Source organism: Zarconia sp. (genome assembly GCF_057467645.1).
Window position 1 is genome coordinate 1 of record NZ_JBRJXU010000011.1, and the last position, 43,386, is coordinate 43,386.

Consider the following 43,386-nt stretch of genomic DNA (forward strand, 5'->3'; position numbering starts at 1 on the left):
GGGGTCGAAGCAATATTTACGGGCATGAGGTGGAAATCTCTGGAAAATGTCGGGTGGTGTATCGTCCCGACAAGCCGAATCAGGGGGGTGCGAGGGTTTGGATTGAAACCCACTCCGAGGTTCGGGTCTTCGATTTGGGCAACATGACTCATGTGTCGTCACCGCCATCTTCAGGAACTCGTGGTTGATGGCTGATGGCTGAAAGCTAAGTGCTTCGTGCGATATAGCTAACCGCTATGTGTTTAGCTATATAACGTCAGTTCGGGATAAGACAGTTTCCGGTGAAGGTGGGGTGTGGGGTGTCGGGCATTGGTGAAAGGTTAAGCAATTTTGCCAGATGTCAAGTTGATGGTATCGAACCGTTCAACCCCTTCTAAACTAACGTCAGTTTTGCTGAAGCGACCTCGCCGAGATGCCGACTCTGGGTGGGGTTCGGGCGGTGGGCAAGCCTCTTAACGAGCGAAGCGACAACACTGGCGACATGGGGTGGCTCGGGAGCAAAGTACTCCATCCCCATTCCCCATTCCCCATTCCCCGCCCTCACCTGAAACAGTCTTATCCAAAACTGACGTTAATTACTCAGAAGCCAAGATGCGGTTTAAAATCACCCGATCGCCGTAACGCAACAGGGTGGATAGGGTTTCGAGGCGGTGTTCCCAGGTTTGCACTCGGTAGGAATGTTCTGAGGCTTCCAAGCGCATCCAATCGGGAAATTGAGCTTGATATTCAACCAAAACATCGCTGGCAGCTGCCAAATTCTCGGCATTGGGTTCGGCTGCCAGTCGATCGAGAACTTCGGCTAACTCGACCGATTTTGTCTGCCACTGGCTCAATTCCGGTTCCCGAATCCAGAGTCGATCGTCGGCGAACAACACGTCCCATTCCTGCTGGAGAGCGGCAAACCGGCTGGCGGCGGCTTCAAAGGGCTGGCGGAAGGGAATCGGACCGGTGGTGGTGGGGGCTTGGGTGCGGGTGAAAATCTCGTAGAGGGGATCGGTGAGGACGGTGGCGGCAAAGAGGGCGTAACCTCCCACGGGCAAGTCTCGCAGGGCTTGAATTTGGTCGATGGCAACGACTGCGAGCAAATCGTGCAACTTCACTGAGGGAATCACCAACGCCGAACCCCCGCGTTCGAGTAACGGTTCGGTAATACTTTCGAGGCGGTTGGTATCGAGGGCGTAGGTCATCGGCACCACCAAATCTACCGTACCCGCTTCGACCCAGTTTTCCCAATGCTGCTGAATTTTGTGGATGCGATCGTGGGTGGATTGGTAGAAGACGGCGACGGAGAGAATCAGATTCGGATCGCGATCGCGCAGCCATTGAGAGACTTCGGCGACAAAGGAATCCACTTGCCCCGTGCGAAACTCCGTCCACTGTTCCCACAATTCGCGCTCGTCGGTGGAAATGGTACTCGGATCGACCCCGGCGAGTTCTTCAAAGGCTTCGAGCGCGGCAATGCCGTAGCCGTAAGTGCGCTTGGCACTGGGGTCTTGAAAGGGATAGCGGATGTAGTCGAGTTGCAAGCCATCCACGTCGTAATTGGTGATAATTTCGTCGATGACGCGCAGCAAATACCACCTCGCTTCTGGGTTTGCCGGATCGAGGAAGGTTTTGCCCGAACCCAAATGCCGCACCCGTCCGGCATTGTCGTAGTTCGCCCAATCGGGATTTTCGGCGAGAATGGGGCCGGGATAATCGTCTTTTTCGCCGACAATTTGATTGTGGCGTTGATTCCCTACGGCAAACGTCCACATCCAGGCATGGATTTCCATATCTCGCTCGCGGGCCAACTCCACCGCACTTTTCAGGGGGTCCCAGTAGCGGATGAGGGGATTTTGCTCGGGCATCACCTGACTGGGATAGATGGGGTATCCCGCATTGATGGTTTCAAAAAAAACGGTGTTGATGCCCGCACTTTTGAGGCGATCGAATACCCGCGCCAGTCCTTCCGAGGAACCCGCATCGACGATGGTACCGCGATCGAGCCAAATTGCTCGCACTTCCGTCTGGGCGCGGGGGCGATCGTTGGGGTAGCTTTCCCAGAGGCGAGAGCGGGCATTCAACCAACTCGATCGTGCCTCGCCGTATCGACCCTCGCCCACTAAATCGTTAAATTCGTGCAACACTTCACGGGCCTCGGCGATCGCCCGATCGGTTTGAACCATCGATGCATCGGCAGCGAGCGCATTTCCATCCTCGGCTTTCCCTTGGCTGCCAATGGTATGACCGTTGGCGTTGGCGGCGAGCAGAGCACTCTGCACTCGTCCCAAGAGCGATCGCAACTCCCGATGCATTTTCAGTTGCTCGAAGGGGGGAATCGGTGCGTCTCCCGGTTCCACTTGCAAACCCGGTGGAGCAACTTGAGAGGCGGGGTCGCTCACATCGTCTTCCGTGGGGACGACTTGGACGATCGGTTCTCGATCGATTGGCGGTCTGGGAACTGGACGAGCAGCCGCCCAACTCGGTTCTATCTCGGAAACGGAACCGCCAGCGACAAGGCTAGCAACAGCCAATACAAATTTGACTGGGACAGTTTTCAAGGACCAGTTTGTCATTCTTTGATTTGTGAATCGATCGATATAGTGTCAGGGAATTCGGGTGTTTCACCTCAAGGTGCGTGCGATGGCTCAAATTTGCAGAATCTCTTAAGCTCACTTTACCGAAAAATGCCGCGCCGATCTCGTCTGGGGATCGCGCAGCGTCGGACTGAGCCGATCGCACATCTACTTTTTACAATCGATCGAACCCCCAATCCGGGATGGGTTTGGGGGCGGGGGAGACAAGGGAGACAAGGGAGATGGGGGAGAGAATTAAAAATTAAACATGGGTTTGTTGTAGGGGCACAAGCATTTGGGCGATAAATTCCGCAACAAACGCGCACCTGACAGATCTAAATGCTTTGCCCTCCAGAGGGACATAGCGTCGTTACTGACCCATTGTCAATTGTCCACTATCGCTGTATTTCTGTGAGGTTAGGACAGCCCGAATTTACAAAGCACATCTTTCTCCCCCAGCTTCCACCGCGATTGCCAGCTCGCTAACACCGAGCTCTAAAAAACCTACACCCCATCCTCTTCTCGCCAAATCAAATCCCGCCGTTCTCGGACAATGGAACCTTCAGCTTCAAGCTGTTTGAGGATGCGGGTAACGGTAACGCGGGAGGTTCCGAGGACTTCGGCAATACACTGATGGGAGAGGCGAATGGCAATCAATTTTCCACGATCGACTCGCTGTCCGAATTTATTGGCCAACCACTCGAGAAAATACCGCACCCGCTCGCGAACGGGTTCGCAGCGAAGAATGGTGGTGAAAACGCCAGCTTGACGAGCGTGTTCGAGGAGAGCATCGACAAGTAAATACCACCGCTCGCACGGAATTAACGTGGCTGCCACCGAACTCAAGCATTCGACTTCGTAGGGAGCAATTTCCGAGAGGGGTTGACCCACCAGATTTCCTTCGCCCCAAATTCCCAGGGTAATAATTCTCCCTCCTTCGCTCCAAGTTAAGGTTCTGACCGCACCTCGCTCGATTTGCCAAATGCCTTGGCTTGTCAGAGGAATTGTGTCTCGACGTTTGAAATATTGCAAGGAGGGTTTGTAAAAGTTTGATGGGGGGGTTAGGAGTTGCATTGTGATTCGATGAAACGATAAGGTTTTTTGCTTGCTGGTGACCTTGCAATCGAAGATCCGCAAGACTCGATCGAGATTTGATGTGCAAATACCATCTCACCACTGTTGTTTAACCGATAACGCTCGAAAACTGCGTCCATCGAGAGCGTTACTGCTTCAAAGGTTAAATATTCGCTCAACCGAATACCGAATCTCGATCGAGTGCAATTATCGATCGTTCAATTTAACGAGAGTTTAAGTTCGATCGGTTCGTTTTAAGTTTCACCGTCAGAACTATTTTTTTGGCAGTATTCGCGCCATCGTCGGCGGGGTGAGTTCTGGATCGATTTCGTCAAAAATCGGGATTGTCGGTCGCTCGCTCGTTCGAGAACGAAAAATTTTGAGGTTAGAACTGAGTCGATCCATGAGTTTGAGCGTTAGATTTTCGTCGCCTTCAAGGTAAAGTTTATAATCACCGCGTTCGATCGATTATCCAATTTTCGATAGATTTCTAGACCAATATTTTTAAAGTGGCGCGTTCGGGGAGGGATTTCCAAAAATTCCAGATTTGGGCTTCTACTTTTTCGGGAGCGAAGTAGTGAAAGAAATGATAACCATCATCGCTCAGCCACAGACGATCGCCATCTTTCAAATATTTCTGCCAGCCGTCAAGTTGGTTGCGGTCGATAACGATATCGTTTTTCGCGCCGCACACGAGCAGCGGAACCGGCACAATTTGTGGTGGCAGCGAGAGTCTTTGATATAAAGAATGAGGAGAGGGGGAAAACTCTAAATCTTCTTCGAGCATTTGCACGTATTCGTGCAGCCGACGACCGACTTTATCCCCAAATAAATTATACACCATTTGATTTAAGACAATTCGGCGGTTGCAGGATAATAATTGCCGCTGAACGTAGTAATGCGCTTGCCAATCTACTGCTGGATGAACGCCGACGGATAAGAGGGTTAAAGAGCGAACGTATTGAGGATATCTTTGAGCGTATAATAAGCCCACCAAACCCGCAGTACTGTGACCGATTAAATGAATCGGACGCGGAGAAGACCGTAAATAGTGATGTAATAATCTAACGGCTATATCGAGGGAACAGCCTTCATCTTGGTTTTGTCGATACTGCCAAACGCCTAAGGAATTTCTGGAAGATAATCGATCGACAAGCGGTCGATCGAATTCGGCAAAACTAAAGTTTGTATCGAGCCAAAGAATATTCGGATAGCAACTCATATTTTGATTGGAACTCATTGAGAGATCGTGGATAAAATGTGAAGATTGAGGGGATTAATTTTATTATAACGATATTCTATATAAAATTTTAAATTCTCATTACTAAAACTCAAAAAATAGTTTTTTAGAGATGAGGTTTAAAGGATGAATAAGATAAAAAAAATAATAAATAGTCAGAGGACAGAATACTTTTATTTTGATCGTAGGAGTCAACCCGTGTTGACCCCTACTCGAATCTATGCGCTCGCAGTTCAATTAAACGGTATGTCGAGTGCGACGGATTTACACGCCAAACTCAGATTTGATTTGAGCAACCCACTTGCTGACGCGCTCTTCTGTGAGTTCCGATTGATTGTCTTCATCGATCGCCAAACCGATAAACTTACCATTTTTCAAGGCTTTAGACTCCTCAAAATCGTAGCCATCTGCCGACCACTGACCGATGGTTTTTCCACCGTTTCCGGAAATCTTTTCTTCCAAAATTCCGGCAGCATCCATGAAGTTTTCCGAATAGCCAATTTGGTCGCCCGTTCCGAAATAGGCAACGGTTTTACCACTGAAATCGAGATTATCTAACTCTTCGTAGAGGGCTTCCCAATCATCTTGCAGGTCGCCAATATTCCAGGTGGGAGAGGCAATAATTAGCTTGTCGTAAGCATCGAGTTCGCTGACATCTTCAACATCGGCCATATTGTGCAGCGTCACCACATCTTCACCGAGCAGTTCCTGAATCATTTCGGCAACGGATTCGGTTTTGCCAGTGGTGCTTCCAAAAAAGAGGCCAATTTGTGACACGGTTATTTCTCCAAAGTTAAGGTCAAATTCAAGTTGCAAGATTCACGATCGACTTGAATGCATTGTTTCGAGAGTGTTTTCGATCGGGGCAAACGGGTCGATCGCGCATGTTGGGTTTTGGGAGTGGTTTTGAGGGTGGTTTTGAAAGTCCAGATTCACCAGTGAATTTTCCGACGAACACACGCTCGATTTGCACTTCGAGCAACCCCCGCAAGCCTTCTGGGGAACTGGCACGGGAATCGGTTTGGAAATTGGCTCGAAATCTCGACATCCCAGCGCTTCTTCCGTCATCGCTTCGATCGGGCGCACGGTGCATTTGAGCCGGAAATCGCCCGTAAAATAAACGCAGCGATCGCATGGAATTGCATGCAGTCGTTTGAGATGAACCGTTCCTTCTCGCAGGGCTTGCCAAGCACTCCAAACAAAAAAGCTCAACAAACCCCAAATTGCTGCAAAGCAGATAACCGGAGGTAGCCAGATTAAAACGATATCGAAAGACATAATCTATCGCGTTGGGGTAAAGGAGACTAGACAAAAACTTGCCAAAGTAAATCCCATTTAAGTTGGGAGTTATCCTCACGCTCCAGTCAAGATCCGGTGCGCGAAAACCATGACTCGAAGGCAAAACGAACATCAAGAGGAAAACCAGACACCGGAAGTTTTTCACCGGTCGAAAAACCCATGAAAGCTCAGGATGAAAAACTCAAAGGCTCGATCGAAACTATTTGTTCGAAACCATTTGTTAAGAACCCAAGGTGTCCGGTTGGAAAACTGAAGGCAATCTTGCCACAATCCCTTCTGTATTAAGCAATCGGCGATCGCCTATGCTAAAAATTGAAAGCTTTGACGCAGTGCGTCTAAATTATCCAAAATCAGATAGGCAAAAATCGTGCCGCCAATGCCGCCCACGCAGAAACTGCCGCTAAACAGACTCCAAGCTTCTGCGGTTTGCAGATTAGTTGGTAATTCACCCACCGGCTTTCGAGTACCACTAAAAGCTGCTGTTCCGTAGCCCGACAGACACAACGAGGCAATCAGCACTAATATCGCTGCCGCCAGACATCCCACCAAATTCGCAGTATCCCCATCCCGCATCGGACCGAGAACCACAAACGGTCCAACCAAGAAGTAACCGTGGGCCATACCAATCTCCAAACCTCGGGAGAAGGGAGACAGACCCTGACGGTAAATGGGCAGATTGCTCACGAAGGTGAGGGTGAAATCGGAAGCACTTACGGGCGTGGAAAGGTTGCCGAATTGCGCGTCTCCCAACCACGGACGGACGAACTGACCTTTACCCAGGTCGAATCCCGCCCCAGCCGCGCGGACTCGCAGGGCGTGCCACAGGTGACCGAACAGCAGCAGGGTTGCAAAGGCGATATGGAACGCGGCCAACCAAGTGCGAACGCTGATGAATTCCGCCTGGGCTCCAGACCAACCCACGGGACCGTAAAACACCTCGGGATAGACGGTATCGTTAACGGTGACGAAGTACGCCGCCAAAAATCCCATGTAAGACAGCGCGCCCAAACTATAGGATAGATAAGCTTCTCCCGACCAATACAGTACTCGCTGCGCCCAGAGGAAAGGCTTGGTTGCGGTATGCCACAGACCGCCGAGAACGCATAGCAGGCCGACCCAAACGTGACCGCCCACCACATCTTCGAGGTTATCGACGGCGGCCATTCCTTCACCCCCTTGCAAGCCAAAGAGGTAGCCGAAGATATGACCCGGACTCAACGCAGGGTTGGTAATCACTCGTACCGACTCCGTTGCCGGATCGTACAAACCGCCCCAAAACATTGCTTTTGCCACTAGCAACCACGCGCCGAATCCGAGAAGCAGCAGGTGAATGCCAACAATGGTGGTCATCTTGTCCTGGTCTTCCCAGTCGTAGCCGAAGAAGCCGAAGAAGGAACGTTCTTGGGGTAAAACTTCCGGACCGAGTAAGGTGTGGTAGAGTCCCCCCGCCCCGAGAACGGCGGAACTCACCAGGTGCAGGGCGCCGATAACTAAGTAAGGTGAGGTATCGACAATCGCCCCGCCATCCCCGACGCCCAAACCCAGGGTTGCCAGATGGGGGATTAAAATTAACCCTTGCTGCCCCATGGGGATGTCGGGGTTGTAGCGGGAAATCTCAAACAGAGTCATTGCCCCCGCCCAGAGAACGATGAGTCCTCCGTGGGCGACGTGTGCCCCCAGCAGCTTCCCAGACTGGTCTACAAAGCGACCGTTCCCGCGCCACCAGGGGAGTTGGGATGGGGAAGGTGTCGTCGGGGCGGACATAGCCGTTGCAGTCATCAGAGGATACCTCCGCGATTGTTTTGCACGAGTTTGCCTTGGTTAAAGTCGAAACCTGCCGCTTTCAGGGCGTGGAAGAGGTGACCTTGGAGGAAGAAGAAACCCAGCCAGAAGTGGGCGTTGGCCAGCCAATTGCGGGCGGTGAGTTCACCAATAAAGTAAGGAAAGCGATCGAATCCCACCGTCAGCGTCGGTCCGTAGAAGACTTCTGGATAGACTAGAGAGTTGGTGGAAACGAACAGCGTCGCCACGAAAGCCATTAACGCTAAAGCCCCCAAACTATAGGAAAGGTAAGCTTCGCCCGACCAGACAAAAATGCGTTTGGCCCAGTTGAAGGGTTCGGATTTGATATGCCACAATCCCCCGCCGATACACAGCAGTCCGATCCAAATATGACCGCCGATAATGTCTTCGAGGTTATCCACACTCGCCAGCCAGTACTTGCCTCCAGCCCCGAAGAGGTAGCCGAAGATAACCGCTGGGTTCAGGGTGGGACTTGGCACCGCGCGAACGGTTCCGGCAACGGGATCGTAGATTCCGCCGAAGAACATCGCTTTTGCCACCAGCAAGAATGCTCCCAATCCCAGCAATACCAGATGGATGCCGAGGATGGTGGTCATTTTATTGGCATCGCCCCAGTCGTAGCCGAAAAAGGAGGAGAGTTGCTCTAATTTTTCCGGCCCTTTGAAGGTATGAAAGATGCCGCCAAAGCCAATAAAGGCCGAACTAATGACGTGCAGCGCCCCGATAACAAAGTAGGGGTAGGTATCGACCACTTCACCGCCAGCCCCGACACCCCAACCGAGGGTTGCCAGGTGGGGTAGCAGGATGAGTCCCTGTTCGTACATGGGTTGGGCTGCATTAATGCGAGAAACTTCAAATAAAGTCATCGCTCCCGCCCAGAACACGATGAGCCCCCCGTGGGCGACGTGCGCGCCGAGCAATCGCCCGGAAAGCTCTGTGAGCCGGTAATTTCCCGCCCACCACGGCGCTTCTTGGGGCGGTCCTGTCGTCACGATCGTCATCGCATACCTCCTGAAACAGTTTTCAAAGTTAAAAGTTCTATAGCCGTAGCCACTTTCATTAGGACGTTGCATGCTGGAGGAAAATTTTCAAACAAGAGAAATACTGCTCTCTGATGTCCTAACCAGGCTGGCTACAGCTATATAAGGTCTGCTGTGAAGTTTGCCGTTCGCAAAGAAAGCGAACTCGCCAGAGAACAGAGAGAGAGGAGTACTGGCGAGACTTATTGCTATCAAAACTCAACAACTGGTTGCCCATCGTAGTGGGTTTTGAAATTTATTGCAATAGATTCTCATTTATTTGCGGTAAAGAAATATGAAGTGAAGCGCAATGAAGACTGCATGGGATGTGACGAGCTTTTAATGATTGCTTCGACCCCCAGCCATCTCCCTTTACTCGCATGAAATCTATAATCCCTGCGATGGCAGTTTTACAAACAGCGAAGTTTGATGATAGCGATTATCAATAAATAATTCGAGGTTTCGATCGGGTTTGTATTGGATTTTCTTATGAAAAGCCTTCTAGACTTGGTATGGCAAGCGATCGAGAAATTGTGTCATCAATTTATTAAAAACTATTACTAATAAGCTGCTAAAGTGGGGTTCATATCCGAGAATGTTTGGATATCGGCGATCGCTCCCGATTGGCGGAACTCACCTTGGGTTTGTAGGAGCTTCTCTCGACTGCATCCCGAGATTGATGGAAGGACCGTTTGGCAATACTCGCGATCTACTTCCACCGATGATGTGCCTAAACCGTACGAACGACAATCGAGGTCGCGATCGCCTTTTTTTGAGAAGCTTTACTAACAAATAGGAGGCTAATGCAGAATGCAAAGCTATGGTAATCCCGGCGTCAAGTACGACTGGTGGGCTGGGAATGCCCGTTTCGCCAACCTATCGGGCAAATTTATTGCCGCTCACGCCGCCCAAGCTGCACTCATTGTTTTCTGGGCGGGGGCATTTACCCTCTTCGAGCTGTCCCAGTACGATACGTCCCTTCCCATGGGCGAACAGGGTCTGATCTTGCTACCCCACCTGGCTACCCTCGGATTGGGTGTCGGCGCTGGAGGTGAAGTGGTTGACACCTATCCCTACTTCGTCGTCGGGGCCGTTCACCTGATTTCCTCCGCCGTTCTCGGGGCTGGGGCGCTGTACCACTCCTTTAAAATCACGGGAGATTTGAGCGAAGCCTCGGGTAATGCCCGCAAGTTCCACTTCGATTGGGACGATCCCAAACAGTTGGGTCTGATTCTCGGACACCACTTGCTGTTCCTGGGATTGGGAGCGCTGTTGCTGGTGGGCAAAGCCATGTTCTGGGGCGGATTGTACGACTCTGCCATCGCCGACGTGCGCTTGGTAACCGAACCCACCCTCGACCCCTTCGTTATCTACGGCTACCAAACTCACTTTGCGTCAGTGGATAACCTCGAAGATTTAGTCGGCGGTCACATCTTCGTCGGTCTGTTACTCGTCGGTGGCGGGATTTGGCACATTGTCAAAGAACCCTTCGACTGGGCGAAAAAACTGCTGATTTTCTCCGGTGAGGCAATTTTATCCTACTCTCTAGCCGGCATTTCTCTGGCTGGATTCACGGCGGCCTACTTCTGTGCCGTCAATACCCTCGCCTATCCGGTGGAATTCTACGGTCCGGTTCTCGAAGTCAAACTGGGAGTTTCGCCCTATTTTGCCGATACCGTAGACTTGCCGATGGGGGCACACACCGCCCGCGCATGGTTGGCGAACGCTCACTTCTTCCTGGCCTTCTTCTTCCTGCAAGGTCATCTGTGGCACGCTTTGCGCGCCATGGGCTTTGACTTCCGCAAGATCGAAAAAGCCCTAGAAAATGCTGGAATGGCCCAAGCCGCACCGATGGCTTCCACAAAAAAACCCGCACCCGCTAAAGCTTCAGCAGAATAAGCAGTAGCCGGTGCGACCGAATGAGAATTGCGATCGTCCTTACTTTGAGCCAGAGACATTACAAAACGCTGCCACGTTAAAGAGTTTCTCTGATTGAAGCGCGGCGATCGCACCAATGGATTTATTACCAATGTGCTTCATGCAGGCTACCACCTGTGTGGAGCTTCTTTCAAGGGTTGTCAGCTGTCAGCTTGGGGTTCAAACCCAGTCTTTAGGGCTGGTGGTTTTTCAACCTGTTTAAGTGCTTTGTCAAGTTTGAATTAACGGGTAACGCCCGAGTGCACGTATTTTGCTCGCGTTGCGTTTGAGTTTCATCGATAGTTTTTACCCGCAATATTGTTACCCGCAAACCCATCCTTGACAGATGGCGAAACCTGTAGAACAAAGAAAGAGGTATTTTAAGTATGACGATTGCAAGCGATCGAACTGCGATCGAACCAGATTTAACTTGGCTGTCCGGAAACGCCCGCCTCATCAACCTTTCCGGGCAACTCTTAGGGGCGCACATCGCCCACGCCGGACTGATGATGTTTTGGGCGGGGGCGATTACTCTCTCGGAAGTCTCTCGCCTCGACACTACCCTTCCCCTAGGCGAGCAAAGTCTCACCGTACTCCCGAACCTCGCGGGTTTGGGTTGGGGCGTGGGGCCCGGGGGAACCATTGTCGATTCCTACCCCTATTTCGTCGTCGGAATGCTGCACCTCGCCGCATCGGCTGCACTTGGGGCGGGAGGATTGTTCCACGTGTTCCGAGGTCCGGCAAACTTAAAAGACGGCGAAGGCTGGGCAACAAAATTCCACTACGAATGGAGTGATGGCAAGCAACTGGGCTTAATTTTAGGTCATCACCTGCTATTTCTTGGGGCGGCCGCCCTGCTATTTGTCGGCAAAGCCACCACTTGGGGCGGTCTCTACGACGGGGCGATTCACGATGTCCGCCTCATCACCGAACCCACCACCAACCCGGTGACGATTTTCGGCTATATCTTCGGTTTGAACCACGGCGTTTGGAATCCCCTGGGAATGGCTAGCGTCGATAATTTAGAAGATGTCGTCGGCGGTCATTTGTGGATTGGCATTATTTGTATCGCTGGTGGCATTTGGCATATCGTTAAAGCCCCCTTTGGTTTGGGAACTCAATTACCCTATAACGGTCACGCCATCCTCTCCTACTCCCTGGCTGGATTGGGGTGGATGGGTCTGCTGTCGGGCTATTTCGTCGCCTACAACACCACGGTCTTTCCTGCGGATTTATACGGATTCGATCGGGGGATTATCGCCGGAATTCAGTTCGGGCTGGGCTTTACGTTCCTTGCCGGACACATTTGGCATGCCCTGAAAGGACGCATGGAAGCTAATAATCTCAGCGAGGATGATGCCTATCGCACAACCCTCATCGGTTTTGGGTTCTTAGCATTGCTGGTGTTAGTGCTGGTTGCGAGTTAGGCGATCGTATTTTTTACTCAACGTTTTCCCGGCTTTGGATAAGAGTCGGGATTTTTTTAGGGCGATCGAGATTTTTGGGAATCTCCAAATGCTAGAACTCCACCACACTGGTATGAATGGGTATAGACTCTTCATTTTTTTGACCCCGATCTCCTTCGGAATTCAAATCTACCGGAATTTCTATCACTTTAAATTTGACTAATCCGTAAGGGATGCGCGGGAAAATAACGTACCCAGGTAGGGGTCAAGGGCCCTTGACCCCTACCGTATATCTGGAACGAGCGGGTACCTTATTTCTTTGCAAGTCCCTAATTTCATGGACAAACATCATCAAAGCTGACGAATGTTCCGCACCACAAAATTGTGACCTTCGCAACCTTCGTTGTTTGGGCGATCGCACCTTGGTTCGAGAAGTACGTCCGGTGAGGTTTGCAGACTTTCTCATCTCAAAGAGTCAGGGGGGCAGCATTTCCAATGGAAAAACGGTTGACCCGACAACTTCTGTAGGGGTCAACAGCCGTTGACCCTTACTCCCATGGGCGATCGCACTTTGGTTTTACAGTGACCGCAAATCGTATTTTGGACGTGAAGGATGTAGAAAAACCTGAAAAGACTTATTTTGGGTGCGTGTTTGCCGCGTACGCCGAACTCACCCCAATCGTGCCAGTAAATGCTCTCCCACCCGCAGGGCATTGGCAATAATTGTCAACGCCGGACTCACCCCAGAACAAGACGGGAAGAAACTGCTATCAACGACGTACAAATTATCCACTTCGTGAGTGCAACAGTTGAGATCGAGGACGGAAGTGCCCGGATCTGACCCAAACCGGCAGGTTCCCGACTGATAGCCCACCACTTGTACCGGGGCTTGTCCGCGTGGGTGAATATTGCCCTGTTGAAACCCCTTCACCGTTTTTTCCACCGCTTTGAGAACGTCGATCCAGCGATAGACGAGGCGATCGTGGGCTTCAGTATTATTAGGGGTAAATTCGACATACAGCTTCTGGTTCTCCCAGCGCACCCGATTGTTGGTATCCGGCAGCACTTCCGTTTGTACCCACCAACCAATCGATCGCATTGCCAGTTGTTTGAGACCGAATTGGGGTAGTAACTTCGCCGCTACTGACAGCAGGGGGGGAGACTCGGCAAAAATCACATCCTGCAACAATCCCCCGGCATTCTCGATATGCCCCATGGGGTAAGCATAGTTTTCGTCTCCCCAATAGAAATCGTTGACGCTGACACTGCGGCGAAACGTCCCGGAATTGGCTTTGGAAGCCAACTGCACCACAGCCGTCATTTGATGTTGCATCAGGTTGCGCCCCACCAAACCCGAACCGTTGGCCAACCCGTTGGGATGTTTTTCATTTGCCGATTTGAGCAGCAGGGCCGCCGAATTAATCGCCCCGCAAGCCACCACCACGATTTCCCCGGTAAACAGAAACGACTGAGTGCCGATTTTCGCTTCCACCGCTTTCACCGTTTGTCCCGAGAGGTTGGTGTGGAGGGCAACCACCTCCGCTGAGGTTTTCAAGGTGACGTTCTCGTATTGAACGGCGGGATCGATGCCAAATACTTGCGAATCCCCCGTGGGATCGTCATCGCGCAGGGTGAGGGTTAGGGGTAGAGAGGTTGGGTGGAGTCCTTGTTCGGAAAGGGCTTCAACAATCGGCTGAATTTGCGGTTCGTGGGGTTCTGGCTTGTAGGAATAGTCGCCGCTGCGATCGGGTTCTGTGGGATCGCCTCCCGACTCACCGTGAACCATGTAGAGTTGTTCGGCTTCGGTATAGTAGGGTTCAAAGTCGGCGTATTTCAGTTCCCAGGCCGGAGACACCCCCTCGGGATAGGCAATTTCGTCAAAATCTCGCTCCCGCATCCGCATCAGAGACGCGCCGTAGATTTTTGTATTTCCCCCCACGGCATAATTCGTCTGCGGCCAGAACACCTCCCCCTCGCTATCGTACCAAGGACTCGGAGCGTGGTAGCGTTCCCGCTTGAAAACATCGACGCTGGTGCGATTTTGCTCTTCTAGGGGCATAAAATCCCCCCGTTCGAGAATTAAAATCTGCTTGCCCGTGGGGGCTAACTTACCGGCGAGAGTTCCACCCCCCGCGCCGGTGCCGATGATGATGATATCGTAGTGTCGATCGTCGATAATCATAAGTTTAATGGGAATGGGGAACGGGGAATGGGAATAGGGAACGGGGAATAGGGAATGGGGAATGGGGAACGGGGAATGGGGAATGGGGAATGGGGAATGGGGAATGGGGAATGGGGAATGGGGAATGGGGAATGGAAAAAACCTATTTCTTCGATTCGTGTAAATAAACCAGTGCGAAGCGCTATACTATTTTCTATTTTGAAATTCCCTCTTTTTCAGTCAAGATCTAATGATTAACGATTTTAAAGATTTAAGAATTTGGCAGACTGGGATGGAGATTGCTGAAAAGTGCTATTTTCTCACGAAAGTTTTTCCAAAAGAAGAGTTGTATGGAATCGTGCAACAAATTAGACGGAGTGCTGTATCGATTCCTGCCAATATAGCTGAAGGTTACGGACGAAGATACACGGGAGAATATGTAAGATTTTTAAATATCGCCAAAGGTTCGCTTAATGAATTAGAAACTCATCTCATTTTGTCTCAACGAGTCGGGTTATGCGAGCGAAAGGACATAGAAACTATTATTTCTCTAATTCAATCGGAAAGCAAAATGATTACTAGCCTCATCCAAAAACTCGAGAACCGATAACATAAGCATTCAGCCATCAGCTATCAGCCATCAGTTTTAGCTAGGAATAGGTTAAAGTCATCAGCTCGATTCCAGTTTGAAGGTGATGATTGACGGCACAATACCTGAATGCTTACCCGATAACTATTCCCCCTTCCCCATTCCCCATTCCCTACTCCCATACATAAATCAAAAGAAACAAAATAATCCAAATCACATCAACGAAGTGCCAAAACAGGGAAGTCGAAGCCACGCCGAACTCGCCGCCATCGTAGTTCCCCGGAATAAACGATCGCCCCAGCATAATTCCCTGCAACAGGACTCCCGTCAGTACGTGCAGTCCGTGGAACCCAGTCAGCAAATAGAACGTACCGCCAAATACCCCTGACTGGAAACCAAAGGCAAGACCGTTCCATTCCACCGCCTGCCCGTAGAGGAAGTAGCTTCCCATTGCCATGGTCAGCAGCCAGAACGCTCGAAATCCCCAGAGATTTTCCCGATGCAAGCATCGTTCGGCAAAGTAAATGACAAAACTGCTCGAAACGAGAACGATCGTGTTGATGAAGGGTTCTCGCACCTCTAAACCTTCTACCCCGGCTGGCAACCAGTCAGTGGTATTAGTTTTGTAGACGATGTACCCCGCAAAGAAACTGAGGAAAATGACGCTTTCTGAAAGCAGAAAGACGATGAAGCCAAACATGCGATGGTCTTCTTCGTGTTCCCCAGCGTGGGTATCGTGGGTATTCAGTGTCGGATCTAGCTCGGTTACGCTCATTTTTTAACAAGTAATAATTTAGAAGTAATAAGTAATAAGTTTTGCTTGCATTTTTTTTAGGAAAAAATTTTTTTTATTCCATTTTATGCAGACTGAATATCAACCACTTATTACTTGTGACTTAAGCCTTTTCTGCTTTGTTTAATTAAGTTTGAGGTAGAAGCACAATGGGTTAATTTGAGATATTTCATCTCATCTTGTGCTTCTAACTTCCCGTTCTTTGAGTCTTTGTGGTTCCTGTCAATTGGTATTCTTGAGGTAGCCAGAGAGTCAGTCGATCTCCGAAACTTACTCCGAAGAAAGAGGAGAACTCGACTTCTGATTCGGATCGTTGGCCACCAACGGTTTGTCGAGGCCGTAACCGTAGGGTTCAGACACCACTACCGGCAGTTGCTCGAAGTTTTCGTGGGGGGGTGGAGAGGGCACCAACCATTCCAAACCAATGGCGCGCCAAGGATTATCGGGGGCTTTCGGACCCTGTACCCAGGAAGCGACCATATTGAGGATGAAGGGCATCGTCGAAACCCCCAGCAAGAAGCCGCCAAGACTGGCGAGTACGTTCCAGAAGGCGAATTCGGGATCGTAGGAGGCAACCCGTCGAGGCATCCCCATCAAACCCAGCGGGTGCATCGGGAAAAAGTTGAGGTTTGCGCCGATGAAGGTGAGGATGAAGTGAAGTTTGCCCAAACCTTCGTAGTACATCCGTCCGGTCATTTTCGGGAACCAGTGGTAGAGGGCCGCGTAGACTCCCATCACCGCCGCCCCGTAGATGACGTAGTGGAAGTGCCCGACAACGAAGTAGGTATTGTTGACGTGGATGTCGAAGGGGGCGGAGGCGAGCATGATGCCGGTAATTCCAGCAAACAGGAACGTCAGCAATCCTCCGAGGGCAAACAGCATTGGCGTATCCAGCCGCAGCTTTCCTCCCCAGACGGTTCCCACCCAGGCAAAGACTTTCACCCCCGTGGGAACGGCAATCAGCATGGTGGTAAACATGAATACCATCCGCATCCAGTCGGGAGTGCCGCTGGCGAACATGTGGTGAACCCAAACGACGCCGCTGAGTCCGGTGATAATCGTCGAGGAAATAGCGACAAAGTGGTAGCCGAAGAGGGGTTTGCGGGCGTAGACGGGGAAGAGTTCGGAAAAAATGCCGAAAATTGGCAGGATGATGACGTAAACGGCAGGGTGGGAGTAGAACCAGAAGAAGTGCTGGTAGAGAATCGGATCGCCCCCTTGGGCCGGATCGAAGAAGCTGGTTCCGGTGGTGATATCGAACAGCAGCATCACGGCCCCGGCAGTGAGGGCGGGCAGTCCGAAGAGTTGAATCATCTGAGCGCTCATGGTGGCCCAGACGAAGACGGGCATCCGGAACCAGCCCATTCCCGGCGCGCGCATCCGAAATACCGTGGTGACGATATTCACCGCCCCCATAATCGAGGAAACCCCAGATAGGGCGACGGCGAGCAACCACATGGTTTGACCGTTGATGAGGTTCCCCGTGGGATTTTGCAAGCTGACGGGGGGATACGCCCACCACCCGGATTGGGAGGGACCGCCGGGGATGAAGAAGCTCAGCATAAAGATGACGCCGAATACCGGCACCAGCCAGAAGGCGGCGGCGTTGAGGCGGGGGAAGGCCATATCCCGCGCCCCGATCATCAACGGCACCAGGTAATTGGCCAAACCGTTGAGAACCGGAAACGTCCACATGAACAACATCAGAGTGCCGTGCATGGTGAACAGGGCGTTGTAGACGGTGCGATCGACTAAATCCGCTTCCGGGGTAATCAGTTCCCCCCGCATAATCATCGCCAGCAACCCGCCAATCAGGAAAAAGATAAAGGCGGTGACAATGTATTGAATGCCGATAACTTTGTGGTCGGTGCTGAAGCTGAAAAATCGCTTCCAGTTATCGGGGGCACCGGGGAAGGGTTGGTTGCTTTGGGCGGCGATCGCTTCTGGAGTGCGATCGACAGATAGATTACTCATAGCTATCGTTGGCGGAACTGGTGTAGTTCACGATGGGGGGTGGGGCGGGTTCGACGGATTTCCAACCCAAATCGATGGGTTTGGTGTTGGCTTGATTAAATTCTTCAAAGGCTGGGTTTTCGGCAATTTTTGGCGTTTGTCCGGCCGCTTGTGTCAGCCACGCTTCGTATTCGTCGGCGGATTCGACGACGACGTTGGTTTGGTTTGCCCCGAAGTACGTACCGCTATATTGAGAGTCTCGGATGCGGTAGCGTCCTTCGCGAATGGGGGTGAACTCGAAGCCGATGGTTTCTCCGGGTACGACATCTTGCTTCACTCGAAAGGCGGGAATGAAGAAGCCGTGGATGACGTCTTCGGAGATGAGTTGGAATTTCGCCCGTTGGTTCACCGGTAGGTGGAGTTCGGTACTGCTGACGTGGCGATCGGGGTAGCGAAATTCCCACACCCACTGGCGGGCGTACACTTGAATGGGGGTTTCGCCTGGGGCGACCTCGGTCACAGAACCCGCCGACTGACGATCGATATCCCCGAGAATGGCCATGCGATCGTAGATGTTGTAGCTGTAAATGGCGATCCACATCGCCAGGGCGAAGGGAATCGCCGTCCAAACCACCTCGAGTTTGATATTGCCTTCGATGGGGGGACCGTCGCCCACTTCGTATTTCCCGGCCTGCTGAAAGGCGATCGAATACGCCAGAGTTCCCGTCACCCCCAGGAAAATAAAGGTTCCCAGGGTGACTAAAAAACTGAAGAGGTTATCGATGAGGATCGATTCTGCTGAAGCCTGAGGGGGCATCCAGCCATAAGCTTGTTGCCCCATCCACAGGCTAATGAGGGCAGCGACGAGGGCGAGGGCGATGAGGGTGAAAATCGTGCGTCGTGGCATGGCGATTGTTGTCCCAAGTTATTGTCCCAGTTGGTTGATGATGGCGTTGGCATCTTCACCGGCGCGCAACAGACGATCGGCACTGATGTGAACTCCGAAGTCAGCCGCCAGATGCGCCCCCAGGGTTCCGTGGAGGAACATCAGGGCAAAAATCCCCAGTCCGGCGAGGATGTAACTCCACTGCACCTGTCGCGGTTTGTCCTGCCGCCACACGTAGCGCTGGAAGCCCCGCCACACCGTCATCGCGACGATGAGTGCCAGCAGCACCACGCCGCCGACGCCGTGCCACAACATGGTACTGGTGGCCCCCAATCCCCAAGGACTGGTGACATCTTGGGGCGGGTCTGCTAGCAAGATTTCGTAGAACCCAGCGCCCACGGTAAAGAAGGTGACGATCGCGGCACTCACCATGTTGTACCAGCCGACATCAAACAGGTTCGTCCGGGTTGCCGGAATCGCCAGAAACTTAAACACCGGCTTTTCGAGAGGGAACAGCACCCCGACGATATCGAAGCTAATGGCAACGATAAACAATCCCAGGGTGAGGTGAACCAGATTGGGATGAATGGGGATCGTGTAGGGGAGACCGTTGGCGCCGATTTCGGCGAGGGGAAAGAGCGACATCATTACAGAATTCCCTCCCGTACTGCTTCCACCACCGGTCCCGTATGCAAACCGTAGATCCAAACCAGCTTGTCGCCGAGGTAGATCTGGAAGCACACCAATGCAAACAGCACCACCCCCATCCCCAGAAAGGGCAGGGGTAACTTTTGGGGCGTTCGCAAGCGGATGATATAGCGCCAACTGGTAATCGCTGCCAGGACTCCCGACAGCGACCAGCCAATCAGGGTGTGTAAGTTCAAATCGGCGACGGCTTGGCCGTAGGGACTGGCAAGTCCCGCTTCCACTTGACCGAAAATAATGGCAATGAAAATGGAAACCGTGGCAAAGACCAGATTCCACCAACTCACCTCGTACAGGCGGCTATTACGGGTGAAATAGCCGATCGCATCGCACAGGATGGCAAATAACACCATGGCAATGACAAAATGCACCACGATCGGATGGATGGTATCGGGGTAGGGCAAATTGTGGTCGTTGAGTGGAGGAAGGTACTCCAACATGGCAATCCTCACAGCGTCGTTCGATCTATACGGTATCAAATTTCTCGGCAGTCGGGAAAACTCTTCCTAAAATGAGAAGAAAGATGAGAAATTCCACTTGGAAACTAAAGCTACAAATAGCAAGATATTGAGAGAAAAAAGTCCTAGAATGACAAAAAATTGCTTGGGTTTGATATTCGCGACGTTCATGATTTTTGGCGTGTAGTTTACATCAAAGAACAACTCCCTCGATCGCCCCGCTCGGTGGGCTGCATTCATCTGACGGTGCGTCTCGACTGCCCTCAGACCGTTGAATCTACTAGGAATCTCGCACTCACAGGCAATCGCCTTCATCACTGGGCGATCGAACTTTGACACTCGAGCGTTAAAATTTTGACAGAAAATATCGAACGACTCGTGTCGCGAGTGGGTATAGATTTTGTTGTGGCGATCGCGATTTAAACGATGCGAAAAAATTGGTTTCGCTCGTCATTCAGGAATAAAAGAGTAGCGATCGCATTAAGTCTTTTTTTGGGCGATCGATAGAGAAAGATGACTGAACGAATCGTTTTTAGTCTCTTCTTATTTTACTCAAAAAACTCGATCTAAAACTCTCTATCCACAAACTTTAGAGTTTGTTTAGAATCCCAAACAATTTGACAATTTGTCTAATTAAATATAGAGAAATAATGATACAAATTTTCGTCAGTCCCTACTCTGGGGCTTCGGAAGAATTGGCGACAACGGGAGCAACGGGGGCAACGGGAGATTGAGGGGTGCTAAACTCATTAAAATTCCGCCATCTCCCCCCTCTCCCCGAGTCTTCTTTCCGAATTCACGCGGTGTGCAATCTTTTTGCGCGCGCCATATGGTGAGCGAGTCGAAAAATCCCCCATTCCCCATTCCCCATTTGTGAAAGGTTAGGACAATCGCTTGTTTGTCAAGTGCCACATTTAGTGTTGCTACTCGAAAAACGACCTAGATCTAGACCGTCTCGGATGATAGACCAACACTTAGGATTCACACCTAAAACCTAAAACCATTCCCGATTCCCGATTCCCCATTCCCCTTGACAAGCGGTACACAAGCTTAACCTTTCACCAATGCCCATTCCCCATTCCCCCGTGCGGTCAGGTTTTGGATAAACCAGTTCCACATGGCGTAAATTCCGCGCTTCCGAATTCTTAACCCTGATAGGCCGACCCATCCGGCATCATTGCCCCCTGAAGCCGGGCATCGCGAAAGTTAACGTTCGCGATGCGAGCATTCATCAGAACGGCTTTCGTGAGGTTCGCCCCCGAGAGATTCGACCAGTTCAGGTTCGTGCGGTACATACTCGCACCGGATAAATTTGCCCCCCGCAGCGTCGCCCAACTCACGTTCGCCGCCCTCAACTGTGCCTTCGTCAAATTAGCCTGGGTGAGATTGGCCCCGCTCAATTTGGCAAAACTCAAATCCACCTGAGTGAGGTTGGCCCGCGTCAGGCTGGCGCTATTGAGGGAAGTTTTCATCAGGTTCGCCTGGGTTAAATCCGCTTCGTTGAGGACGCAAATCGTGAGATTCGCCCATTCCAACATCGCTTCGTGCAAACAGGCCCAATGCAAATTCGATCGAATCAGATTCGCCTCTTTGAGAATGGCACGGGTAAGATTGGCTTTGGTTAAATCTGCTTCGTTAATGGAGGCTTCGCTCAAATCCGCCTCTTGGAGTGTGGCTTCTACGAGTTTGGCCCCCCGCAGGTTAGCATCGTTGAGATTCGCCCCGGATAGATTCGCCCCGGATAGTTCGCTGCCAATCAAATTACCTTCTTGAAGGTTCGCACCACTCAAATTGCTACCGAGCAAATTCGCTTCTCGTAAATTCGCTCTTTCTAATCGAGTGCCCTGTAAATTGCTCCCGGCGAGGTTGGCCCGTCGAAATTGCACCCCAGCGAGGTTCGCACCCGCGAGATTCGCCCGTTCGAGATTGACTTCTCCAAAGTTGCGTTCTCCTCGTTCGTACTGTGCCAACAATTCCTCAACCTTCATGCTTTTCATCATGGCTCGTTCCCTTCTCATATTTCCTGTGCCACCAGGGCGGACAGTCGCTGTATTTCCATTGTCGTCGCTGTGCGATCGGAATCTCTCCGTCAAAAAATGCCCACAAATCGGAGCGGCGAGAATTTCCCCAGGAGAATTTCGACAAACGATCGCGCTGTTCTGACAAAATCAATAAGGTAACGATCGATGCTCCTCGATCGGCGCGAGATCCCCAATCCGCGTTCGCGAAGCGCAACTCCCTTTGGGAGTATCGCCCCGAAGCAAAAAGATGGAAGACTGACGGGGACCGACGCGCAACCTTTAACCTTCTCATTTGTCCTTTTGAATTGTGATTCTCAGGAGAACACGATCGATGTCAGATAATTTAAGAAGCCAAGTCGTCACCCAAGGGAACGCTCGCTCCCCCAATCGCGCCATGTTGCGGGCGGTGGGATTCCAAGATGAGGACTTCAGCAAACCCATCGTCGGCGTGGCCAACGGCTACAGCACCATTACCCCGTGCAACATGGGGTTGAACGATTTAACCGATCGCGCCGAGGTGGGAGTTCGCGCCGCTGGGGGGATGCCCCAACGGTTCGGCACCATCACCATCAGCGATGGCATTTCCATGGGAACCGAGGGGATGAAATACTCTCTGGTGTCTCGCGAGGTGATTGCCGATTCGATCGAAACCGTTTGTAACGGACAAAGCCTCGATGGGGTGCTCGCCATCGGCGGCTGCGATAAGAATATGCCCGGGGCAACGATCGCCATTGCCCGATTGAATATTCCCGCCATCTTCGTCTACGGCGGAACCATTAAACCCGGACACCACGACGGTACGGATTTAACGGTGGTGAGCGCCTTTGAGGCGGTGGGACAGCACAGTGCCGGAAAAATTGACGATGCCCAATTGATGGCGGTAGAACGAAACGCCTGTCCGGGGGCGGGTTCGTGCGGGGGAATGTTCACCGCGAATACCATGTCCTCGGCGATCGAAGCCATGGGATTGAGCTTGATGTATTCTTCGACGATGGCCGCCGAAGATGCGGAAAAAGCCGACAGTACCGAAGAATCCGGGAAAGTTTTAGTTGAAGCGATTCGCCAGCAAATTCTGCCCCAGCAAATCCTCACCCGCAAAGCCTTTGAAAACGCGATCGCCGTGATTATGGCTGTCGGCGGTTCCACCAACTCGGTACTGCACCTCCTGGCGATCGCCCATGCCATTGGCGTCGAACTCACCATCGACGATTTTGAAACCATTCGCGGTCGCGTCCCCGTCCTGTGCGATCTCAAGCCCAGCGGTCGTTACGTGACCACGGAGTTTCACCAAGCCGGTGGGGTTCCCCAGGTGATGAAGATGTTACTCGATCGGGGTTTGATTCACGGCGATGCCCTCACCATCACCGGTAAGACGATCGCCGAACAGCTTGCGGATATCCCCTCCTCTCCCCCTGCCAACCAAGATGTGATTCGTCCCTGGGACAATCCCATGTACGATCGAGGACACCTCGCCATTCTTAAAGGCAATCTGGCCTCAGAAGGGGCGGTGGCGAAAATCAGCGGCGTGAAGAAGCCGCAAATCACCGGACCGGCGCGAGTGTTCGAGTCGGAAGAAGAGTGCCTCAAGGCGATTCTGGCCAACCAAATCCAACCCGGAGATATCATCGTCGTCCGCAACGAAGGTCCTAAAGGCGGACCGGGAATGCGGGAAATGCTCGCCCCTACCTCGGCGATCATCGGTGCGGGATTGGGCGACTCCGTGGGGTTGATTACCGACGGTCGCTTTTCTGGAGGAACCTACGGTCTGGTAGTGGGTCACGTGGCCCCAGAAGCCGCCGTGGGGGGTACGATCGCCCTAGTGGAAGAAGGAGATAGCATTACCATCGATGCCCCGGCGCGATTGCTCCAATTGAACGTTTCCGAGGAGGAACTGCAACAGCGTCGCGATCGATGGCAGCCGAATCCCCCCCGCTATCGAGCGGGAGTCATGGCAAAATATGCTAAGTTGGTTTCCTCGAGTAGCTTGGGGGCCGTCACGGACTTAGGGTTGTAACGAGAGAACTCGGAATTCGGAATTACGTCTAATGTGAATGACAGATGACCCTTGTCAGCTCAGCGTTCTAGTTTTTTTCAAAACTTATAAAGCTAGGATTTTTGATGGATTGGCGTTGTTTTGGCTTCTAATTCACATTAGGCGTAAATTTGCCAAAGGGAGATAACGGGGAATTGTGAGGCTTTGAGTGCAGATCGCCCTCGAAAATCCGAATTTGAGATTGCCCGGGAACTAACCAAATTTAGGGAGAGTAGTTAAACGTGGAGAGTGTAGCAGACCTATTTGAGAAAGGCGGCATTGCCATGTGGCCCCTGCTGTTTCTCTCAATTTTGTCCGTGGGAACGATCGTCGAACGATTGTGGTTCTGGATGCGAGTCTTGACCAAAGAAAAACAAATCGTCAATCGGGTGTTGGAAACCGCACGCCACGATTGGACGGTGGCCAAACAACTAGCCAAACAAGCGAGAAACCAACCCATCGGACGTTTTCTATACTCGCCCTTGCGCCTGGATCGCCCCAGCCCGGAAGCCTTCGAACTGGCGCTGGAATCTTCTGCCGATGAAGAGTTGGCGAATATGCGCCGAGGGGACAAAATCCTGGAAGCGGTAATTGCCCTGTCTCCCCTGCTGGGACTGTTCGGGACGGTGTTGGGTTTGATTCGATCGCTCGGTTCGATTAGTATCAGCGACCTGGGAACCGCAGCCACCACGGGAGTGACTCTGGGGATTGGGGAATCCCTCATCAGTACCGCTTTCGGTCTCATCGTGGCGATCGTCAGCGTCGCATTCTACCGCCTATTTCAGGTTTTTCTCTTCAACCAAGTCAAAATCTTCCGCAAATCGGGAAGCGATCTAGAATTACTGTATCGCCAATTTTGGGGACTCGATCGACCCATGGAAGCAACTCTGCCAGCAACCCTGCCGCCAGAGATTCCCGATGCCCCCAAACCGTCTCGAAAGCCGATCTTAAAAAAGAACGGCCCGAAACCACCGGTGACTCCCATCGACCCCCCAGCAACGATGCCGCCGGATGTTGTCACCGAACCCTTAGGAGAACCGCCAGTCCAACCCGTCACCCAACCCCAAGCCGTCACCCAAGTCCAAACCGATACGCAACTTCAGTCATCTAACACCTCGACAACGAAATCTGTTGGCGAATCTGAGGTCGCATCAGCCCCAGAAATCGCAACTCCCACCACTCCTGACGTCGGCACGATCGAATCAACCGATCACTCTCCAAACCCATCAGCCGGACCAACAACTGGCGAAACCACAACCGCCATGCCAGGAGAACCGGGAACCGACGATGTCAGCGAGACTTCTCCTTCTCCAAATCCAGATCGCGAATCTGACGACAAAACCGAATGAAAATTAACCTCGATACCCACACCGACGACATCCAAATTCAAATCCTGCCCCTGATCGATGTCATCTTCTGCATCCTCACCTTCTTTATCCTCGGGGCTGTGGGTTTGAGTCGCCAGCAAGCCATTGGTTTGGACTTACCTCGGGCAAGTACCTCCGAAGCTCAAATGCGGGAAATGTTTATGGTGGTTATCGATCCCATCGGTCAGGTTTCCATTGAAAACAAGCCCCAGCAATGGGTTTCCGTGAACCCGCAACAACTTACCGGCATCCTCCAACGCTATCGAGAAGTCAGACCCGATGGGTTAATCGTTCTCCACGCCCATCCGATCGCCCAATATGAGAAAGTGGTACAAGTGTTGGATTTGCTGCGATCGGTCGGGGGCGATCGCGTGGCCCTGGCAACCCTCCCCACGAACGAACCAGAACTGAACCAATCCAATCCCGGCAATCGCGTCAATCCCATCCCCGGTTTTCCCGCACCTCCGGGCACCGTTCCCCCCGCACTTCCAGGACGAGAGAGTTCTACTCCCAATACGGTGCCCGGAGGTATTCCAGGAGGCACGACTCCCAACACAACTCCTGAAAGCGAAGTCGATACCGGAGATGCGATCGCTCCTGAAGGTGAAGTCGATACTGGAGATGCGATCGCTCCCGAGACTCAAACGCCTGAAGCGACAACGACGGGAGAACCTAGCGGTGAGGGTGGTACTTCCGAGAATTAACTCGCCAACCCAACCGAGAAATAACGATGCTGTAAAGGCAACGGTAGAGTACTCGGGTATGGGTAAGTTTCTAAAAAGCGAGAAAATCGCGATTGCGATCGAGCATTTCAACACTCACCCCTTGGAGAAAACCGATTAAGTCTCGCTGACCGAAACCGGTTTCGTAAACACTCACCCCAGCCCCCAATCCATCGAGGGTGGTATTGGTCAGGTCGAGGCTATTGATATCACGAACGAAAATTGCGTCCTCAAATACTTGAAAATCAGTAATAATTGCAAAATCTGCATCGCCGCCTCCCAGGTAAAGAGATTGAATTTCGTCGCCCGAATCATTCAGAACCATCAATAAAAAGGTATCGAACCCTTGTCCGCCGGTAAGCGTATCGACTTCATCAAAACTCGTATTTTCTGAAATCGGCTCGTCTCCGATGATGAGATCGTTACCTAAATCTCCAGAAATCCAATCGCTGCCATGACCGCCAGAGAGAATATCGTCATCTTGTCCGCCAAAAATAATATCGCGACCCTCTCCACCCTCTATAAAATCTACTCCAATATTACCGAAAAGAGCATCGTCACCCAAGCCACCCCGAACGACATCATCATCTCGACCCGCAGCGATGGAGTCATTTCCATCATCGCCGCGAATCAAATCCATTCCTTGATTGCCAAAGAGCCAGTCGTCACCTAAATTACCAGCGATAAAATCGTCCCCTTCTCCGGCGGCAATGGTATCGTTTCCACCAAAACCCTCGATCGTATCGACTCCTGCAAATCCAAAAATGAGATCGCCTTCAAGATCGTTACCGGGAAGGCTATCCTCTAAAATTGTGCCAAAGATATCTGCCATAGGTTGACTTTTAGAACAAAGTATGGATGCTTGCTTGAAACTTGTTTCAAATTATGGTTGAAATTATAGCGCTCGCAACCAGATGTAGAGTTCTCTTAATCAAGAATTATCGATGCGATCGTACTTCATTCATTCTCTGGCAATCTAAGGGAGCAATTCCCGGCGAGTGGGGGGGTGTTGAAATCGGATTAGCCGTGAGAACCACTTGTCCCGATTCATTGGTATACCAACCTTGAGCTTCGATGAGCGGTGAGTCTTCTGTCGGGGTTTGAATTGAAAGGCGATCGCCCGTTGGAGAAGATTCTACCGCCGATGCCGTCTGGTCGGGAAACTCCACCCAATCGATTTCCACGCTCGAACTTCCTGGTCGGATATCGCGAGGGTTGGGGGGCAACCCACCCCGTCCGGTGATGTAAAACTCGCTGCCTTCGTAATCCTGGCAACCTTGGGAAATCAGGCTGGTAATATCGGTGGTGTCGATATCCGGAACTTCCGCCGGATCGGGATCGATTTCTCCTTCGATGGCGAGTTCCCCTTCGGCGTTGATGAGGCTATCGGGAGATTGCAGAAGCACCAGATCGGCGGTATCGAGCGGTGCAATAGTGATATTGCTGCCCCCTTGCGGATCGAGGGAACTGGTGAGGATTTGACTGCCTTCGAGGAGAACCAGGGTTTCGGCGTTGATGCCGATATTGCCGTCGGAAGTGGGGAAACTGGGACTACCTGCGGAGACGATCTGGCTTTGGCGGCGCAGTTGGATATCTCGGGCAGCGAGGTTGATATTCCCCCCGAGTCCGGTGGTGGAGGTGGCATTGAAACGGCCTCGGTTATCCAGACGCAGAAAATCCGTACCGACTTCGATACTACCGGGATTTCCCGAACCGGTACTCTCGACATTCACTTGAGCGGCATCGCGCAGTTCGATCGCTTCGGCAGCACGAATCGCGATATTTCCCCCTTCACCGCTACCGAGTCGCGTATTTGCTGTAATCTGCGCCCCATCGGTGACACTAAGGCTGTCGGTTTCGATGGAAATTTCGCCAGCGTTACCACTCCTTAGCGTCTCGGCAGTGATAGTACTTGGAAAAAAGCCCTCTGTGAGTGCCACAAGTCCGCCCACACCTGGTATCCGTTCGGGTGCTGGCGTTCTCCCGCTCACTTCGATCGAAGACGCGCGAACGGTCAGCGTGCCCCCATCCCCCGATCCGAACGTTCCTGCTGTAATGCTTCCCCCATCGCGCAATCTCAATCGAGCGACTTCCAGGAGAATCACACCTCCATCACCAGCATTTTGAGTTTCAGCAGTGATAGAACTGACAAGAAAAGGAACTGCCCGACGGTTCGACCCGCTCAGATCGATTTCATTGGCTCGAACAGTCAGCGTTCCTGCATCTCCGCTGAAGTTGGCAATACGTGAGAACGAAGCCACTGTCACTCTACCGCCATCTCGAACGGTCAATCGATCGGTTTCGATCGTGATATTGCCAGCATTGCCCGATCCCTGTGATTCTGCACTCACGGTGCTTCCCGCTCCCAATGCTCCCAATGAATCGGTTCCGCTCAGTTCCACCGACTCTCTCGCCCGCACGGTTACCGATCCGCCATTCCCACGACCCAGAGTCACAGCAGCAACTTGCGCTCCATCGCGAATTGCCAATCGACCGGTATTAATTGTTAAATCTCCGGCATTTCCAGATGATGCGGAGATCGCCTGCACCTGACTAATAAAATCATTGGCACTGGTTCCCACCACCTCAACAGACTCCGAAGCATCAATAGTGACATTGCCGCCATTGGCATTAAACTCAACTCTACCGACCTGTGCCCCGCCACTGACCAGGAGTTGCTGGGTTTCGATCGTCAAATCACCAAGGGTCTTGAAAGTCAAGTCGCGGGTGTCCGCATTTGCCCGACCCACCGCGATGGTACTGAGAATACGTTCCCCCACACCGCTCACCACCACGGATTCGCGGCTGCGAACGGTCAGATTTCCCCCAGTTCCGCTGCGCCGACTGCCCGCAAGCAGCAACGATCCGTCGGTAACGCTCAATCGCCCGGTTTCCACGAGAAAATTGCCGCCAGCACCGACACCAAAGGTTTCGACGGACATCTGACTGAGATTGCGCAGTTCGATCGCCTCTTGTGCCGTCACCGTCACCGCAGCGCCAGGTAACTCGCCAATATTCGTCGCATCGACGATCGAACTACCATCTAAAACAATCTGCCGACCCCGAATTTGCATTCCCCCGCTACCGAGATCGAGCAAGCGAAGCGAAGCGGCATTATTCAATCGAATATCCCCAAAACTGTCCACCGCCTCGTATCCCACCGCAAAACCATTACCCCGTGGGGTCAGATTCACCCGGCTGTTAGCCCCCACGCCGCCCAACTCGATCGCCCCATCCAGTGCCGACAGGGTTCCCCCCTCGAAAATCAGATTGCTACCCAACAGGGCGATCGTATTTCCCGGCGAGATGGAAAGACCCTCAGAGCGAACGGGTTCTGGTGGGGTGGTTGGCGCGGGTTCGAAGGCAGCCAGTCGCGATCGATTGACGATATCTCCCGGATTTTCTCCAAACTGCAAGCCGATGGGAACGTTAACGGTTAACAACGGTGCGGTTTGGGTGTTCGTGGTGCTGTAATAGGTGCCATTTTCAAACAAGATGCGATCGGCACTACTTCCGAAAAACGAACCCCCTAATTCCAACGATGCATTTTCCCCAAAAATAATCCCATTGGGATTGAGGAGAAATAGATTCGCCGTTCCGTTGGCGCGGATAAATCCATCGATATCGGAAATCGAATTTCCCGTCACCCGACTGAAGATATTTTGAATCTCGATCGCATTGTCGAAAAACGCGCCTTCTCCCGTGGGAATTGAAAATCGATCGAAACTATGAAATAAATTATCCCCAATTTGCGTTCCGCCGGTAACGATACTGGTGTTGCTTTCTGGAGAGACGATCGAGTTGTTTGGCAGCGTCGTATCGGGAATAATTTGCCCGTGGGCGGCGAGGGAAAGGGAGAGGATTAAAAACGGAGCGGTAGAGGCGATCGATTGGTTGACAACACCCATTTTTTAGAATAGCTTTATATTTTTTGTGAGATTAGCACTGTCTCAGTCGAAGATTTTAACTTCGATCGACTTCAACTACAACCGTTTCTAAAGATAGAATAGTATGCCATTTGAGTCGTCTGAATTCAACCCTTGCCCATGACCATTTATTTTTCCTGTCCTTATTTAAACAGCACAGTAGAGTTAACCGAGGAGCGAGAACAGCACATTACCGAAACTCATCCAGGGACTTTACCCACTTACCAAAATCAAATTGCTGCGACTTTAGCCGATCCCGACCAAGTTCGCCGTAGCGCTAGGGACGATCGCGCGCGTTTGTTTGTCAAATGGTTTGCTAGCATACGAACAGGTCGATATATGGTCGTTGTCACCGTCACTGATATCGATCCCATGCGTCATTGGATTGTGACGGCATATACCGCTCGCAAACTCGCAGGAGGCGAAGTTGAATGGTCGAAAAGTTAACCTTTAAATACGATCGCATCGGCGATATTCTCTATATTCAAAAATGTCCGCCTTATTCCGAACAAGAGTCGGAAGAATTGGGAGATGAAGTTATTGCTAGACTCAATCCAGTTACGGGTCAAATTGAAAGCCTAGAAATTTTATTTTTTTCAAAACGACTATCGAATGGGAACTTGAATCAGATTTTTTTAGAGTTACCCATTATTTCGGATTTGCGTCTCGTGAATTTCACTTAACTTTAATCGATTCAAAATCGTAAAATACCGCGAGTTCCAATAACGATGCAATAATTAAAAATTGACCGCTCCTTCTAATAAATGTCCGTACTGACGGTGGTAAAGGTAGCGCTGTTTCATCAGATCTAACCGCTGTCGATCGGCAGTGGTTAATTCCGGTAGATCGATCGTCCATTCGTTAAAAAAAGATGGCTCGTTGTTGTAGGCGAGTTCAAAGGTTTCTTCGGCTTTGGCTAAGCTATCGATCGAATCTGCGATCGCCAGGGTTTGAACCATAAGATTCCTAATCGGATTCCGAGTAGGGTGAGCAGGAAAAATTGAGATTTTTACGGCTAGTATAATTTAAACCTGCCCACCTGCCAGATTAGTCTAACTTTAAAGATTCCATGAAGCCGGATCTTATCTCTAGAATCTGTCTATAATTCTCCGTAAGAATTTTTAGATCCCGATCCTATGGCACTGATTACGGTTGACAGCCTCAATGATGCGATCGCCGAAGATGGTGTGGTGACGCTGCGCGAAGCAATTCAGGCGGCAAATAACGATATCTCTGTCGATGGTTCAGTAGCCGGAGCGGGAGCCGATGAAATTCAGTTTGCGCCGGGATTAACTGGAACCATTACCCTGGGGGGGACGGCACTCGAAATTACCGAAGCGCTGACCCTCAGCGGTCCTGGAGCGAACAATCTCAGCATCGACGCAAACGGGGCTTCTCGCGTTATCGACGTTACCGCAAACGTTCCCCTAACAGTGACTGGACTGAGGATAACGGGGGGAAGGGCAAACATTTCTGTTTTTGACTTAGATCTCGGTAGCGGAGGCGGTATTCGCAGCGATGGAAATGTCACCGTCACGAACTCCATCATCTCCGGCAATACTTCTGAGGTTGACGGTGGTGGGGTTTATAGCTTGGGAAGTATCACCGTCACCAACTCAACGGTCTCTGGCAATACTGCCAACGACGACGGTGGCGGTATTGCTGGAGAGAGAGACGTTACCCTCACGAATTCCACAGTCTCTGGCAATCGGGCAAACGCCTCGATCGGAGGAATTTTCAGTACGACAGCAGTCACCGTTACCAACTCAACGGTCTCTGGCAATACTGCTAACCGTTACAGCGGAGGTATTTATAGCAGAGGAACAGCCACTGTTACCAACTCCACGATCTCTGGCAATACCGCGAACATCTCCATTGGCGGCGTTTACAGTCGGGGAAGTCTCACCTTGAGAAATTCTACCGTCTCGGGGAATAGAGCCAACACCAACGGTGGTGGTGTTTATAGCAATGGAGGCGGGACGATCGAAAACTCCACGATTACCCGAAACGTTGCCGATGCCGATAATAACGGTACGGGTAATGGGGGTGGTATCTTTCGCTTCGGCGGCACGTTCGCCATCCGCAACAGTATTATTGCCGGTAATACTCAGGGAAATGGCGCGGCATCCGACGTATCCGGAGACAATATCAACGGCAACAACAACAATATTCTGGGAACGGTAACGGGTAACGGTTCTGGGAACATCGGTACGGGTTCCGATATCGTCCTCGATACCAGCGGACTGACGATTGCCGACGTTCTCAACGCCACCCTCGGCAATAACGGCGGTTCCACCCAAACCCACGCCATCGTTGCCGGTTCTCCCGCTATCGATGCATCTGGGACTGGTGCCACGGCCAGCGACCAACGGGGGGTTGCCGCCATCGAAACCCGCGATATCGGAGCCTTTGAATCCCCTCTCGATCTGACAACCGACCCGACAGACCCTCCTGAAACTCCAACCAACCCCACAATCGACAACGACACAATACTTCCTACCCTCACCAGCATTACTCGCAACACACCAACCACCGACCCCACCAATGCCGATACCCTCATCTTCCGCGCTACCTTCGACGAAGACGTACAAAACGTCGATGCTGCCGACTTCCGAGTCAATGGAACCACCACCGCCACCGTCACCGAGGTCAATCTGGTAAGTGCTTCGGAATACGACATCACCGTATCCGGAGGCGACCTGAGCGATTTCAACGGGACCGTCGGACTGGACTTAGCGACGGAACAGGATATCACCGACTTGGCTGGCAATCCCCTACCGAATATCGAACCGACGATCGACGAAACCTATACACTCGAAAACGCAACGACCCCCACCGATAATCCTTCTGGCAATCCCGATGATGGTTCTTCGGCCGAACCCGAGAACCCTGCCGATAATCTGGTCTCATCCCCAGAACCCCTCCCCGATGTTCGCCTCGTTCTCGGTCAACTCGATATTCTCCTCCCGGCTTTCCCAGCAACGGGAACTTGTGGTAACGACAGCGATGACCTTCTCCTGGGAGATGAAACGGCGAACGTCTTCTGCGGATTGGGGGGAAACGATACCCTCGCCGGATTTGGAGAAGCAGACCGCCTCGACGGGGATGATGGAAACGACATCATTTTTGGCAATACCGGCAACGACTCGATCGATGGCGGCAGTGGAGACGACCTCATCTATGCCGGAAAAGAGGATGACCTGGCAACCGGTGGTGCGGGACTCGATGTAATGGCGGGGGATATCGGCAGCGATACCCTCGATGGGAATAGTGAAAATGACGTTCTCTTTGGCAATACGGAAGCCGACATTCTCGATGGCGATGAAGGAGACGATTTGCTATTCGGCGGTCGAGATAACGACATTGTAACGGGGGGTGCGGGGAACGATGTGATTCGCGGCGACCTTGAAGACGATCTGCTCGTTGGCGGTGCGGGAAGCGATCGCTTTGAGTTCCGTCCGGGGGATGGCACCGATATTATCGCCGATTTCACCGATGGGATCGATATTATCGGGTTGATTGAAGGGTTGACCTTCGAGGAGTTAGCGATCGTTCAAGTTGGCAACGATACTCAAATCGCGGCGACGGGGCTAGTGGTGACTTTGCCAGGAGTGGATGCGGGGGCGATCGATGCAGCAGATTTTGCCGTATTTTGACACTCCCCCAATTAAAAGATGGGGGATGAGAGACGGGAGATCGGAAAAATAACGAATCAATTGTCCGTTCGCTCTTCTCTTACTCCCCCTGCTCCCAAAACCTACCGTCCGCCAACGGTAATCGAATCCACCTTAATATGAGGCTGTCCGACGGTGACGTAAACGCTGCCACTCACCGAACCGCAGAACCCGGCGGCCAATCCCAAATCGCGAGAACACATGGAAATTTCATTCATGATTTCCTTGGCTTCCCCAATCAAAATCGCCCCTTTCAACGGCTTGGTAATTTTGCCATTTTCGATGAGGTAAGCTTCATCGACACCGAAGTTGAATTCACCGGTGGGGCCGACGCTACCGCCTCCCATTTTCTTGCAATAAATACCCTTATCGATCGAGTTAAAGATGTCCTCGTTGGAATACTCTCCCGGCGCGATATAAGTGTTCCGCATCCGAGACGCAGCCGCATAAGCATAACTCTGACGGCGACCGCTACCGGTGCGGGGATGTCCCGTACGGACGGAACCGGCGCGATCGGCCAGGAAGTTTTTCAAGATACCATTTTCAATCAGCAACGTGCGCTGGGCGGGCATTCCCTCGTCATCCATATCGATGGTCCCGAAAGCGTTATCGGACAAACCTTCATCCCAGGCGGTCAAGCTTTCGTGGGCGATTTTTTCACCCTTCTTGTCGATAAACGGCGTGGTTTCCCGCTCGATTTGGGTCGTTTCGAGCAAGTGTCCGCAGGCTTCGTGGAAAATCACCCCGCCAAACTGATTGGCCATAACGATGGGGTAGGTTCCCGACTCCACGTAATCGGCGTAGAGCATTTTCCCGGCAGAGTCTGCCACCTGTTCGGCCGTCTCTTCGTAATTCCAGGCGCGGAGGAAATTCGGGTCTCCGGTGCTGCCCAACCGCTGTCCGATGGACGATCGATGCTCTCCGTCAGCGCACAGGAGATTGTACCCGACTGACTGCGTGAGGCGGATATCGCGGGCAAATACCCCATCGCTGGCGGCCACCAACACTTCCTGCCAATCGCGGAAATACACGGCACGGCGAGACTGAACGTGTTTGCCGTGCCGTTCTAGGGCAGCATTGGCCCCAAGCAGTACGTCTCCCATTTCTTTCATCGGACTACTGCTCCCCAGCCATCCTTCTTTCTCTTTACTGGTGGCATAGTCCCGCAGGATTTCCAAATTCACCGATGGGGCAAAGGCGTTTGCTGAGGGGAGTTGCAGTCCCAAAATCGATAATCCCTTTTCCAGAGCGGCTTTGAGTCCGTTAAAGGATAAGTCGTTGGTACTCACGTAACAGTCGGCTTTGCCCCGAAATACCCGCACCCCGGCACCGGTAGAGAGGCGGGGAGAAATGCTGGTGATGCGATCGTCTTCGGCGAGGCAGTTAATATAGTTCACCCGCTCTAGGAAAAACTCGATAAAATCCGCACCGGCGGCCCGGCCGAGTCCGAGAAGGTTGGAGAGGGGAGCTTCCCAGCTGGCATCGAAGCGATCGGGTGTGGCGGTATATTTTATATTCGGAATTTCTTTTGTCAGGAGGGAGATTGACATGAATTGTTATCTGTAGGAGTAATGCTGTTACCTAGTTTAGCGAGATTTGTGGGGATCGAGAGCAACTCTCAATTGGGGGGTTTGCCCCCATTGCGCGCGATCGCCGATCGCCCAAAGGTGTCAATCTCGACGAGTGCGATCGATGTCCGTTCGGTCTTGCCGAACGAGAATCTGGATGAAGAATTCCCTACTCCCCCCCAAAACGGATTCGCACCACAGCGTGCCGCCATGCTTCTCCACTGCAATTTAGTCGCTCACCGATCGTCCCCATCCCATCTCTTTGCCAATAGGTTTGCTGGTGAAGAAGGGGTTGAAAATTTGCGAGATTTCATCCGGGGGCATTGAATTTCCGGGCGATTGGGTTCGGCTTTTAGACGATGGTGCAAAATCAAAAACATGCGATCGATCCCGTCGTGAATGTTGGCCCGATCGCAATTAATTTTTTACCTATAGCCGTATTCATAGTGGTTAGGACACTTCCAATAATCGTATCGTTGGCAACGCGAGCAAGATGTTTGTGCTCACGCACACGCTGCGCGAACGCACTATTGTCTTAACCCGACTGAATACGGCTATATAATCTTAAAGACCATTTTAGATTCAAGGGCTATCTCGATCGTGCGCCTAGTTGACGACGAACCCGATCTCCCCGCTCAAATCAATATCGTTCCCGCGATCGATATCATTTTTTCGATCTTGGCATTTTTTATTCTGGCGAGCGTATTTCTAGACCGAACTGAGGGCTTACCCGTTAACTTACCGAATGCAACCACCGCCCAAACCCAAGAGCGAATTCCCCTCACCATTACCCTGTACCCCCAAGGAGAGATCTTCTTAGAAGGTCAGCCGATCTCGATCGATGGATTGGAGCGGGAAATTCGAGGAACGTTGCAATCTGCATCCACCCTATTAGTCGTTCTACAAGCTGATGTAGAAGTGCGCCACGGCACTGTCATTGAAGTGATGGATCGGTTGCGTCGAATTGAGGGCGTTAGTTTGGCGATCGCAACAACGCCACCTTCTCTGAATCCATAGAATCGATCGATTGCACGTTCGATCGCAGTACATCCTCAATTTTCAGAAATCGATCGGCTTAAATTTAGCTCGATTATTTTTTCGATCGCACTTGACTCCGAACATTGTAAAGTCATAGAGTCAGCATCAAAAAAAAATAGAACTCTATTTCCGTCATCTTGTCAAGTCAAATGTCAGAACTACCGCCTCTTACAACAGATACAATTTGGGCAATTCTTAAAGAAGAAATCGACGATGCTACGGTCAATCAACTGGTTTGGCATTATCTCGGCTATCGATACGATGAAGCATCGAGTCAGTGGGATACAACTGCCGTTGAAGCTGCATGGCGAGAAGATTATCCCGACCCCCCCGATTTTATCGACAGCCGACCGGCAACGGTCAAACTGACGCGATCGATTCCTAAAGAAAATAAACAATTGCTCAAAGAAAAACTGGATTTTAAAGGTTACAAAATCGGTGAATTCGGTCCCCGGCAAACGCGACGGGCAACGATGGCAAACTGGTTATTAAGTTATATGGAGCGCTCGAATTCATGAAAAATACTTTTCGATCGTTTCAGAAGTCTGAAAGCGTGTGAAGTGAGTTCGCTGGCATGGGATGGATTTCTGACAGAAAAGAGACAAAGAGACGCGAAAACACTCATTCGATGATTCGGATTTGTCGATTGGTTAGTCACTGTCGAGTTATGACGCAAGATGTCGCTAGTTTTTTTGTCTCAAATTCAGATCTCGAAGTCACCCATTGAGGCGCAGGCATCGGCAACCACCCGATCTCAAAGAGATCGCTCATTAAACCGATACACTAACCGATTCGTCTCTCCCTCACTGACGAAAATGCCTTGCCTCACCAAACCCTTCACCTCTCGCTGCAACGTGCGTCGGGACAGTCCGGGGTAGAGCATTTCCAAGTCTCGAATCGTTAAACTGCCGTACTGAAGAGCATAGGCAACAGCACGGCACTGACGATCGCTCAACTGATATTGCCGCCCGATCGCCTTCATCCGTCGATCCAATGCATTAGTCTCCGCTTTCCCGTCAAGGAATCGATCTCCCGCATCAGGTTCGAGGTAGCGAAACATCAATTCTTGAATCTCACCATAGAGTCGCTTTTGGTGCTGGGGTTCGCTCCGCAATGCCACGACGAGTATAGCGTTATAGGACTTCACGAAAACTTCTGCCATCAGATGGCTTTTGTCTAACGCTAAATTGCTATTTCGATTGCGCAACAGCCGCGCGAAATTATCGACTAAGCCGTAGGTAAACCGTTCATCAAAGTACGAAAACAGTTCAGGTGCCACGAAATACTGAGTAAAAACCACGCGAGGCGCGGGATCTTCAAAGTAGCGAGCAAAAATTTCGACCAATTGCCGCACCATCACTTTCAACGGTTGCCGAGCAAAAGTGGGTGTAAAGATGCGGGCGGTAATTTCCTCCACTCGCTCTCGGTGTTGATTTTCCAGAGCGTGAAAAATCGCCAGTTTATCGGGAAAAAATCGGTAGAGGGTGCCGACTGCCGTATTTGCACGGGCGGCGATCGCGTGAGTGGTTGCCCCCTCGTATCCCGTTTCCCAAAAAACTTCCGCTGCGGCAGCCAGAATCTGCGCCACCCGCTTTTGACTGCGAGCTTGTTGCGGTTGGCGGCGCAGGGTGGGTTGAGAATCGGGTGATTGCATTTTGGGCGCGATATAGCTATATGCAGTCGTGTTAGGACACAAGTGACTGTTGGGAGCAGGGGAAGTTTCGGGGGCTTTGGGAGAAAGATACGCCCATGTTGGATCGGACTGTCCGCGCCCTGACTGAATACAGCGATAAGTTGGCGATCGGACTTGACAAATTAGAAAACTTCGGTCTAATTATAGTTAAACGCGAATATTTTGTCATGTTTTACAACGCGGTTTGCGGTTGCAATTGTTGTTGCAGGACCTGTTTCGCGATCGAAATTTTTAAGAATTTTTAGGAGTCCAATTCATGTCTATGTTGGAGGGTGCGCCGTGGCTATTGGCGCACAAATCGATGCTGGAAATCGATCGACCCCAGAAAGTTTCCCTCTACGGTCGCGATTACGTCCTCTGGAAAGATCGTAACGGCGACGTGTTTGCCTTACCGAATGCCTGTCCCCATATGGGTGCAATGCTCTCAGAAGGCTGGTGCGAGGGGAGTGAGGACGGCTCGAGTCGGGTGGTGTGTCCGTTTCACGCCTTGGAATTCGATCGCCACGGTTGCACGGTTTTACCCGGTTCCCAGAAGAAAACCCGATCGCAGTTAGAACCTTTGGAATTAACGATACAAGGAGATTTTATCTGGTCTTACGGCGGATGCGAACCGAAAGTCCCCGTTCCAGATATCTTAAATCGGATTGCTAGCGAATACCAATTCGTGGGAGCTACTGCAGATACAAGCGTGGCAACGCCATTGTTGCCGATGCTGCTGAATATGCACGATTACAACCACCAAAATGGAACTCATCGAGATTTGTTTCGGATTGAAGAGGTGTGGTTCGAGAAATTTATCGATCGCGGCCACAACTCAGAAGCCTTTTTCAGCACCCCAACCGCTTCACCAAACCTGCGGGAAATCCTCCGCAATCCCGCCGTACTCACTTTACCCAAAGTACTCAAAGCGCACTTGGAAAATTACTTCCCGTCTCTGGTGATTTTCCACGGTACCAGTGTTGCGGGAAAAATTGCTCAGTGCCATCTGTTCGTCCCCGAAGCCGAAAACCACACGCGCACCTACGTTTTGCTCTTTGCCCAACCCTCGAGTCCCCTATTTCACCTGATGAAGGGTACATTTTTGAATTTGAGCAAAACTATCGTCGAACAGGATGCGTGTATCTTGACCAAAATCTATCCAGATACACCGCAAACAATGAAGCTCAATAACGAAGTGGGGATGGATTGGGTACAGCGCAATGTTAAAAGTTGGCCCGAGGTTGCTCAGCCAGATTTATCTCGGGGATAGGATTTGAGGGCTTCGGAGGCTTGGAGAGCTTCGGGGGCTTCGGGGGCAGGGGAGAAGTCAATTGACCATGAGTCAGTTGCGACGTTCTTTCTTCCTCTCCCTTGTCTCTCCCTCCGCGCGTCACCGCGTCACCGCGTCACCGCGTCACCCCATCCCCCAATCCTCCTAACTCATCTCCAACATCCGCTGAATCGGTTTGAGTGCAGCCACGCGCACCTCTTCGGACATGGTAATCTCCGGCGATCGATTTTTCATCGCCAAATATAGCTTCTCCAGGGTATTCAGCCGCATATGAGGACACTCGTTACAAGCGCAGCTCGTCATCGGCGGGGCGGGAATGAAGCGTTTCTCGGGCATCCGCTTCTGCATTTGATGGACGATGCCCGGTTCGGTGACGACGATAAATCCCGGCTGGGCACTGGTTTGAGCGTATTTGAGCAGTGCGGTGGTCGAACCGATGTAGTTAGCGTGACGCAGAACCGAGGGTTCGCATTCCGGATGGGCGATGATTTCCGTCTCGGGATGTTCGATCGCCAATTGAACGATTTTCTTTTCCGAGAAGTTTTCGTGGACGATGCAACTGCCATCCCACAGCACCAAATCCCGCCCTGTTTGTTCCATCACGTACCGTCCCAAATTGCGATCGGGCGCGAAAATAATCGGCTGTTCCAGGGGAATCTGGTTGACGATACTGACAGCATTGGAACTGGTGCAGATAATATCGCTCATGGCTTTAATCGCTGCCGTGCAATTGATGTACGACACCACGATATGGTCTGGGTGCGCGGCTTTGAAGCGAGCGAATGCCTCGGGGGGGCAACTGTCAGCGAGGGAGCAACCGGCATCTAAATCCGGCAGCAAGACCAACTTATCGGGGTTGAGGATTTTGGCGGTTTCCGCCATGAAGTGGACTCCAGCAAATACGATAACATCGGCATCGGTTTCGGCAGCTTGGCGAGAAAGTCCGAGAGAATCGCCAATATAGTCGGCAATGTCTTGGATATCGGGATCTTGATAGTAATGGGCCAGGATAACTGCGTTGAGTTCCTGTTTGAGCGTCGCGATCGCCTCAAATAAATCGTAGGGTAGAGAATCGATCGCGTTTTGCGGAGGTCGTGCAGTGGTAAACACAGTTGGGCGTTGCCTAAAGATAAACTGAGTGGATAATTAACCTGTAATTATAGTGGTTATTACCAAAATATTATAGTGTTTTTCACCAAAAATAGACATGAGTGTCTGGGGATGAGGGCTGGAAAGATACGGGGACGCTCCAAAGAGATAAACGGGAGAAGCGGGGAAAAGGGAGCAAGATGTTCCCACTAACGCGGTGTGCGCTCTTTTTCCACTCGCGATATGGATGTCGGTAGTTCGCTCCAACATGAGCGAATCTTGTCTCTTTCTCCCCCGGCTCCCCTTGCTCCCCCTGCCTCCCTTGCCCCAAAAAATGCTCCCCTCCCTAGAATCCATCCTGTACGATCGCATTCAACTGGCTCTAGAAGCTTCAAACTATCCCCTCCTCGACATTCCCATCAAACGGGATACGAACGCCATGGAGGTTCAGTATCGCAGTGCGATCGCCTTCAAACTTTCTCCCCAACTCGATCTCCCCCCGCTCGAGATTGCCCGAACGCTGGCATTCCTGCTTCAGGAGATGACGGGAGAAAACTTAAAGTGGGGAAATATTCAGTTCCAGGTCACCGTTTCTCCCCCAGGTTGGCTCGATTTTCGCATCGTCGATGGGGGGTTAGCGGACTGGTTGCAGCAGTTAGTCGCGGACAATGTACCTCCGTTCCGTACTTCTACGGTTCGGGCTGGTAAATCTCCCTTTTTTCTTCAGTATACTCACGCACGCTGCTGTGGGCTGCTGCGCTCAGCCGAGCGGGAAGGGTTGCTCTCTCTCAACGCACTCGATATTACAACCCCCGATCCCATTCCCTGGTTGCATCAGAGCGATCGCATCCTCCGCTTGCAGCACCCCGCAGAACGACAGCTCATTGCCCAGTGGGTGGCGATCGTCGATACTTACGATCGGTCAAAATCTCCGGATATTTTCGGGTTGGCGGAGCGTTTAAGTCAGCGGTTCGAGACATTCGATCGGCAATGTCGGATTTTCGGAGCGGTGGCACGAGAAACGCCCCATTTAGCCATCGGGCGAGCGGGATTGGTAAGTGGAACGCAAAAAATTCTCAATTCCTTGTTAATACGGGGATTAGGTCTGGTGTCACCGTGGGAGCTATGACAGTTTTTCGGAAATTGTGAGGTTTGGGGGGTGACAAATTGACAAGAGTCCGTTATATTATCAATCAATGTGAGGAGCGAACCAGACAAGAGCACCGAGACGAAACACGGCCAGTCGTCGGTGCTCTTTCTGATTTTAGAGTTCGTGGAAACGTCCGAAACTTGCAAGGTCTGCACCACGCAACCCTTTCGCTTCTGACTGACGTGCTTCAAACTGGGTGAAGATTTCAAATTGTAGACTCAAATCGCAGGCCAAAATCATATCTAAAGTCGCGATCGCGCTTCCAGGACAGATCCCATTAATCGCTAACCATTCTCTCCATTAAACATTCGGCAATGCGACGGGATGCCCCCGGCGTTCCCATGCGACGACGACCGTTATCGGCAATTAGTTGCAATCGATCGGGGTCGCGCAAAATTTGCCCGATCGTATCGGCGACACGATCGGGGTGCTTGACCAAAATCAACGAAGAGCCGAGATGGCGACTTTGCGCTTCTGCAAAAGCCGGAGTAAACTGCGGTCCCCTTCCCGGAAGGGCGATCGCGGGTTTACCCAGTCCCACGAACTGCTCTGTTGCCGTCCCAGCCATCGCCAGGGCAAAATCTGCTTGGCGCAGGCATTGGGCAAAAGTATTTTGAGACAAGACCAATGTCCCATTACTTTGTCCGAAAACGATCGCCTCGGGATCGTCGATGGGATGAACTCCCGAAGACAGACTGCCCGGTTGGATCCGCCAGCCGTAGGTATCGAGTTCCTTTTGCAGGGGATCGAGTTCCAATCCCGGTGCGATCGCTCCCAAAAAGACAATTCGGCGATCGGCAAAGGTCTCTCGCAATCGGGTCACCGCGAGCATCATTTGCTGCCAGTTTTCATAGGCTTCGGGCGATCGAGACCCCGGCAGCAAGACCACTGTCATCGCTCTCCCCATCTCTTTGGATTCCGAATCGCGATCGGTAAATCGAACCCCCGTATCTTCAGGGGCGATCTCATCCATCATCGGGTTTCCCAAATCCAGTGCCTGAATGCGATGCTTTTGCAGGATTTCTGCAGTCAAACTATCTCTCGGGAACACCGCCTTGCAACGTTTGCCTCCCATCATCCACCGTTCCCAGGGTAGGTAGACCGATCCCGACCAACTTTCCAAACGCTCGAACCAGCTGCGTCGGGGCAACCAACCAATATCATCTCGCAGGTAATATTCCGATTTAGCCGTACCGACAAAGCTGTAGTCCGCCCCACTCCACCAGGCAAAGAGCAACGGTACGATATCTCCAACCGCCAGAATTTTACCCCCATCTTTCGCCCACCGGGTCACCACTTTGAGCTGGGCGAGGGTCAGTTTGAGCAAGCCCCCCTGCAAATCCCGCCACAACTGCCGACCGTCCATATAGACGAAGCCACCCGAGGGCATAGATTGTACCGGACCGATAATGGGAACCTCCGGGAGGGCATCGTAGGCGAGACCTTCTCCGACCAATGGTAGTGCCGCCAGTTCCGGTGCGTTGGGCTGTTGTTGCAGTTGGCGCAAAATCTGCACGGCGATCGCATCTTCTCCGTGACCGTTACTCAAACACAGTAGCTTCAAACCAAAACCCTCACAAAAAACACCTAATTGCCACCCATTGAACTCTCCCTGACTTAAAAGACCAGGGATTCTAGGTTCGTGGCTTGGGCACACGCGATCGTGATGCGGTCTGCCACACCACAGTACAATCGACTCAAGTCACTGAATGCGTCGTACCGTTTTGGGAGGTTCAATGCTCCCCTACCGACCTTGGCTAGGTTAATTCCTAGCTGTGTCGCTACTTTGGCGATGATGTTCGCCGCGCCGTTACAATCGGCGTTGACGACTTCACCGTTAGAAGCTCGATACAAACCCCGCGACACTCGTTTGCCCGACGCTCTCCACTGGCTGGGTTTTTCACCGTGCCTTGGTAAAGAATCACCGTCTAAAAACGATGCCTTCGAGGTATAAGCTTCCTCCGTTTCCACAAAC

36 protein-coding genes and 3 pseudogenes are annotated in these 43,386 nt (G+C 51.7%); 15 read left to right on the forward strand and 24 right to left on the reverse strand.

Annotation, left to right across the window (positions count from 1 at the left end):
* Positions 1-188, forward strand: a pseudogene (locus AC2215_RS02045) (hypothetical protein); the annotation flags it as partial.
* 185 nt (positions 189-373) lie between these two features.
* Here the strand turns inward: AC2215_RS02045 and AC2215_RS02050 are convergent.
* The 9 genes from AC2215_RS02050 to AC2215_RS02090 form a co-directional block, all read right to left on the reverse strand.
* Positions 374-511 (reverse strand): hypothetical protein, encoded by a 138-nt coding sequence (locus AC2215_RS02050; RefSeq protein ID WP_486808285.1) that lies wholly within the window; start codon positions 509-511, stop codon positions 374-376.
* 64 nt (positions 512-575) lie between these two features.
* Positions 576-2,558: a glycoside hydrolase family 10-like protein gene (locus AC2215_RS02055; protein ID WP_486808286.1), complete on the reverse strand. Its 1,983-nt coding sequence runs from the start codon at positions 2,556-2,558 to the stop codon at positions 576-578.
* Between the two features lie 504 nt (positions 2,559-3,062).
* The gene (locus AC2215_RS02060) at positions 3,063-3,632 is read right to left on the reverse strand and encodes a Crp/Fnr family transcriptional regulator (RefSeq protein WP_486808287.1); all 570 of its coding nucleotides are present in this window, start codon (positions 3,630-3,632) and stop codon (positions 3,063-3,065) included.
* Positions 3,633-4,122: 490 nt separating this feature from the next.
* A complete protein-coding gene (locus tag AC2215_RS02065) occupies positions 4,123-4,872 on the reverse strand; it encodes an alpha/beta fold hydrolase (protein WP_486808288.1) in 750 nt (249 codons plus the stop codon).
* A 264-nt stretch (positions 4,873-5,136) separates the two neighbouring features.
* Positions 5,137-5,649, reverse strand: coding sequence for a flavodoxin FldA (gene fldA / locus AC2215_RS02070; RefSeq protein ID WP_486808289.1), 513 nt, complete (start codon positions 5,647-5,649; stop codon positions 5,137-5,139).
* A gap of 42 nt (positions 5,650-5,691) precedes the next feature.
* Positions 5,692-6,150 carry a hypothetical protein gene (locus AC2215_RS02075; protein WP_486808290.1) on the reverse strand — a complete coding sequence of 153 codons (459 nt, stop codon included), beginning with the start codon at positions 6,148-6,150 and terminating at the stop codon, positions 5,692-5,694.
* A 321-nt stretch (positions 6,151-6,471) separates the two neighbouring features.
* Complete coding sequence (locus AC2215_RS02080; protein ID WP_486808320.1) at positions 6,472-7,935, reverse strand: chlorophyll a/b binding light-harvesting protein; 1,464 nt, start codon at positions 7,933-7,935, stop codon at positions 6,472-6,474.
* Positions 7,936-7,949: 14 nt separating this feature from the next.
* Positions 7,950-8,975, reverse strand: a complete 1,026-nt coding sequence (locus AC2215_RS02085) for a chlorophyll a/b binding light-harvesting protein (RefSeq protein WP_486808291.1) — start codon at positions 8,973-8,975, stop codon at positions 7,950-7,952.
* A 578-nt stretch (positions 8,976-9,553) separates the two neighbouring features.
* Positions 9,554-9,712, reverse strand: coding sequence for a hypothetical protein (locus AC2215_RS02090; RefSeq protein ID WP_486808292.1), 159 nt, complete (start codon positions 9,710-9,712; stop codon positions 9,554-9,556).
* 91 nt (positions 9,713-9,803) lie between these two features.
* Between AC2215_RS02090 and AC2215_RS02095 the strand changes: the two genes are divergently transcribed.
* Entirely contained in the window at positions 9,804-10,892 is a 1,089-nt protein-coding gene (locus tag AC2215_RS02095; protein WP_486808293.1) for a chlorophyll a/b binding light-harvesting protein, read from the forward strand.
* A gap of 404 nt (positions 10,893-11,296) precedes the next feature.
* Complete coding sequence (locus AC2215_RS02100; RefSeq protein WP_486808294.1) at positions 11,297-12,337, forward strand: chlorophyll a/b binding light-harvesting protein; 1,041 nt, start codon at positions 11,297-11,299, stop codon at positions 12,335-12,337.
* A 649-nt stretch (positions 12,338-12,986) separates the two neighbouring features.
* Here the strand turns inward: AC2215_RS02100 and AC2215_RS02105 are convergent.
* Positions 12,987-14,498, reverse strand: a complete 1,512-nt coding sequence (locus tag AC2215_RS02105; protein ID WP_486808295.1) for a GMC oxidoreductase — start codon at positions 14,496-14,498, stop codon at positions 12,987-12,989.
* 229 nt (positions 14,499-14,727) lie between these two features.
* Between AC2215_RS02105 and AC2215_RS02110 the strand changes: the two genes are divergently transcribed.
* On the forward strand, positions 14,728-15,087 hold the full coding sequence (locus AC2215_RS02110) for a four helix bundle protein (protein ID WP_486808296.1): 360 nt from the start codon (positions 14,728-14,730) through the stop codon (positions 15,085-15,087).
* Positions 15,088-15,238: 151 nt separating this feature from the next.
* Here AC2215_RS02110 and AC2215_RS02115 read toward each other — a convergent pair whose 3' ends face one another.
* The 6 genes from AC2215_RS02115 to AC2215_RS02140 form a co-directional block, all read right to left on the reverse strand.
* Positions 15,239-15,841, reverse strand: coding sequence for a cytochrome c oxidase subunit 3 (locus AC2215_RS02115; protein ID WP_486808297.1), 603 nt, complete (start codon positions 15,839-15,841; stop codon positions 15,239-15,241).
* 288 nt (positions 15,842-16,129) lie between these two features.
* A complete protein-coding gene (ctaD, locus tag AC2215_RS02120; protein WP_486808298.1) occupies positions 16,130-17,833 on the reverse strand; it encodes a cytochrome c oxidase subunit I in 1,704 nt (567 codons plus the stop codon).
* Complete coding sequence (locus AC2215_RS02125; RefSeq protein ID WP_486808299.1) at positions 17,826-18,719, reverse strand: cytochrome c oxidase subunit II; 894 nt, start codon at positions 18,717-18,719, stop codon at positions 17,826-17,828. Before AC2215_RS02125 ends, ctaD begins: the two co-directional genes overlap by 8 nt.
* Before the next feature lie 18 nt (positions 18,720-18,737).
* The gene (locus tag AC2215_RS02130; RefSeq protein WP_486808300.1) at positions 18,738-19,346 is read right to left on the reverse strand and encodes a DUF2231 domain-containing protein; all 609 of its coding nucleotides are present in this window, start codon (positions 19,344-19,346) and stop codon (positions 18,738-18,740) included.
* Positions 19,346-19,843, reverse strand: a complete 498-nt coding sequence (locus tag AC2215_RS02135; RefSeq protein WP_486808301.1) for a DUF2231 domain-containing protein — start codon at positions 19,841-19,843, stop codon at positions 19,346-19,348. Before AC2215_RS02135 ends, AC2215_RS02130 begins: the two co-directional genes overlap by 1 nt.
* Before the next feature lie 1,163 nt (positions 19,844-21,006).
* The gene (locus AC2215_RS02140; protein WP_486808302.1) at positions 21,007-21,861 is read right to left on the reverse strand and encodes a pentapeptide repeat-containing protein; all 855 of its coding nucleotides are present in this window, start codon (positions 21,859-21,861) and stop codon (positions 21,007-21,009) included.
* Between the two features lie 352 nt (positions 21,862-22,213).
* On the opposite strand from AC2215_RS02140, the gene ilvD reads away from it, so the two are divergent.
* From ilvD to AC2215_RS02155, 3 genes and pseudogenes are all read left to right on the forward strand, one after another.
* Positions 22,214-23,896, forward strand: a complete 1,683-nt coding sequence (gene ilvD, locus AC2215_RS02145; protein ID WP_486808303.1) for a dihydroxy-acid dehydratase — start codon at positions 22,214-22,216, stop codon at positions 23,894-23,896.
* Between the two features lie 302 nt (positions 23,897-24,198).
* Positions 24,199-24,774 (forward strand): annotated as a pseudogene (locus tag AC2215_RS02150) (MotA/TolQ/ExbB proton channel family protein); the annotation flags it as partial.
* 485 nt (positions 24,775-25,259) lie between these two features.
* A complete protein-coding gene (locus AC2215_RS02155; RefSeq protein ID WP_486808304.1) occupies positions 25,260-25,985 on the forward strand; it encodes an ExbD/TolR family protein in 726 nt (241 codons plus the stop codon).
* Between the two features lie 70 nt (positions 25,986-26,055).
* On the opposite strand, the gene AC2215_RS02160 is transcribed toward AC2215_RS02155, so the two are convergent.
* Both AC2215_RS02160 and AC2215_RS02165 read right to left on the reverse strand, forming a co-directional pair.
* Complete coding sequence (locus AC2215_RS02160; protein WP_486808305.1) at positions 26,056-26,835, reverse strand: calcium-binding protein; 780 nt, start codon at positions 26,833-26,835, stop codon at positions 26,056-26,058.
* Between the two features lie 106 nt (positions 26,836-26,941).
* Positions 26,942-29,911 (reverse strand): two-partner secretion domain-containing protein, encoded by a 2,970-nt coding sequence (locus tag AC2215_RS02165; protein ID WP_486808306.1) that lies wholly within the window; start codon positions 29,909-29,911, stop codon positions 26,942-26,944.
* Positions 29,912-30,049: 138 nt separating this feature from the next.
* On the opposite strand from AC2215_RS02165, the gene AC2215_RS02170 reads away from it, so the two are divergent.
* Positions 30,050-30,376 carry a hypothetical protein gene (locus tag AC2215_RS02170; protein WP_486808307.1) on the forward strand — a complete coding sequence of 109 codons (327 nt, stop codon included), beginning with the start codon at positions 30,050-30,052 and terminating at the stop codon, positions 30,374-30,376.
* Positions 30,361-30,612 carry a DUF2283 domain-containing protein gene (locus AC2215_RS02175; RefSeq protein WP_486808308.1) on the forward strand — a complete coding sequence of 84 codons (252 nt, stop codon included), beginning with the start codon at positions 30,361-30,363 and terminating at the stop codon, positions 30,610-30,612. The genes AC2215_RS02170 and AC2215_RS02175 overlap by 16 nt, the downstream gene beginning before the upstream one ends.
* A 54-nt stretch (positions 30,613-30,666) precedes the next feature.
* Here the strand turns inward: AC2215_RS02175 and AC2215_RS02180 are convergent, their stop codons facing one another.
* Positions 30,667-30,888, reverse strand: a complete 222-nt coding sequence (locus AC2215_RS02180) for a hypothetical protein (RefSeq protein ID WP_486808309.1) — start codon at positions 30,886-30,888, stop codon at positions 30,667-30,669.
* Positions 30,889-31,065: 177 nt separating this feature from the next.
* On the opposite strand from AC2215_RS02180, the gene AC2215_RS02185 reads away from it, so the two are divergent.
* A complete protein-coding gene (locus tag AC2215_RS02185) occupies positions 31,066-33,585 on the forward strand; it encodes a choice-of-anchor Q domain-containing protein (protein WP_486808310.1) in 2,520 nt (839 codons plus the stop codon).
* Between the two features lie 101 nt (positions 33,586-33,686).
* Here AC2215_RS02185 and AC2215_RS02190 read toward each other — a convergent pair whose 3' ends face one another.
* Positions 33,687-35,153 (reverse strand): TldD/PmbA family protein, encoded by a 1,467-nt coding sequence (locus tag AC2215_RS02190; RefSeq protein ID WP_486808311.1) that lies wholly within the window; start codon positions 35,151-35,153, stop codon positions 33,687-33,689.
* Positions 35,154-35,174: 21 nt separating this feature from the next.
* Here AC2215_RS02190 and AC2215_RS02195 point away from each other — a divergent pair, with 21 nt between their 5' ends.
* From AC2215_RS02195 to AC2215_RS02205, 3 genes are all read left to right on the forward strand, one after another.
* Positions 35,175-35,498 carry a hypothetical protein gene (locus tag AC2215_RS02195; RefSeq protein WP_486808312.1) on the forward strand — a complete coding sequence of 108 codons (324 nt, stop codon included), beginning with the start codon at positions 35,175-35,177 and terminating at the stop codon, positions 35,496-35,498.
* A 273-nt stretch (positions 35,499-35,771) separates the two neighbouring features.
* Positions 35,772-36,188: an ExbD/TolR family protein gene (locus AC2215_RS02200; RefSeq protein WP_486808313.1), complete on the forward strand. Its 417-nt coding sequence runs from the start codon at positions 35,772-35,774 to the stop codon at positions 36,186-36,188.
* A 170-nt stretch (positions 36,189-36,358) separates the two neighbouring features.
* A complete protein-coding gene (locus AC2215_RS02205) occupies positions 36,359-36,727 on the forward strand; it encodes a DUF1823 family protein (protein ID WP_486808314.1) in 369 nt (122 codons plus the stop codon).
* Positions 36,728-36,963: 236 nt separating this feature from the next.
* Here AC2215_RS02205 and AC2215_RS02210 read toward each other — a convergent pair whose 3' ends face one another.
* Entirely contained in the window at positions 36,964-37,863 is a 900-nt protein-coding gene (locus tag AC2215_RS02210; RefSeq protein ID WP_486808315.1) for a TetR/AcrR family transcriptional regulator, read from the reverse strand.
* 295 nt (positions 37,864-38,158) lie between these two features.
* Here AC2215_RS02210 and AC2215_RS02215 point away from each other — a divergent pair, with 295 nt between their 5' ends.
* Positions 38,159-39,151: a Rieske 2Fe-2S domain-containing protein gene (locus tag AC2215_RS02215; protein ID WP_486808316.1), complete on the forward strand. Its 993-nt coding sequence runs from the start codon at positions 38,159-38,161 to the stop codon at positions 39,149-39,151.
* 165 nt (positions 39,152-39,316) lie between these two features.
* Here AC2215_RS02215 and nadA read toward each other — a convergent pair whose 3' ends face one another.
* Complete coding sequence (gene nadA / locus AC2215_RS02220) at positions 39,317-40,282, reverse strand: quinolinate synthase NadA (RefSeq protein ID WP_486808317.1); 966 nt, start codon at positions 40,280-40,282, stop codon at positions 39,317-39,319.
* Positions 40,283-40,595: 313 nt separating this feature from the next.
* Between nadA and AC2215_RS02225 the strand changes: the two genes are divergently transcribed.
* The gene (locus tag AC2215_RS02225; protein WP_486808318.1) at positions 40,596-41,390 is read left to right on the forward strand and encodes a hypothetical protein; all 795 of its coding nucleotides are present in this window, start codon (positions 40,596-40,598) and stop codon (positions 41,388-41,390) included.
* 298 nt (positions 41,391-41,688) lie between these two features.
* Here AC2215_RS02225 and AC2215_RS02230 read toward each other — a convergent pair whose 3' ends face one another.
* Entirely contained in the window at positions 41,689-42,975 is a 1,287-nt protein-coding gene (locus AC2215_RS02230) for a lipid-A-disaccharide synthase-related protein (protein WP_486808319.1), read from the reverse strand.
* A gap of 53 nt (positions 42,976-43,028) precedes the next feature.
* A pseudogene (locus AC2215_RS02235) lies at positions 43,029-43,386 on the reverse strand (hypothetical protein); the annotation flags it as partial.

Excerpts from the sequence above, each read along its gene's own strand:
- AC2215_RS02095 (WP_486808293.1), top strand. The coding sequence starts at position 9,804 with ATGCAAAGCTATGGTAATCCCGGCGTCAAGTACGACTGGTGGGCTGGG.
- AC2215_RS02185 (WP_486808310.1), top strand. The coding sequence starts at position 31,066 with ATGGCACTGATTACGGTTGACAGCCTCAATGATGCGATCGCCGAAGAT.
- AC2215_RS02080 (WP_486808320.1), bottom strand. The coding sequence starts at position 7,935 with ATGTCCGCCCCGACGACACCTTCCCCATCCCAACTCCCCTGGTGGCGC.
- AC2215_RS02100 (WP_486808294.1), top strand. The coding sequence starts at position 11,297 with ATGACGATTGCAAGCGATCGAACTGCGATCGAACCAGATTTAACTTGG.
- ilvD (WP_486808303.1), top strand. The coding sequence starts at position 22,214 with ATGTCAGATAATTTAAGAAGCCAAGTCGTCACCCAAGGGAACGCTCGC.
- AC2215_RS02170 (WP_486808307.1), top strand. The coding sequence starts at position 30,050 with ATGACCATTTATTTTTCCTGTCCTTATTTAAACAGCACAGTAGAGTTA.
- AC2215_RS02210 (WP_486808315.1), bottom strand. The coding sequence starts at position 37,863 with ATGCAATCACCCGATTCTCAACCCACCCTGCGCCGCCAACCGCAACAA.
- AC2215_RS02125 (WP_486808299.1), bottom strand. The coding sequence starts at position 18,719 with ATGCCACGACGCACGATTTTCACCCTCATCGCCCTCGCCCTCGTCGCT.
- AC2215_RS02050 (WP_486808285.1), bottom strand. The coding sequence starts at position 511 with ATGGAGTACTTTGCTCCCGAGCCACCCCATGTCGCCAGTGTTGTCGCT.
- AC2215_RS02195 (WP_486808312.1), top strand. The coding sequence starts at position 35,175 with ATGCTGTTACCTAGTTTAGCGAGATTTGTGGGGATCGAGAGCAACTCT.
- AC2215_RS02115 (WP_486808297.1), bottom strand. The coding sequence starts at position 15,841 with ATGAGCGTAACCGAGCTAGATCCGACACTGAATACCCACGATACCCAC.
- AC2215_RS02065 (WP_486808288.1), bottom strand. The coding sequence starts at position 4,872 with ATGAGTTCCAATCAAAATATGAGTTGCTATCCGAATATTCTTTGGCTC.
- AC2215_RS02135 (WP_486808301.1), bottom strand. The coding sequence starts at position 19,843 with ATGTTGGAGTACCTTCCTCCACTCAACGACCACAATTTGCCCTACCCC.
- AC2215_RS02190 (WP_486808311.1), bottom strand. The coding sequence starts at position 35,153 with ATGTCAATCTCCCTCCTGACAAAAGAAATTCCGAATATAAAATATACC.
- AC2215_RS02205 (WP_486808314.1), top strand. The coding sequence starts at position 36,359 with ATGTCAGAACTACCGCCTCTTACAACAGATACAATTTGGGCAATTCTT.
- AC2215_RS02140 (WP_486808302.1), bottom strand. The coding sequence starts at position 21,861 with ATGATGAAAAGCATGAAGGTTGAGGAATTGTTGGCACAGTACGAACGA.
- AC2215_RS02110 (WP_486808296.1), top strand. The coding sequence starts at position 14,728 with ATGATTAACGATTTTAAAGATTTAAGAATTTGGCAGACTGGGATGGAG.
- AC2215_RS02225 (WP_486808318.1), top strand. The coding sequence starts at position 40,596 with ATGCTCCCCTCCCTAGAATCCATCCTGTACGATCGCATTCAACTGGCT.
- AC2215_RS02055 (WP_486808286.1), bottom strand. The coding sequence starts at position 2,558 with ATGACAAACTGGTCCTTGAAAACTGTCCCAGTCAAATTTGTATTGGCT.
- AC2215_RS02215 (WP_486808316.1), top strand. The coding sequence starts at position 38,159 with ATGTCTATGTTGGAGGGTGCGCCGTGGCTATTGGCGCACAAATCGATG.
- AC2215_RS02075 (WP_486808290.1), bottom strand. The coding sequence starts at position 6,150 with ATGTCTTTCGATATCGTTTTAATCTGGCTACCTCCGGTTATCTGCTTT.
- AC2215_RS02130 (WP_486808300.1), bottom strand. The coding sequence starts at position 19,346 with ATGATGTCGCTCTTTCCCCTCGCCGAAATCGGCGCCAACGGTCTCCCC.
- AC2215_RS02060 (WP_486808287.1), bottom strand. The coding sequence starts at position 3,632 with ATGCAACTCCTAACCCCCCCATCAAACTTTTACAAACCCTCCTTGCAA.
- ctaD (WP_486808298.1), bottom strand. The coding sequence starts at position 17,833 with ATGAGTAATCTATCTGTCGATCGCACTCCAGAAGCGATCGCCGCCCAA.
- AC2215_RS02155 (WP_486808304.1), top strand. The coding sequence starts at position 25,260 with ATGAAAATTAACCTCGATACCCACACCGACGACATCCAAATTCAAATC.
- AC2215_RS02085 (WP_486808291.1), bottom strand. The coding sequence starts at position 8,975 with ATGACGATCGTGACGACAGGACCGCCCCAAGAAGCGCCGTGGTGGGCG.
- AC2215_RS02165 (WP_486808306.1), bottom strand. The coding sequence starts at position 29,911 with ATGGGTGTTGTCAACCAATCGATCGCCTCTACCGCTCCGTTTTTAATC.
- AC2215_RS02160 (WP_486808305.1), bottom strand. The coding sequence starts at position 26,835 with ATGGCAGATATCTTTGGCACAATTTTAGAGGATAGCCTTCCCGGTAAC.
- AC2215_RS02175 (WP_486808308.1), top strand. The coding sequence starts at position 30,361 with ATGGTCGAAAAGTTAACCTTTAAATACGATCGCATCGGCGATATTCTC.
- AC2215_RS02105 (WP_486808295.1), bottom strand. The coding sequence starts at position 14,498 with ATGATTATCGACGATCGACACTACGATATCATCATCATCGGCACCGGC.
- AC2215_RS02180 (WP_486808309.1), bottom strand. The coding sequence starts at position 30,888 with ATGGTTCAAACCCTGGCGATCGCAGATTCGATCGATAGCTTAGCCAAA.